General features: G+C 39.8%; 56 protein-coding genes, 2 tRNA genes and 1 other RNA gene (2 of these 59 only partly in view). 30 read left to right on the forward strand and 29 right to left on the reverse strand.

All coding sequences use genetic code 11. From position 1 onward, the window contains the following. From BM192_RS08200 to BM192_RS08220, 5 genes are all read right to left on the reverse strand, one after another. Positions 1-252: the 5' end (the start) of a GLPGLI family protein gene (locus BM192_RS08200; RefSeq protein ID WP_074963950.1), read on the reverse strand. It extends 687 nt beyond the left edge of the window; 252 of the gene's 939 nt are visible here — the first part of the coding sequence; its start codon is at positions 250-252; its stop codon lies beyond the left edge, outside the window. A 270-nt stretch (positions 253-522) separates the two neighbouring features. After that, positions 523-1,260 carry a hypothetical protein gene (locus BM192_RS08205; RefSeq protein ID WP_037443709.1) on the reverse strand — a complete coding sequence of 246 codons (738 nt, stop codon included), beginning with the start codon at positions 1,258-1,260 and terminating at the stop codon, positions 523-525. A 31-nt stretch (positions 1,261-1,291) separates the two neighbouring features. Continuing rightward, positions 1,292-1,783: a peptide-methionine (S)-S-oxide reductase MsrA gene (gene msrA, locus BM192_RS08210; protein WP_037443712.1), complete on the reverse strand. Its 492-nt coding sequence runs from the start codon at positions 1,781-1,783 to the stop codon at positions 1,292-1,294. A 193-nt stretch (positions 1,784-1,976) separates the two neighbouring features. Then, on the reverse strand, positions 1,977-2,663 hold the full coding sequence (locus BM192_RS08215) for a hypothetical protein (RefSeq protein WP_037443714.1): 687 nt from the start codon (positions 2,661-2,663) through the stop codon (positions 1,977-1,979). A 273-nt stretch (positions 2,664-2,936) separates the two neighbouring features. Beyond that, complete coding sequence (locus tag BM192_RS08220) at positions 2,937-3,401, reverse strand: GNAT family N-acetyltransferase (protein ID WP_157282924.1); 465 nt, start codon at positions 3,399-3,401, stop codon at positions 2,937-2,939. A 392-nt stretch (positions 3,402-3,793) separates the two neighbouring features. On the opposite strand from BM192_RS08220, the gene BM192_RS08225 reads away from it, so the two are divergent. Next, positions 3,794-3,997, forward strand: coding sequence for a hypothetical protein (locus BM192_RS08225; protein ID WP_037443716.1), 204 nt, complete (start codon positions 3,794-3,796; stop codon positions 3,995-3,997). Positions 3,998-4,125: 128 nt separating this feature from the next. Here BM192_RS08225 and BM192_RS08230 read toward each other — a convergent pair whose 3' ends face one another. Further along, on the reverse strand, positions 4,126-4,650 hold the full coding sequence (locus tag BM192_RS08230; protein WP_037443718.1) for a GNAT family N-acetyltransferase: 525 nt from the start codon (positions 4,648-4,650) through the stop codon (positions 4,126-4,128). Between the two features lie 41 nt (positions 4,651-4,691). Here BM192_RS08230 and BM192_RS08235 point away from each other — a divergent pair, with 41 nt between their 5' ends. After that, entirely contained in the window at positions 4,692-4,886 is a 195-nt protein-coding gene (locus BM192_RS08235; protein ID WP_139218418.1) for a hypothetical protein, read from the forward strand. 53 nt (positions 4,887-4,939) lie between these two features. Here BM192_RS08235 and BM192_RS08240 read toward each other — a convergent pair whose 3' ends face one another. From BM192_RS08240 to BM192_RS08250, 3 genes are all read right to left on the reverse strand, one after another. Beyond that, positions 4,940-5,776 carry a GNAT family N-acetyltransferase gene (locus tag BM192_RS08240; protein WP_037443722.1) on the reverse strand — a complete coding sequence of 279 codons (837 nt, stop codon included), beginning with the start codon at positions 5,774-5,776 and terminating at the stop codon, positions 4,940-4,942. A gap of 16 nt (positions 5,777-5,792) precedes the next feature. After that, positions 5,793-6,443 (reverse strand): type A chloramphenicol O-acetyltransferase, encoded by a 651-nt coding sequence (gene catA, locus BM192_RS08245; RefSeq protein ID WP_037443724.1) that lies wholly within the window; start codon positions 6,441-6,443, stop codon positions 5,793-5,795. Between the two features lie 988 nt (positions 6,444-7,431). Beyond that, positions 7,432-7,505, reverse strand: a tRNA-Ile gene (locus BM192_RS08250). A 65-nt stretch (positions 7,506-7,570) separates the two neighbouring features. Here BM192_RS08250 and BM192_RS08255 point away from each other — a divergent pair. The 3 genes from BM192_RS08255 (at position 7,571) to BM192_RS08265 (ending at position 10,138) form a co-directional block, all read left to right on the forward strand. Then, positions 7,571-8,209 carry an HAD family hydrolase gene (locus tag BM192_RS08255; protein WP_170844846.1) on the forward strand — a complete coding sequence of 213 codons (639 nt, stop codon included), beginning with the start codon at positions 7,571-7,573 and terminating at the stop codon, positions 8,207-8,209. A gap of 1 nt (position 8,210) precedes the next feature. Beyond that, entirely contained in the window at positions 8,211-8,537 is a 327-nt protein-coding gene (locus BM192_RS08260; protein WP_037443728.1) for an Mpo1-like protein, read from the forward strand. A 92-nt stretch (positions 8,538-8,629) separates the two neighbouring features. Next, a complete protein-coding gene (locus BM192_RS08265; protein ID WP_037443730.1) occupies positions 8,630-10,138 on the forward strand; it encodes a catalase in 1,509 nt (502 codons plus the stop codon). A 77-nt stretch (positions 10,139-10,215) separates the two neighbouring features. Here the strand turns inward: BM192_RS08265 and BM192_RS08270 are convergent, their stop codons facing one another. After that, entirely contained in the window at positions 10,216-11,394 is a 1,179-nt protein-coding gene (locus tag BM192_RS08270; protein ID WP_170844847.1) for a proline dehydrogenase family protein, read from the reverse strand. A gap of 102 nt (positions 11,395-11,496) precedes the next feature. Here BM192_RS08270 and BM192_RS08275 point away from each other — a divergent pair, with 102 nt between their 5' ends. The 7 genes from BM192_RS08275 to aroC all read left to right on the forward strand — a co-directional run bounded on the left by BM192_RS08275 (position 11,497) and on the right by aroC (position 18,335). After that, positions 11,497-11,703, forward strand: a complete 207-nt coding sequence (locus BM192_RS08275; protein WP_037443732.1) for an RNA-binding S4 domain-containing protein — start codon at positions 11,497-11,499, stop codon at positions 11,701-11,703. After that, positions 11,703-12,770: a 3-dehydroquinate synthase gene (gene aroB, locus BM192_RS08280; protein ID WP_037443734.1), complete on the forward strand. Its 1,068-nt coding sequence runs from the start codon at positions 11,703-11,705 to the stop codon at positions 12,768-12,770. Before BM192_RS08275 ends, aroB begins: the two co-directional genes overlap by 1 nt. Continuing rightward, entirely contained in the window at positions 12,760-13,662 is a 903-nt protein-coding gene (locus tag BM192_RS08285) for a sterol desaturase family protein (RefSeq protein ID WP_037443736.1), read from the forward strand. Before aroB ends, BM192_RS08285 begins: the two co-directional genes overlap by 11 nt. A 266-nt stretch (positions 13,663-13,928) precedes the next feature. Beyond that, positions 13,929-14,762, forward strand: coding sequence for a prephenate dehydratase (locus BM192_RS08290; RefSeq protein ID WP_037443739.1), 834 nt, complete (start codon positions 13,929-13,931; stop codon positions 14,760-14,762). Positions 14,763-14,823: 61 nt separating this feature from the next. Next, on the forward strand, positions 14,824-15,963 hold the full coding sequence (locus tag BM192_RS08295) for a chorismate mutase (protein WP_037443741.1): 1,140 nt from the start codon (positions 14,824-14,826) through the stop codon (positions 15,961-15,963). Between the two features lie 12 nt (positions 15,964-15,975). Then, complete coding sequence (gene aroA, locus BM192_RS08300; protein ID WP_037443744.1) at positions 15,976-17,247, forward strand: 3-phosphoshikimate 1-carboxyvinyltransferase; 1,272 nt, start codon at positions 15,976-15,978, stop codon at positions 17,245-17,247. Then, positions 17,247-18,335 (forward strand): chorismate synthase, encoded by a 1,089-nt coding sequence (aroC, locus tag BM192_RS08305; protein WP_037443747.1) that lies wholly within the window; start codon positions 17,247-17,249, stop codon positions 18,333-18,335. Before aroA ends, aroC begins: the two co-directional genes overlap by 1 nt. 40 nt (positions 18,336-18,375) lie before the next feature. Here the strand turns inward: aroC and BM192_RS08310 are convergent, their stop codons facing one another. Next, positions 18,376-20,799 (reverse strand): alpha-ketoacid dehydrogenase subunit alpha/beta, encoded by a 2,424-nt coding sequence (locus BM192_RS08310; RefSeq protein ID WP_051760185.1) that lies wholly within the window; start codon positions 20,797-20,799, stop codon positions 18,376-18,378. A gap of 187 nt (positions 20,800-20,986) precedes the next feature. Between BM192_RS08310 and BM192_RS08315 the strand changes: the two genes are divergently transcribed. The 7 genes from BM192_RS08315 (at position 20,987) to BM192_RS08345 (ending at position 29,475) form a co-directional block, all read left to right on the forward strand. Continuing rightward, positions 20,987-21,373, forward strand: a complete 387-nt coding sequence (locus tag BM192_RS08315) for a DUF1573 domain-containing protein (RefSeq protein ID WP_037443750.1) — start codon at positions 20,987-20,989, stop codon at positions 21,371-21,373. A 65-nt stretch (positions 21,374-21,438) separates the two neighbouring features. Then, positions 21,439-22,629, forward strand: coding sequence for a pyridoxal phosphate-dependent aminotransferase (locus BM192_RS08320; protein WP_037443753.1), 1,191 nt, complete (start codon positions 21,439-21,441; stop codon positions 22,627-22,629). 40 nt (positions 22,630-22,669) lie between these two features. Next, positions 22,670-23,113 carry an SRPBCC family protein gene (locus tag BM192_RS08325; RefSeq protein WP_081857556.1) on the forward strand — a complete coding sequence of 148 codons (444 nt, stop codon included), beginning with the start codon at positions 22,670-22,672 and terminating at the stop codon, positions 23,111-23,113. Between the two features lie 433 nt (positions 23,114-23,546). Beyond that, a complete protein-coding gene (locus BM192_RS08330) occupies positions 23,547-24,107 on the forward strand; it encodes a Crp/Fnr family transcriptional regulator (RefSeq protein WP_037443755.1) in 561 nt (186 codons plus the stop codon). A gap of 98 nt (positions 24,108-24,205) precedes the next feature. Then, positions 24,206-25,396 carry a calcium:cation antiporter gene (locus BM192_RS08335; protein ID WP_074963951.1) on the forward strand — a complete coding sequence of 397 codons (1,191 nt, stop codon included), beginning with the start codon at positions 24,206-24,208 and terminating at the stop codon, positions 25,394-25,396. A 162-nt stretch (positions 25,397-25,558) separates the two neighbouring features. Further along, positions 25,559-27,526 carry a glycoside hydrolase family 97 protein gene (locus BM192_RS08340; RefSeq protein WP_037443757.1) on the forward strand — a complete coding sequence of 656 codons (1,968 nt, stop codon included), beginning with the start codon at positions 25,559-25,561 and terminating at the stop codon, positions 27,524-27,526. Positions 27,527-27,552: 26 nt separating this feature from the next. After that, positions 27,553-29,475: a glycoside hydrolase family 43 protein gene (locus BM192_RS08345; protein ID WP_201771410.1), complete on the forward strand. Its 1,923-nt coding sequence runs from the start codon at positions 27,553-27,555 to the stop codon at positions 29,473-29,475. A gap of 5 nt (positions 29,476-29,480) precedes the next feature. Here BM192_RS08345 and BM192_RS08350 read toward each other — a convergent pair whose 3' ends face one another. Next, positions 29,481-30,416 carry a proline dehydrogenase family protein gene (locus BM192_RS08350; RefSeq protein WP_037443761.1) on the reverse strand — a complete coding sequence of 312 codons (936 nt, stop codon included), beginning with the start codon at positions 30,414-30,416 and terminating at the stop codon, positions 29,481-29,483. 135 nt (positions 30,417-30,551) lie between these two features. On the opposite strand from BM192_RS08350, the gene BM192_RS08355 reads away from it, so the two are divergent. From BM192_RS08355 to BM192_RS08375, 4 genes are all read left to right on the forward strand, one after another. After that, entirely contained in the window at positions 30,552-30,878 is a 327-nt protein-coding gene (locus tag BM192_RS08355) for a hypothetical protein (protein ID WP_139218419.1), read from the forward strand. After that, positions 30,871-31,380: a helix-turn-helix domain-containing protein gene (locus tag BM192_RS08360; RefSeq protein WP_037443767.1), complete on the forward strand. Its 510-nt coding sequence runs from the start codon at positions 30,871-30,873 to the stop codon at positions 31,378-31,380. The genes BM192_RS08355 and BM192_RS08360 overlap by 8 nt, the downstream gene beginning before the upstream one ends. 45 nt (positions 31,381-31,425) lie before the next feature. Next, a complete protein-coding gene (locus BM192_RS08365; RefSeq protein WP_037443769.1) occupies positions 31,426-32,646 on the forward strand; it encodes a serine hydrolase domain-containing protein in 1,221 nt (406 codons plus the stop codon). 676 nt (positions 32,647-33,322) lie between these two features. Further along, on the forward strand, positions 33,323-33,919 hold the full coding sequence (locus tag BM192_RS08375) for a hypothetical protein (protein ID WP_037443777.1): 597 nt from the start codon (positions 33,323-33,325) through the stop codon (positions 33,917-33,919). A 44-nt stretch (positions 33,920-33,963) separates the two neighbouring features. On the opposite strand, the gene BM192_RS08380 is transcribed toward BM192_RS08375, so the two are convergent. From BM192_RS08380 to BM192_RS20630, 4 genes are read right to left on the reverse strand one after another with little or no spacing between them, the layout of a single operon-like run. Further along, positions 33,964-34,200, reverse strand: coding sequence for a hypothetical protein (locus BM192_RS08380; protein ID WP_037443780.1), 237 nt, complete (start codon positions 34,198-34,200; stop codon positions 33,964-33,966). Further along, positions 34,197-35,543 carry a PepSY-associated TM helix domain-containing protein gene (locus BM192_RS08385; RefSeq protein ID WP_051760187.1) on the reverse strand — a complete coding sequence of 449 codons (1,347 nt, stop codon included), beginning with the start codon at positions 35,541-35,543 and terminating at the stop codon, positions 34,197-34,199. The genes BM192_RS08380 and BM192_RS08385 overlap by 4 nt, the downstream gene beginning before the upstream one ends. A 9-nt stretch (positions 35,544-35,552) precedes the next feature. After that, entirely contained in the window at positions 35,553-37,724 is a 2,172-nt protein-coding gene (locus BM192_RS08390) for a TonB-dependent siderophore receptor (protein WP_051760188.1), read from the reverse strand. Positions 37,725-37,777: 53 nt separating this feature from the next. Beyond that, positions 37,778-38,017, reverse strand: coding sequence for a carboxypeptidase-like regulatory domain-containing protein (locus tag BM192_RS20630; RefSeq protein WP_083401128.1), 240 nt, complete (start codon positions 38,015-38,017; stop codon positions 37,778-37,780). 73 nt (positions 38,018-38,090) lie between these two features. Here BM192_RS20630 and BM192_RS21350 point away from each other — a divergent pair, with 73 nt between their 5' ends. Next, complete coding sequence (locus BM192_RS21350; protein WP_201771411.1) at positions 38,091-38,270, forward strand: SMR family transporter; 180 nt, start codon at positions 38,091-38,093, stop codon at positions 38,268-38,270. A 4-nt stretch (positions 38,271-38,274) separates the two neighbouring features. On the opposite strand, the gene BM192_RS08400 is transcribed toward BM192_RS21350, so the two are convergent. Both BM192_RS08400 and BM192_RS08405 read right to left on the reverse strand, forming a co-directional pair. Continuing rightward, a tRNA-Val gene (locus BM192_RS08400) sits at positions 38,275-38,349 on the reverse strand. Between the two features lie 126 nt (positions 38,350-38,475). After that, positions 38,476-39,036 (reverse strand): TetR/AcrR family transcriptional regulator, encoded by a 561-nt coding sequence (locus tag BM192_RS08405; RefSeq protein ID WP_037443785.1) that lies wholly within the window; start codon positions 39,034-39,036, stop codon positions 38,476-38,478. 105 nt (positions 39,037-39,141) lie between these two features. Here BM192_RS08405 and BM192_RS08410 point away from each other — a divergent pair, with 105 nt between their 5' ends. Together BM192_RS08410 and BM192_RS08415 are read left to right on the forward strand one after the other, a co-directional pair. After that, positions 39,142-40,158: an SDR family oxidoreductase gene (locus BM192_RS08410; RefSeq protein WP_037443787.1), complete on the forward strand. Its 1,017-nt coding sequence runs from the start codon at positions 39,142-39,144 to the stop codon at positions 40,156-40,158. 1 nt (position 40,159) lies between these two features. Next, entirely contained in the window at positions 40,160-40,738 is a 579-nt protein-coding gene (locus tag BM192_RS08415; protein WP_037443790.1) for an NAD(P)H-dependent oxidoreductase, read from the forward strand. A 59-nt stretch (positions 40,739-40,797) separates the two neighbouring features. Here BM192_RS08415 and BM192_RS08420 read toward each other — a convergent pair whose 3' ends face one another. From BM192_RS08420 to BM192_RS08435, 4 genes are read right to left on the reverse strand one after another with little or no spacing between them, the layout of a single operon-like run. Then, positions 40,798-41,526, reverse strand: coding sequence for a DUF4097 family beta strand repeat-containing protein (locus BM192_RS08420; RefSeq protein WP_074963952.1), 729 nt, complete (start codon positions 41,524-41,526; stop codon positions 40,798-40,800). Positions 41,527-41,534: 8 nt separating this feature from the next. After that, on the reverse strand, positions 41,535-42,440 hold the full coding sequence (locus BM192_RS08425) for a DUF4097 family beta strand repeat-containing protein (protein WP_037443798.1): 906 nt from the start codon (positions 42,438-42,440) through the stop codon (positions 41,535-41,537). An 11-nt stretch (positions 42,441-42,451) separates the two neighbouring features. Beyond that, positions 42,452-43,288, reverse strand: a complete 837-nt coding sequence (locus BM192_RS08430) for a HEAT repeat domain-containing protein (RefSeq protein WP_037443801.1) — start codon at positions 43,286-43,288, stop codon at positions 42,452-42,454. Further along, positions 43,281-43,841, reverse strand: a complete 561-nt coding sequence (locus BM192_RS08435) for an RNA polymerase sigma factor (protein WP_037443804.1) — start codon at positions 43,839-43,841, stop codon at positions 43,281-43,283. The genes BM192_RS08430 and BM192_RS08435 overlap by 8 nt, the downstream gene beginning before the upstream one ends. 185 nt (positions 43,842-44,026) lie before the next feature. Here BM192_RS08435 and BM192_RS08440 point away from each other — a divergent pair, with 185 nt between their 5' ends. From BM192_RS08440 to BM192_RS08450, 3 genes are all read left to right on the forward strand, one after another. After that, the gene (locus BM192_RS08440) at positions 44,027-45,601 is read left to right on the forward strand and encodes a Na+/H+ antiporter (RefSeq protein WP_037443806.1); all 1,575 of its coding nucleotides are present in this window, start codon (positions 44,027-44,029) and stop codon (positions 45,599-45,601) included. Between the two features lie 190 nt (positions 45,602-45,791). Next, on the forward strand, positions 45,792-48,164 hold the full coding sequence (locus BM192_RS08445; RefSeq protein WP_037443808.1) for an ABC transporter permease: 2,373 nt from the start codon (positions 45,792-45,794) through the stop codon (positions 48,162-48,164). 78 nt (positions 48,165-48,242) lie between these two features. Continuing rightward, entirely contained in the window at positions 48,243-49,178 is a 936-nt protein-coding gene (locus tag BM192_RS08450) for a hypothetical protein (RefSeq protein ID WP_037443809.1), read from the forward strand. 383 nt (positions 49,179-49,561) lie between these two features. On the opposite strand, the gene BM192_RS20740 is transcribed toward BM192_RS08450, so the two are convergent. The 6 genes from BM192_RS20740 to BM192_RS08475 form a co-directional block, all read right to left on the reverse strand. Further along, the gene (locus BM192_RS20740) at positions 49,562-49,798 is read right to left on the reverse strand and encodes a hypothetical protein (protein WP_037443811.1); all 237 of its coding nucleotides are present in this window, start codon (positions 49,796-49,798) and stop codon (positions 49,562-49,564) included. A 165-nt stretch (positions 49,799-49,963) separates the two neighbouring features. After that, positions 49,964-51,250: a type II toxin-antitoxin system HipA family toxin gene (locus BM192_RS08455; protein ID WP_037443813.1), complete on the reverse strand. Its 1,287-nt coding sequence runs from the start codon at positions 51,248-51,250 to the stop codon at positions 49,964-49,966. Continuing rightward, positions 51,250-51,597 carry a helix-turn-helix domain-containing protein gene (locus BM192_RS08460; RefSeq protein ID WP_037443815.1) on the reverse strand — a complete coding sequence of 116 codons (348 nt, stop codon included), beginning with the start codon at positions 51,595-51,597 and terminating at the stop codon, positions 51,250-51,252. The genes BM192_RS08455 and BM192_RS08460 overlap by 1 nt, the downstream gene beginning before the upstream one ends. A 379-nt stretch (positions 51,598-51,976) precedes the next feature. After that, positions 51,977-52,342, reverse strand: a transfer-messenger RNA (tmRNA) gene (gene ssrA / locus BM192_RS08465). A 128-nt stretch (positions 52,343-52,470) separates the two neighbouring features. After that, positions 52,471-52,803, reverse strand: a complete 333-nt coding sequence (locus BM192_RS08470) for a YegP family protein (RefSeq protein ID WP_037438104.1) — start codon at positions 52,801-52,803, stop codon at positions 52,471-52,473. A gap of 105 nt (positions 52,804-52,908) precedes the next feature. Further along, complete coding sequence (locus tag BM192_RS08475) at positions 52,909-55,695, reverse strand: sensor histidine kinase (RefSeq protein ID WP_074963953.1); 2,787 nt, start codon at positions 55,693-55,695, stop codon at positions 52,909-52,911. 139 nt (positions 55,696-55,834) lie between these two features. Between BM192_RS08475 and BM192_RS08480 the strand changes: the two genes are divergently transcribed. Beyond that, entirely contained in the window at positions 55,835-56,146 is a 312-nt protein-coding gene (locus BM192_RS08480) for a hypothetical protein (protein ID WP_037438105.1), read from the forward strand. Positions 56,147-56,382: 236 nt separating this feature from the next. Here BM192_RS08480 and BM192_RS08485 read toward each other — a convergent pair whose 3' ends face one another. Continuing rightward, positions 56,383-57,671: the 3' portion of an ATP-dependent DNA helicase gene (locus tag BM192_RS08485; protein WP_037438106.1), read on the reverse strand. Its footprint extends 163 nt past the window's final position; the window shows 1,289 of its 1,452 coding nt (coding positions 164-1,452); the start codon falls outside the window, past its right edge; its stop codon occupies positions 56,383-56,385.

Below are 57,671 nucleotides of genomic sequence, written 5' to 3' on the forward strand. Positions count from 1 at the left end.
GCCTTGCCGGGCGGTCGACTTAGACTTCATCCGTTTTATTTCGCCTGCCTGAGCAACGTTAAATGCGCTCGTATAGAGTGATGAATTTCTACCGATCATAAGTAGCATTTCTTCAATATGTACCTGATCTCTTTTAGTCGTATCCCGAAGGTGACTGAAACTGTAAGTCACTCTTGCCAGCACCTTATCGGTAGTTTGGGCATAACAGGACATGGTTGCTGCTATAATTATGCAGAATAAAAAATGTTTCATTGGGTTTGTAGTTTGGTCCACTCAGCTACCATTAGCTAAGTCGTCTTTACCCAAATGTATCGATGTAAATCCTGTTAAAACGGCACTTTAACCCTCATTAACAAATTGTCGCTTTGATTTACACTTCGTAACATTCATTTACACTACCGAGCTGTAAACAAAGAAATTACACAGGAAATACCTCCATAAATTAAAAAAAACCAGGATTACCGGATAAATAAAAAAGGCATCTTTTCAGATGCCCTTCAATAATATTATTTAATTTAAGAATCAAAATTTAATCTGTAGTCCTGTTGAAATTAGTTTGTCATTCTCGTAATATTCAAAATACCATTTCCCGTCTTTTTTTAGCACGACGCCTTTGTTATGTCCATTGTCGGCAATAAAACAATCCGGTATAGAAGTTTTAAAGAGAGTCAGCACTTTTTTTGGTGTGGTATCTATCAACTGAAAACCATTTTCTGTTATCTGAGCATATAATGTTTCTGAGGGTCCGGTACTATCATCTGCTTCTGCAGCCCGATCTTTTAAAACTACAACAGCATCGGGTACTTTTACGCTCGCAACCTTGCTAACTTCACCTATGAAAGTATAAGGAACATCATTTAACGAAATAAAGGCTTTTTTTAAAGCATCATTGTAAGAAGTTTTAAAATCCTTTTCCCTGCTTTTTCCCTCCATACCCTTAAAAACCACATTACCCTGGCAGTCTTTTAAGATCAGTGTAAGTGTTGTCGTAAACATTCCTTTTTTCTCGATAATATCGGCGATCATTGCCTTACATCTATCATTAGCTATCTCAGCCGGTAAATTTTTATCATCAAAATAAGCCATAAACCCCTTGTCTCCCAGCAAGTCCTTAGTCAGGTTATTTAGACCATACTGATCAACCTCTTTAGAAAAGCTGTACTGCTCCGGCACCAATACATATTCGTAGTTGTTGATCGTATTCTGAGCATATCCCGATAATGTCGCGAATAATAGCAGTAGTAAAGGATATCTTTTCATAATATAAAAATTCTGCGATTATAACGATTTTTTACAAGAAGGTTCCAAACCTCTCAAAATGACAAGTATACCCATTTGGCTGTTTTACAAGGTAATCTTGATGTTCATCTTCAGCGGGCCAAAATTTAGTAAAAGGCTCTAGCGTAGTTACCACTTTGCCTGGCCAACGTCCCGATTGATCAACTATGTCGATAACCTGCTGCGCTTCATTTCTTTCTTGTTCATCTTGAATAAATAATGCAGACCGATAACTGGAACCCCTGTCGTTCCCTTGCCTGTCTACAGTGCTGGGGTCATGAACTCTGAAAAAATAATCTAATAGTTCCTTGTACGACGTTTCATTAGCATCGTATGTGATCTCGAGACCTTCGGCATGACCGGGATGGTTCCTATAAGTAGGATTTTCATTTGATCCCCCTAAATAACCAACTTCAGTGTCTTTTACACCGGGACGTACTCGAAAAAGGTCTTCCATTCCCCAGAAACATCCACCGGCTATGTATGATTTTTTTAAATTTTCCATAATTGACTGTGTTAGTTTAATACGCTGATACTATTTTATATTACAAATTTAATATAATCCAATCATTCCGTTACTGCTTTAATCAATATTGCAGCAATTCTTTCCTCCTGAAACTCATTTCTGATTATAATAATTTGAGATTGCTATTAATTATTCATCATTGCAAAAGCTAGCTGCAGTTCCTATCTGAGTTTTAGTTTTCAGGATTATTTTTAAAGTTTCTTAATGCCATTTCTCTAAAGACTGGCAACGGATTTGTTTCTAAATAACTAGATAAAACCTGTCCCTTATCTTCATTTGCGGCTTTAAAATAAGCGCTGTTAAATTGCTTCATATTCTTATGATTTCTATCGCGCTCTTCAGATAAAGAACTTACCTTATCTGCGAGTGAAGCTGACGGATCAGGCAAATAGCCCATCATCAATGCAATACTAGAAAAGACATCATTAAACTTATCGGAAACTTCGCGAGAATCGGAATAGTGTTTAATATACCATGCTAAGATGCTTAATAGACTATCCCAATGGTCAGCATTTTTGTTCAGTAAATACCTTAAGGCAAAGGGCCTGACTTCATCTGTTCTCCCGATATCGGTACTAGTAACTACCGCATGAGAGATTCTAGGGTAATATGTAAGGAGCATTTCATCTGAAAATTGTGATAACAATTCCAAATCAATCTCAAAAGACTTCTCAGGTAGACCGTTCACGACATAAATAAGGCTCATCAAACTTTTAGCTCTAATCTTAAAAGTTTCTATATCTGCATGCGCTTCATACATATCACAAAACGCCTGTATTTCTTCTAGATATTTCAAATCCAGCTTATTTGTCGCCGCCTTATAATAAAGCGTTTCAAATTCTTGATTAATTACATTCATAACTTAATTACTCGCTGCCGTTACACTCCAAGCTTCCTAACTCAGTCAATTTGTTTAAGTAATTTTTCGCTTTCTTTTCAGCGTACAATTTTGAGTCTTCCAGATGTTTCATTTTAGTAAACGGTTAAGTAAAAATAAAATCAACCAGCCGATCAGGCCTTCTAATATTTTTGTGTTTTACAACCTCATCCATGATAGCCTCTATTATTGCTAAGATAGTGATACTATAAGTTGTCAACTCTTTTGAGATCCTTCCGTTTAATATTTACGGCCTTAATTTGCCAATTTCATGGAGTACTTGTCAATGCCCTTTCCAAAGCCGTCAGTGATAATATGTTCCGTGACAAATCCTAACTTTTCATAGAATCTAGCAGTATGTTGCGATGTTTCTATACAATAGGTTTTCCCAGGATATATCTTTTTTAACAAATTCAATCTATATTCAGTAAAATACTTTCCTATTCCTTTTCTATGGTGGTTAGAATGTACCATGCCCCAGGCCAGGCCAGCCTGATCAGATTTAAGATCAAGAAATATTCCTCCGCAGGCTAATAGCTCTTGATCATCAAATACAACATAATAATGTTTTTCGACATCGTTAACCAAATAATAGTCAAATAGCTTTAATTCTTCAGGATCAAAAAACTTTGGCGAATTACTTTTAAAGATTTCAATGCAATGCTCTTGAAAATCCGGAATATATTTAATTATGTGCATAGCCATATGATCAGCGTTCATATACATTTTCGATTATTTCCAGATCATTAGCCACTACTTTGCTAATCATACATTGCAAATTGCATTTATCCCCATTTTATTCCTTTTCTTTCTCCCATTTACGTATTCTCACCCATGCACTAATATAGGGGAAGGCTGTATGTTAATATATGGAAATGGAATAGAAAAAAACAACAATGTTAGATTTTTTCATTCCTTACTTACTTCAAAAATACAGGGTACTAAATGACTTTGGTAAGGAAATACACATTAAACTATGAAAATGGAAAACAGACTGATATAGGACTGATGATGAGTATTCTTATCTGAATCATTTTTTTATGTGACAAAGGACATATTATCCTTTTTCTCATTTAAATAAATTTGCATTGAAATTATAAAACAGTGTGACGATGACAAAAAATATAACTATCAAATCCGCGAAACCGTGTTATGACCATATTGGTGGTAAACTGGGTGAAATGTTGCTGAAAATGTTTATTGATGAGGACTGGCTACAAAAAACTGATCCAACAGATAAACATTTTTTCATTACCGAAAAAGGACAAACAGAATTCACTAAACTTGGGCTTGACCTCTCACAAATTACATCATAACCTGATGAACTTTATAAAAAACACGATTAAGTTATTAGAGGACACGGAGTTCGTACACACCATTTAACGACTTTGTGGAAAAGAAGTGGATTTAATAAAAAGATGATGGAATTTAAAGCGTAGAGACATTAAATATTACAATATTTCCGGTATTCAATAATATTGAGAAATGTGTTTTCATCTTTCGCTTTTTTATACTCTCCAAATATAGAAAAACCCAGCTTTTCAGGAATTCTCCTACTTGGTGCATTATCCTTATCAACAGGATAAATCAAATAGTTGAATTTCAATTTTTCTTCTATAAAATTGATTAACCCATCGATAATTTCAGTCCCCAGTCCCCGACCATGCACATCTGATTTCAACCAAAGCCCTAGCTCTATAGAATCCTCTGTGATATTGTGAATCCCACAACATCCTAAAAAAACATCACTATCTTTTTGAATAGCAGCGAAAACAAAATCGGTACCATTAATTAAGCCTAGTTTAGCTTTGTCCAAAAAATCTTGAACTTCCCCCTCATTACCATTAGGTGTATAAGGCATATACCTAGTAATCTGAGGTGTAAACTCAATAAGAATCTCATCCTTATATTTATCAGATACAGATATCAGGTTTAATCTTTTGGTTTCTATTTTTATCTGAGACCACATAGGTTATTATATTGAACGAATATATGCCTTTAAATCTCTATATGGTAATTCCAGAACTACAGGCTTCAAACACGATAAAAAACGGATCTAATGCTGCAATTAAAGCCGTCTTTGCTATAAATGCTGAGGTTCCGTCAGCGAAACCAGCAGAGCCAGATCAATTCATAGAATGGCAGTTGCCATTGGCAGATTTATTTAACTCTTGGAGGAATAACAAGAAAATGATTTTGATATAAGGTGTCCAGTATCTACTGTTATATCAAAATCATCAATGTCACGACCCGTATCATCATAAACTCTTTAGCATTTCAAATTGATTGATGTGGTTGCTTAAACCTTGCTTTTCTAAAAATAATTTCAAGTTTTCTGCTTCTTCGTCCATATTGTTGAGCTTTACTTCTTCGCCTGACATTTGCAGCTGTACTGCTGTCAGTAGCTGCGTGCCAATGCTTTTTCTTCTATGTTTAGGAGCTACGGCAATTTGGTAGATGCGTTTATTGGCCGGGTTAAAAAGGACATATCCGACCAGTTCTGCATCAATAAAGGCACCGAAAGCATTGGGTTTTGTAATATCCATGCTTGGAATGGCACTTTGCCAGCTTGGTGAGATATCCCAAAAGGAACGAAAATCCTCCCATATAAAATCTTGTAAAGGCTTAATCGTTGCTGTATTTGAGTGAGATGTTGGCTTTAATTCACCACCAAAGCATAATAGTTTTCGACGAATGGCAAAACCGTTCTTCTGATACGCACGAATGGCAGATTGATTACATTCAAGTACTTCCAGGACAAGCTGATTCACTTTATTCTCCTCAAAAAACGGCTGTATATAGTCGTACATTTTGCCCACCAAACCTTGTCCCCGATATTCAGGAAGCACTCCTGTTCCGGCATTGTACACCACAGTTTTGCCCTCCGCTATCCGTACCCCGTGCATGATAAAGGCAACCGGTTTTTCTGCTTCAAAAACACCAACGGACCATTCTAACAAAATGTTTTCCGATGCCATTTTAAATTGCAACTGTTCTGTATTCAGCTGATATGGTACGATATAATCGGCAAAAGCACCGTTAATAACGTTTAATAAATCAGGGATATCTTGTTGTGTTAATTTACGTATCTGCACTATTTATGTTCTAGGTTTATTTAAAATTTTCAATATTTAAACAATATTCCTGCAAGGTTTCAATGAATTTGGCCACGTGAAACCCGTCACATACTGCATGGTGAACCTGTATTGCCATGGGCATCAAGATATTGTTTCCATCTTTTTGGTATTTCCCCATTGTAAAAGAAGGCGCAAAATAATCGGTGAAATCGGCAATGTTCAGGTTAAAACTGTCAAAATTGATCCACGGAATTGCCGAAATGTTAAAATGATTCTCTGGCGCTTTTTCTGAAAAAAAACGATAGTCGTTGTGGTGCTGCTCTGCCGTTTGATCGTACGCTTTTACAAATTTCGTCAGCTCTTCGGTGTATCGGCACGAAAGTGCCGAAAAAGTTTCCGTTTCCGGATGCAGGACAGTGTAGACCGGATCTACCCGATCCCAGACTATTAATTCACCCTCTTTCATTGCCATTTTAAATTCAGGATGTTTATTTGCTGCTTTTGAAAGCAGATAAATCATCACTGGATAAAATTTATACCCCTGTTCCTTTATAAACGGAATTACACGTGAAATATCAAGCTTAAAAGTCAGGCTAAATCCGCATTTTACCGCATTACGATAAGCATTAAAATGCTCTTTCCGTTTCCAATCTTCGATATTAATTGCTTGATATGTTGTATTCATTCTTAGATGCTGTGTTTAATTTTTATTGCCTTTGTCCGGTTTATGTTTTCCAGTCTAAATGGCATTAATTCTTCCAGAGTTTTGAAAATCCCGTTGCAGACTTCCACGATTGATTTTCTAATCTCAGGAGATAACTGGTTCATGAGTTCACAACACCTGCCAAAAGGCGGAACTTCATTTTCTTAAAGCATTTATAATCTATTCGACCAATTGTTTGCCTTTGTTCCATTTTAGAAAGGAAAGCTAATTTACACTATTCTGTACCATGTGTAATTAAAAAGGTCAGAATTAGCTGGGCAGGGCAAAGCATATCCAATTTTGCACATGGGATTGTAAAAAAGAAATTTAGTACCAGATCTAATGGACCCAACTGTGTGCTTCTCGAACCATTTCCTATCTGATTTATGTTTAATTGCTGATTTAGGCTAAAAGAATAGTATAGATCTCATTTAACGATTTAAATGAATTTGGCCAAAATAAAATCATGAAAATCCTATACCCTATTGTCTAAGAAAAGACCATTTTTTAATCGTTTCAGAAACTAAGTGAAAATGAAAGTTAGCGCTGAATAAATATTAAATATATAAGGAGTTTTTAAACTTTTTGGCTAATATGCCATTCGCTTGACTAGGATCAATATCTCCCACAATTATGCCGGGTCTCCCATAAACTTCATGCATAATGCAATTGCCAGTGGGATCAATTATAGAACTGGCTGAATCAGGATAGAGTGATGAATAATTAACGCTGGCGAAGTAAATGACACTTTGTCTAAGGCTGCCTGCAAATTTTCGATGGTTTGGTCTTTTGTTGAATATATGCAGGTTATCAAAACAGACCGCTCATAAGACTCAGCATTATTTATGCAAGATGATTATATAGCTATCAATGGGCTCGAATCATAAAACAGCCTTTGCACTACTATCAAGGCCTATAAATATTCCGACAAAAAAACAAAACCCTCTTTACGGATTGTAAAGAGGGTTTGTGGGCCCAGCTGGGCTCGAACCAGCGACCAAAAGATTATGAGTCTTCTACTCTAACCAACTGAGCTATAGGCCCCGAAAATCTATTAGATTTTGCGAGTGCAATGTTACATATTTGTAACGGATTTTAAAAATAGTTTAATGCAAAAAATTAAAAATATCATTTTCGATTATGGGAATGTAATCTTTGAGATAGACTTCAGGATAGCTCAAAATGCTCTGGCACAATTAGGTATACCGGACGTTGACACCTTTTTCGGACATAAAGGGCATAATAATTTATTTGATCTTTTAGAGACCGGCGCCATTACAACTGCGGAATTTCGTGATGGAATTCGCTCTGCAGCACAAAAAAATGGGCTTTCGGATCAGGAAATTGATGCCGCCTGGAATAGTTTACTCATAGGAGTTAAGCCCCAAACACAGGATGTGCTGCTTCAGGTGAAAGAAAAATACCGGACATTTCTGTTAAGTAATACGAATCAGATTCATTTTGATTATATTATGCAATATCTGCAGGATGAGTTTCAGGTACCGGACAATAGTCACCTCTTTGAAAAGGCCTATTATTCTCATGAAATGAAGCTGCGTAAGCCTCATGTGGAAATATTCCAGCAAGTATTACAGGAGAACAATCTAGAACCCGCTGAGACGCTATTTATAGACGACAGTCCGCAGCACCTTGTTGGAGCTAAAGCTGCCGGATTACATACTTTACTGATGACGGAGAATCCCGCAAATCTGGGCTCTTTCCTTAAGAATAATGGAATAAACTTTTAAAATGATTCAAGACAATACAAGCAAACCTCAAAAATTCAATACACTTAAAGAATTCTATCCTTATTATCTGGCTGAACATCAGAACTCGACAAACAGGGCTCTTCATTTTACAGGCGTAGGACTCGCGGCATTACTATTTGTTGCGGCAATGCTTTTCCATGAAGTCATCTTCTTTGCCCTGATGCCTGTATCAGTTTCAGTCTTCTCATTTATAGGACATCGCTATTTCGAAAAGAACAAACCATCCACATTTAAATATCCTTTATGGACATTAATAGGCGATTTCGCATTATTTGGTGACCTGATGATGGGAAAACAGAAATTTTAGCCCATATAGTTTCACTCTATACCACTATAGAAATTACGTGTTTTGACACTCATTAAATAGGAGCTACTTTTATCACCGTAAACAGAAAAATCATGGAAGAATTCAAAAAGACTAACCGAAAATTGACAACTGCGTCCGGAAGACCTTATGCAGAGCACGAAAATTCCCAATCAGTTGGAAAAAGAGGTCCGCTTTTATTACAAGACTTTATACTTCACGAGAAAATGGCGCACTTCAACAGGGAACGGATTCCTGAACGTGTTGTCCATGCAAAAGGAACAGGTGCATATGGAACTTTTAAAGTCACCCATGATATATCCAGGTATACGAAAGCTAAAATATTTAATCAGATCGGCAAAACTGCCAAGATATTCCTGCGATTTTCTACCGTTGGAGGTGAAAAAGGAAGTGCAGACTCCGAGAGAGATCCAAGAGGTTTTGCGTTAAAATTCTATACAGAAGATGGAAACTGGGATCTGGTTGGTAATAATACACCGGTTTTCTTTATTAAAGACCCGAAAAAATTCAGTGATTTTATACATACACAGAAACGTGATCCAAGGACGAATCTGAAAAGCCCGACCATGATGTGGGATTTTTGGTCCTTAAATCCGGAGAGCCTCCATCAGGTTATGATTTTAATGAGCGACCGTGGAACCCCTTACTCCTACCGTCATATGGATGGCTTTGGTAGTCATACCTATTCTATGATTAATGCCGAAAATGAACGCGTATGGGTTAAATTCCATTTTAAAACCCAGCAGGGGATTAAAAACTTCACCGGACCTGAAGCAGATGCCATGCGCACACAGGATATGGATCATTCACAGCGAGATCTGGTAGAAGCAATTGACCGCGGAGAATTCCCTAAATGGAGTGTTAAAATTCAGGTAATGACAGAAGAAGAAGCGAAAACCTTCCGCTGGAACCCGTTCGATTTATCAAAAATATGGCCTCATGGAGAATTTCCTTTAATCGATTTAGGTGAAATCGAATTGAATGAAGTACCAAGAAACTACTTTGCACATGTGGAGCAGGCTGCTTTTGCGCCATCAAACCTGGTCGATGGGATTGGATTTTCACCAGACAAAATGCTGCAGGGGCGGATTCTCTCTTATGCAGATGCACATCGCTACCGCCTGGGCGTTAACTACGAGCAGATCCCGGTAAATGCCTGTCCATTTATGGTCAGCAATTATCACAGGGACGGTCAGATGAGAGTAGATGGAAATGGTAATGAAGACCCTAACTATTACCCAAATAGTTTCGGCGATGTTGTCCCTGATGAAAGTTATAAAGAACCAGCATGGGAGCTTGAATCGAATGTTGCAGACTGGTATGACAGAAATGAAGGGGAAGGCGATAATGACCATTATACACAACCTGGTGACCTTTTCCGTAAAGTAATGACCGATGCTGACCGTCAGAACCTCATCAATAACATTGTAGGTGCGATGAGCGGTATAAGCGGTCCGAGAAGAGATCAAATAATCAATTTACAGCTTTGCCATTGGTTTAGAGCTGACATTAGCCTGGGAATGGCCGTTGCAAGTGGTTTAGGGATTGATGCCGCTGCAGCAATGCAAAAACAACAACATTAAAAAAAAAACACCAATAAGCAAAAAGCCTGCACTCATTAGCTGAGATGCAGGCTTTTCGCTTAAAGCATATTTTATAATCAGATATTTCTTCTTTTTTTCTCCCGAAAAATTAAATCCAGTTCTCTGCTGGTTTGACCGGCAATAGAAGTGTTTTCTTGGGCTCTTCTGAACAAATACGGCATCACAGCTTTTACCGGACCATAAGGAACATATTTAGCCACGTTATAGTTAGAATCGGACAGATTGAAGCTCAGGTTGTCACTCATACCCAGTAGCTGTGCAAAGTAAACATGCGGGTGATTGTGTGGAATCTGATATTTATCTAGCAGATCTGCAAGAATACGGCAGCTATTTTCATTGTGCGTTCCGCAGACGATGCCAATTTGTTCTACATTTTCAACCGAATAAGTAATGGCAGCATCATAATCCCTGTCAGTAGCTGCTTTATCGGGCTGTATAGGCGAAGGATAACCCATCTCTGCAGCTCGTTTTCTTTCTTTCTCCATATAGGCGCCCCTTACGATTTTGGCGCCGAGAATAAAACCCGCTTCCTTGGCTATCAGATGGTCAGCTTTAAGATCGGCCAGCTTATCATGACGGTAAATCTGGTAAGTGTTATAAACGATCAGTTTTTGCTTGTTGAACAACATCATCATATCAATCGCCAACTGATCAATTGTTTCCTGAATCCAGGTCTCTTCTGCATCTATCATGATCGGAACATTCTTTTCGTAAGCAGTACGACAGATTCTTTCACAGCGTTTTTTTACCTTTTCAAATTCCGCCGTCTCATCCGCTGTTAATTCTGCTTTCGCATCCAGTTTCTCCAATAATCCAAAACGCCCGATACCTGTCACTTTAAATACTGTGATTGGAACCCTGGGATCTCCTTCTGCCCTGTCAATTGTACGGATAATTTCTGCACAGGTATAATCAAACACATGCTCTTCCTCCTCTCCTTCCACAGAATAATCCAGGATTGTACCAACTTTTACAGTGCCTAACTGAGCGATTGTCTTTTCGCATTCAGCAATGGTTTCACCGCCACAGAACTGCTTAAAAATAGTTTTTTTAATAATTCCCTGAATTGGCAGGCCTACATTTAACATCAGATTGGTAACCGGCGGCCCCACCTGGGTTAAAAAGTTGCTGCTCATAATTTTAAACAGCCAGTAAGCACTGTTCAATTCGGCTTTAGATTTACTACGGAAAGCAATTTCCGTATTATCAAAATTTAATTTTGTTCCCTGAGACATTTGGTTTTTAATTGGATAATTGGTCAATCGGAGGCAAAAATATAAATTCCGATACTTACAAGGGCATATCTGTCTGGAAATTAATTGTAAATTTGCTGTGCTATGATAGAATTTAAATTAGAAGGCGAATTTATCCCCATGATACAGCTGTTAAAGGCCACCGGACTTGTTCAAAGTGGTGGTGAAGCACAGACTGTTGTAGAAGATGGGCTGGTCAAATATAACGGCGAAGTAGATTACCGTAAACGCTTAAAGGTGCGTCAGGGAGATCTGATTGATTTTATGGGACAAAAAGTAAAAGTAGTTTAATGGAGAAGTTAGAAAGTGCAGGTACTTATATACATTTCGAGACTTCCCTTGATCCGATAACCGCATTAATTGAAGAAGGAAAATACAGTAAGGTGTTTGTTTTTGCTGACATCAATACATCGGAACATTGTTTACCTGTTTTCCGTGAAATGCTCGATGATTTCAGCGAGTTTGATCTGATTGAAACCGATCCTGGTGAAGAAAATAAGAACATTGATTTCTGCATCGGTATCTGGAAAACATTACTTGATTTCGGTGCCGATCGTAAAGCGCTGATGATTAATCTCGGCGGTGGTGTTATTACAGACATGGGTGGTTTTGTTGCTTCCACTTATAAAAGAGGAATTGATTTCATAAATATTCCAACCACACTTTTATCGCAGGTAGATGCTTCAGTCGGTGGCAAAACGGGAATTGATATCGATAATGTAAAAAATATGGTCGGTACATTCACTTTACCAAAAGCTGTATTTATCGAGTCTGCTTTTCTAAAAACAGTACCGGAGAGAGAATTACTTTCTGGTTTTGCTGAAATGATCAAACACGGTCTTATTGCCGACAGTGCTTACTTCGAAAGATTAAAAGCACAGCGCTTCAATGAGCTTCCAGTAGAGGAAATTTACCGTTCGGTGCAGATTAAAAATGAAGTCGTCACTGCTGATCCGCTCGAAAAGAATATCAGAAAGATCTTAAACTTTGGCCATACAATCGGCCATGCAGTTGAAAGTTATTCATTAAATAATGATAAAAAATCTCTTACCCATGGCGAAGCAATCGCTGTTGGTATGATTTGTGAAGCCTGGCTTTCCTGGAAAAACAGTACACTGACTGAGACTGAACTCGAAGAAGTTAAAACTTACATCGCCTCAGTTTACCCAGCCTACCACATTAAAGAGAAGTCATTCAAAGCATTGGCAAAATTGATGCAGAGTGACAAGAAAAATGAAAATGGTCATATTCTTTTCTCCCTTTTAGAAAAGATTGGTAAGTGTACTTATAACTGTCGCGTTTCTGAAACCGACATTAATGAGAGTTTAAGGTTTTACAATTCAATTTATGCTACTTGATTCTAGAAGTTTAACGATAGGAACACTTTTCGGCACCGTAATTCTGGTTTCCATAGCTGAAATGTACTTTAGTTATTTTCACGATAGAAAGCTTTATACAAAAAAGGATACCTGGACAAACGTTTACCTGATGGGGCTCGCATTCCTCATCAACCTGTCAACTAAGGCAGGGACCTTTTTTTTATTAGACTATTGTTATCAGTTCCGTCTGTTCGAAATTAAAAATGTCTTTTTATACTGGCTGACTTTAATTTTAATTCAGGACCTGCTCTACTGGATTCTCCATACCTCAGGTCACTATATCCGGTTCTTCTGGGCCATGCATGTCACCCACCATTCCTCGTCTTATTTCAATCTGACAACAGGGTTCAGGTCTACAGTGTTTGAACCTCTTTATCGCGTATTCTTTTACCTTCCGCTCGCTTTTATGGGTTTTTCCGCACTGGATATCCTGTATGCATACCTGATTACACAGATTTATGGAAATATTGTTCATACGCAGACTGTAGGGAAATTACATCCCTGGATTGAGTATATCTTCGTAACCCCGTCCCATCATCGCGTTCATCATGCCAGTAATATCAGATATCTCGATAAAAACATGGGTATGGTTTTAATCATATGGGACAGATTATTTGGAACGTTCCAGGAAGAACTTCCTGAAGATCAAGAACCCATCACCTATGGTCTCACCCATCAACCTGATGATACCGGGCCGGTAAGTACGGTTTTCCATGAGTTTTTCGCCCTGTCATCAGATGTCAGAAAAGCACCTGGATGGAAGAATAAGATAAAATATGTGTTTTGTCCTCCCGGATGGAGCCACGACGGCAGCACACAGATCGCGAAAGTATTGCAGGACGAATTAAGAGAACAGGAGAACAAAAAATAATTTTTTTTATTTTAATATTGACAAATTAAATTTTGTTGTTACATTTGGCAGAACGAAAACAACAAACACAGATATTTTAATAAGAATATCCACAAGAAACAAACAATGAGAAATATCACTACATATTGGTTTTTTAACTTTTACTTCTTTAGTAAGAGCCGGGACTGATATGCAATCAAAATAATCAAGATAATTGTATATGAAAAGTCCCGGCAAAACGCCGGGACTTTTTTTTTATCAAAAAAAATTAAAAAGAAGATAAACCAATGAAAAAACTGACAAAAGTAGCTATACAGGGAATCAAGGCCTCATTTCACGAAGAAGCTGCCTTCAAATTCTTTGGTAAGGATATCCAGACCATAGAATGTAATTCCTTCAAGCAAACCTGTGATGTGCTTGCTGCAGGTGAAGCTGACTATGTGGTAATGGCAATTGAAAATTCCATTGCCGGCAGCCTGTTACCGAACTACACTTTGATCAGAGAGTACAACTTTGCAGTTACCGGAGAAGTTTACCTGGGTATTCAGTTACATTTAATGGCATTACCAGGTGTTAAAATAGAAGATGTTAAATATGTAACCTCCCATCCTATTGCAATCCGTCAGTGTATTGATTTCTTCGATGAATTTCCTCATTTAAAAATAGTAGAAAGTGTAGATACGGCAGCTTGTGCCAAAAAAATAAAAGAAGAGCAGTTAACTGATACTGTCGCTGTGGCGAATGCAATGGCTGCAGAGCTATACGGATTGGATATTATTGAAAGAAGAATAGAATCAAATAAAAAGAATTACACCCGTTTTCTTATCCTAAAAAACGATAAAGCAGAAAACCCTGGCATTATCAATAAAGCATCTATCTGTTTTCAGGTGGGCAACCATGTCGGAGCACTTTCTGAAGTCCTGAATATTTTCGCAAAACAAGATGTCAATCTAAGTAAAATTCAATCTATGCCTGTTCTGGGTAAAAGAAATGATTATTACTTCTATGTAGACATGGAGTGGTCAGACATAGCCAAATATGACGAAGCGATCCGCAGGTCATTAAAATATACGGTAAACTTTAATATTATGGGTGAATACGAGAAGAACGATAAAGTATAATCCCGTCAAAAACAAGAAAATCACAATTAAACAACAATAAACGAATTAAAATCACCTTAACATGAAATTGAATTTAAACATCCAACCATTAAGCAGCTGGATAAACCTTAAAAGCGAACCTCTTATTATTTCTGGTCCTTGCAGTGCAGAGACTGAAGAACAGTTACTGTCTACCGCACATTTACTGGCAGCAACCGGAAAAGTATCTGTTTTAAGAGCTGGAATCTGGAAACCGCGTACCCGTCCGGGAGAATTTGAAGGTATTGGCAGCATTGGACTGGAATGGTTAAAAAGAGCAAAAGCCGAAACAGGCCTTCCTACAGCTGTTGAAGTAGCAACTGCGAAACACGTTGAAGAAGCATTGGCAGCAGGCGTTGATATCCTTTGGATCGGTGCAAGATCTACTGCAAATCCTTTCACAGTACAGGAAATTGCTGATGCATTGAAAGGCGTTGACATCCCTGTATTAGTTAAAAACCCGGTTAATCCTGATATCTCTTTATGGATCGGCGCACTGGAAAGAATTAACAATGCAGGAATTACCAAATTGGGTGCAATTCACCGTGGATTCTCTTCGTATGAGAAAAGCTCTTTCCGCAATGAACCAATGTGGGAACTTGCTATCCAGTTGAAAACACATTGCCCGGAACTACCTATCATCAATGATCCTTCACACATCTGTGGTAACCGTGAATTGATTCCATATATCTCACAAAAAGCACTGGATATGGATATGCAAGGTCTGATGATCGAATCTCATATCGATCCTTCAGTTGCATGGACAGACGCGAAACAACAAGTAACTCCTGCTGCGCTGGAAGAGTTAGTAAGCAGATTAAGTGTACGTGAACCAGAATCTACAAATCCGGCATTTTCAGATAAACTGGCAGAATTACGTAAGCAAATTGATAAGATTGACGATACACTGATTACGAAATTAGGCGAGCGTATGGCTATCGTTGAAAAAATCGGTCAGTACAAAAGAGATAACAAAGTAACTATCCTTCAGGTTAACCGTTGGGATGAAATCCTTAAAAAAGGAAGTGCTTTTGCAAGAGCGATGAAATTAGACCTCAACTTCACAGAAAAATTCCTTGAATTGGTACACGGTGAATCAATCCGTAAACAAAACGAGATTATGAATGAAGGTAAAACTGAAGAAGAAGTAGCTAAAGCAGCAGCAGAAGAAGCAACAAACTAAATAAGATTCCTGATGAAACCAAACGCAGTTATTTCCTTTACAGGACCTAAAGACATTCAAGCCGGGATTTCCCTGACCGGCTCTAAAAGCGAAAGCAACAGAGCGCTGGTTATCGCTGCTTTGAGTGGCGGAGTGGTTAAAGCAGAGAACCTTTCGGACGCAGCTGATACCGTTACCCTTCAAAGAATCCTGAAGGAACTGGAAACCCCTGCTGCCGGGCTAAGAACAGTAAACGTTGGTCATGCCGGAACAGCTATGCGCTTTCTGACAGCTTACCTTTCCACTATCCATGAAGAATTCCTGCTCACAGGATCTTCCCGGATGCAGGAGCGACCAATCGGAATTCTGGTTGACGCTTTAAAAAGTATCGGTGCGAATATCAGTTATACGAAAAATGACGGATATCCACCTTTGCATATTAAAGGTGGATTGAACGCTCCATCAGCTGAGGTATTTATCAAAGGAAATGTCAGCAGCCAGTATCTATCTGCGCTGCTGATCATTGCTTCCAGCCTAACAAACGGTTTAACCCTTCATATCGAAGGCGGATTAACCTCCAGACCCTATCTGGAAATGACACTGGACATGCTCGCCGCAGCTGGAATTTCGCATACCTGGACAGCAGATACAATCAGAATCGAAAAACAAAATCATCAGCCTGCTACCTTAACTGTAGAGCCCGACTGGAGCGCTGCATCTTATTGGTATAGTATTGCTTCTCTGGCTGATAACGCAGTAATTAATTTATCCAACCTGCGGCAGGAAAGCTTGCAGGGAGACAGCCAGATTCAAGAATTAATGATTGATCTTGGTGTAAGAACTGCACATATACAAGGAGGTATTTCATTGAAATCCGGTACTTCACAGCAGATAGATCAAATTATTGACCTTAAAAACTGTCCGGACCTTGCGCAAACTATTATTGTTTGTGCAGCAGCTAAAGGACTGAATCTTGCCTTTACTGGTTTGGAGACCCTTAAAATTAAGGAGACCAATCGTGTACTCGCCCTGCAACAGGAATTAGCTAAAATCGGGGTTCTTCTAAAAGAAGAGCAGGAAATTTACACCCTTGACTGCAGTCAGCTGGCTTTTCCGGAAAAGGTAACATTCTGCACCTATGACGATCACCGGATGGCAATGGCATTCGCACCACTCAGCCTGCTGATTAAAGAGGTTGAAATTGAAGATTATCATGTTGTAGAAAAGTCTTATCCGGATTTCTGGAAAGACCTGGAAATAGCTGGCTTTACGGTAAAAGAAGTTGAAACTTTAATTCATTCATAATGGCAGGCAATACATTCGGAACATTATTCAGCATTTCTACTTTTGGGGAGTCTCATGGTATTGCTATTGGCGTTATCATTGATGGCTGCCCCGCAGGCTTGCCGCTGGACCTTGATTTTATTCAGGCAGAGCTCGACAAACGCAGACCTGGGCAAAGTAAAATTACCACGCAGCGAAAGGAAAGTGATACTGTACAAATCCTGTCAGGAATATTTGAAGGAAAAAGTACAGGGACACCGATAGCGCTGTTAATCCCTAATGAAGACCAGCGTTCAAAAGATTATAACCATAATCAAACTGTATACCGTCCTTCACATGCAGACTATACTTACGACGCAAAATATGGGATTCGTGATCACCGTGGCGGAGGGAGGTCCTCAGCAAGAGAAACGGCGGCCAGAGTTGCGGCAGGTGCAATTGCCAAGCTCCTTTTAAAGCATCACGGGATAGAGATATTCGCACACGTTTCTGCTGTTGGTACCATACAGGCGCCGCAGCTACAGGCATTGGAAATTCCGGAACTGCTGCAAATCAGAGAAGAAAACATCGTTCGCTGTGCCGATCCGGCAGTAGCAAAAGAGATGATTGAATTCATTGACGGCATCAGGAAGGATGGTGACACAGTCGGCGGAAAAGTCAGCTGTATTATTCGTAATTGCCCTGCAGGAATCGGAGAACCTGTTTTCGACAAACTCCATGCTGAGCTGGGTAAAGCGATGTTGAGCATTAATGCTGTACATGGCTTTGAATATGGCTCTGGCTTCTCAGGAAGCGAAATGCGTGGTTCTGAGCATAATGATATCTTTCTATCCGGTGGAACAAGAGCAAAAACAGTAACGAATTTCTCGGGGGGTATACAAGGTGGTATCTCCAACGGAATGGAAATTACTTTTAATGTCGCTTTTAAACCGGTTGCTACGATCATGCATAGCCAGCAAACCATCAATGCGGCAGGAGAGATTACAGAAATAAAAGGAAAAGGAAGACACGATCCATGTGTTGTACCACGTGCAGTTGTCATTGTTGAAGCAATGGCGGCACTGGTTATCGCAGATCTGCTTTTAAGAAATAAAACCAGCAAGCTTTAATTAGCCTACTGGTTTTAAATATCAATTGAATACCCTGTTATTAATAAATAGCAGGGTATTTTTGTTGGTTATGTTTATTCAGCATCCCATAAATAGTTTCTACCACGTCATCCACGGAAGGTTTTGTGAAATAATCACCGTCAGAACCATAAGGCGGACGGTGGGCTTTTGCTGTTAAAGTCTGTGGTTGTGCATCCAGATAATAATATCCGCCCTGCTGTTCCATAATCTGCTGTAGAATATAGGCAGACGCTCCTCCTGGTACGTCTTCATCAACAACCAGTAATTTATTTGTTTTCTGAAGAGAAGCCAGGCATACTTGTTCCTGATCGAAAGGAAGTAAAGTCTGCGGATCAATAATCTCTACCGAGATCCCCATTTTCAGTAATTCCTCAGCAGCTTCTTCTACCACTCTGAGCGTTGAACCATAAGAAACGACAGTAATATCGGTTCCGGTTCTAATCACTTCGGCCTGGCCTAAGGGAACTGTATATTCACCAACATTATCAGGCATCATTTCTTTCAGTCTGTAACCATTCAGACACTCAATAACCAAAGCAGGTTCATCTGAACGGAAAAGTGTATTATACATACCGGCTGCCTGCGTCATATTACGCGGTACGCAGATATGCAGGCCTCTCAACGAACCGAGAATCATTGCAATAGGTGATCCTGAATGCCATACCCCTTCCAGACGATGTCCGCGGGTACGGATAATTACAGGAGATTTCTGTCCGCCTTTAGTCCGGTAAGACAGGCTGGCCAGATCATCACTTAAAATATTAATCGCATAAAGCAGGTAATCCAGATATTGTATTTCCGCTATAGGTTTTAAGCCCCTTAATCCAAGGCCTATTCCCTGCCCTACAATGGTCATTTCCCTGATTCCGGTGTCAGTGACCCGTAACTCTCCGAATTTAGCCTGAAGACCTGCAAATCCTTGATTTACGTCACCGATGCTACCCAGATCCTCTCCGAACGCAACCAATCTCGGATCGCGTCTGAAATTGGCATCAAAGCAGGCATTCAGTAATTCTCTGCCATCGATCATTTTACTGTTTTCATGATAGCTTGCCGCCTCATTTTTAACGTGTATATGAGATTCCACACCATCTGTAAATAACCTGGAGTTATATCTTTCCGCATTGGCTGTTTTTTCTTCCTGATACCAGCTCAACAGTGCATTTCTTTCTTCGCTTTCTATGCTCAATGTTAAACGTAATGCTTTTCTGACGGCAGAAATAACCTCTTTTCGTTGCGCATCCGGCGTTGCGGCCAGATTAGCAGATAACTTTTTGAGTAAAGGATTGGAAACAGCAAGCGCATTGATCAAAGCAATCGCCTGGTCTTTTTCGACTTTAATATCGTTCAAGAACTCATTCCATGCTTCTTTCTGCGCTTCACGCACCATTTTCTTGGCCGTATCTTCCAGTGCTGATAGTTCTTCCTCCGTTACTATCGCCGATTCCAGCATCCAGATACGCATCTGGCGGATACAGTCAAATTCTTTCTCCCATTCCAAACGTGCTTTACTTTTATAACGTTCATGCGAGCCAGAAGTCGAATGACCCTGTGGCTGTGTCACTTCTGTAACATGGATTAGTACCGGAACATGCTCCTCCCTGCAAACTTTTATTGCCTGCTGGTATGTTTCGCATAAGGCGGGGTAATCCCAGCCACGGACTTTATAGATTTCGAAACCAGCGTTGTCTTCGTCGCGCTGGAATCCCTTCAGTATTTCAGATATATCTTCCTTAGTGGTCTGATATTTAGCAGGAACAGAAATTCCGTAAGCATCATCCCAGACGGACATAGCCATCGGGATCTGCAATACACCAGCTGCGTTAATCGCTTCAAAAAAGACCCCTTCAGAAGTCGAAGCATTCCCTATAGTTCCAAAAGCTACCTCATTTCCTTCTACAGAAAAGTTTTTAAGATAATTTAACTCCGGATTCTGGCGATATAGTTTAGAAGCATAAGCTAAGCCAACTAATCTGGCCATTTGTCCACCCGTGGGAGCGATATCTGAGGATGAATTTTTCATAGCCGTCAGATCCTTCCAGGAACCATCTTCATTTAAAGAACGTGTTGCAAAATGGCAATTCATCTGTCTGCCCGCCGAAGCCGGATCGGCCTCCACGTTAGGATTAGCATATAATTGAGCGAAAAATTCCTTAATGGTACAAATACCTGTGGCAAATGCGAAAGTCTGGTCACGGTAATACCCCGATCTCCAGTCTCCATTTTGAAATGCTTTGGCCATGGCAATCTGCGGAAGTTCTTTCCCGTCACCAAAAATGCCAAATTTTGCCTTACCTGTTAAAACCTCCTTACGGCCTAGTAAACTGGCTTGCCTACTTTCAAATGCGATCTTATAATCAGCGATCACAATAGTTTTAAAGTCGTCAAAACTTAATTCTGAAGCATCAATAGGGTTCGTGGTAAGTTTGTCATTTAGCATCATAAGCACAAAAGTTTATTGGGCAAAGATACTAATTTTCTAAATTACGTCCCGATACCGAACGTAATTTATATATTCCTTCAGCCAATTGGAAATCTGAATGAAAAGACTAAATTTGTTCAAAACGGGGTTAAATCAATGGTGATCAATCCCGTAAATATTTACTACTGAATTTTAAATTAACACATAAATGAAAAAGCTAATCGTATTATTAACCTTCGTATTGGGTGTCAGTACTGCAACTTTTGCACAGAGCAAACCAGCAGAATTTAAATTTGAAAAAGAAACGCACGATTTTGGAAAAATCTCTATGGCGAGCCCTGCAACCGTAGAATTTAAGTTTACCAACATTGGAGATCAGCCATTGATTTTAACTAAAGTTGAGTCTACATGTGGGTGTACAGTTCCTGATTATACTAAAACTCCAATAAAAAAGGGTGAGACCGGAACCATTAAAGTTACCTATACACCAGCAGGCTCTCCTTTACCGTTCAGCAAGAGCGTAACAATTTCTTCCAATGCTAAAACGCCGGTAAAAGTCTTATATATTAAAGGCGAAACTGTCGCTGGAAAGTAATTTAAGTCATTTATAATTTATTCAATTAAACCTCGTTAATTAACGAGGTTTTTTATTTTTGTAACATGCCACATATCTCAGAAAAAGGGTTGCAAATGCCCGCTTCGCCAATCAGGAAACTTACTCCATTTGCTGATCAGGCAAAAAAAGAAGGAAAAAAAGTTTATCACTTAAATATCGGCCAACCTGACATTGCCACGCCGGAAGGTATGCTGAATGCCATTAAAAATATAGATTTCAACGTCTGGGCTTATACTGCATCTGAAGGAACCCTTTCTTACCGAACCAAGCTGACGGAATATTATAACAAATTAGGCTATAATATTACTCCGGATAATATCCTGGTTACAGTTGGTGGTTCTGAAGCAATTACTATTGCCATGCAAACTTGTGTAAATGAAGGTGACGAGATTATTATACCTGAACCATTTTACGCTAATTACAATGGCTTCGCCTGTATGAGTAATGTAGTAGTTAAACCTATATTGTCCTACATAGAGAACGGATTTGCATTACCTCCGATAGCCGAATTTGAAAAATTAATAACAGCTAAAACCAAAGCGATTATTATCTGTAATCCAAATAATCCAACAGGTTACCTTTATTCGAGAGAAGAGCTGGAAGCATTAAAGGAACTCTGTCTTAAATATGATTTATTCCTGTTTTCTGATGAAGCCTACCGTGAATTCTGTTATGACGGAAGGGAGTTTATCTCGCCGATGCATCTGGAAGGGCTGGACGAAAATGTGGTAATTATGGATACAGTATCTAAAAGATACAGTGCCTGTGGTGCAAGATTAGGTTGTTTAATTACAAAAAACAAGGCAGTTATACAATCTGGACTAAAATTTGCGCAAGCAAGACTCAGTCCGGGTATGGTTGAACAGATTGCCGGAACCGCAGCCGTAGACACACCAGACAGTTACTTCGAAGAAGTTAACAAAGAATATACTTTAAGACGCGATACTTTAGTAAAACGCCTTAACGCTATAGATGGTGTATTTTGCCCGAATCCAGGTGGAGCATTCTACGTAGTTGCCTCTTTACCGATTGACGACTCTGATAAATTTTGTCAGTGGATTCTTGAAAATTTTGAGTACAAAGGCGCCACTGTGATGATGGCACCGGCGACAGGCTTCTATTCAAGTCCTGGTTCAGGAAAGAACGAGGTGAGAATGGCCTATGTATTGAATACTGATGATCTGAATAATGCGATGGATTGTTTAGAAGAAGCATTGAAACAATATCAAGCATAATTGAATAAGTATAAAGGGATTTTCCCAAGCCAAATTAAATATGATGAATAAGAATTCTTTAATAACTGAAACCGTAGTCTATGCGTCCCCGATTGAATTATGGAAGTTAATTACAGACCGGGATGCCATGAAAATCTGGTACTTCGATATTCCTGACTTTAGTCTGGTTGAGGGTACTAATTTTACTTTTAAAGGCAAAGGTGAAGGAGAGAAATATCTCCACAAAGGTGTAATTCTGGATGTTGTGCCATTGTACCGGCTAACATATTCATGGGGATATAAAGAATATCCTGGTGAATCGGAGGTTACATTTCAGCTCAATTCGGTTGGAAAAAACAAAACCCGCGTTACTATCATTCACAGCGGTATTGAAAGTTTCCCTGATGGTGACCCTAATTTTTCAAGGGAGAGTTTCACTGCAGGCTGGAATTCTATCTTAAACGAATCACTTAAGCCATACGCAGAAGGTACAAAGACAGCTTAAAAAAAACAGGCTAAATAAATAGTATAACCAGGTAGTATCGTAACAGAACTACCTGGTTTTTTTTGTTTAAACCAAAAGCCAAGTCGCTGAACAGATAATTATCCTTATACGACAATGCATCTGGTGTGTTAGTCGTATTCACTTTAAATCCTCTTCGAACTTCCTCCGTTATTTCTTCGATTCCGATTGAAGGAACAACGAAGGAAGTCCGAAGGAAGTCCGAACAAAGTGTGTCTGAAATGTTGACAACACCAACACATAACCAGATTAACTTTAAGTTAACTTCAAGCTAAGATTAATTATCTTATTCAAGAGATAAGAGTGCTTTCAATTCCCCTTTTTATAAAGTAGTCCTTGATTTTTTATCTTAATTTGTATTGTGGTTATGATCACCTGTTTTCGACCATAGAGAAAAAATTAAAAAATGAGCTGAATGAAGATAGATGAAATTATAGAGCAGATCCATAACATTCCTGCCAATGCCAAGGCCACATTAAAAGATAATATTTCTGAAATCGCCCATCCTAAAAACCATATTCTGTTAAGAGCTGACAAAATCGAAACCAGTATCTACTTTATAAAAAAAGGGATTGTGAGGGCATTCGCGCCACAAAAAGAAATGGATATCACCTTTTGGTTTGGTGAAGAAGGAGAAACAATTCTATCGATGCGGAGTTACGTGGAACGCAAAAGAAGTTATGAAAATGTCGAGCTTCTGGAAGATTGCGAGCTCTATGAATTGAAGATAGACCGTTTAAATGAGCTCTATAACCGGGATATAAACATCGCTAACTGGGGAAGAAAACTGGCCGAAAAAGAACTGCTGAAACTAGAAAGCAGATTTGTATCAACAGCGTTATTATCTGCTAAAGAACGTTATGATGGACTAATGGCAGACTCACCCAGCCTCATTCAACGTGCTCCACTAAAGTATATAGCTTCCTATCTTGGTATTACACCCGTAAGCTTAAGCCGGATTCGCAAAGAGAAATAGTCATCGTCACAAACTACTATTTATCATAGGATAATTTTGCTTTGATTAATTCTTGATATTTTTGCGCTGTTTATTAATAGTTTAAACAGAAATAAATTATGTCAGGTAGTAAAATAAAAAACACCTTATCAATAGCAGAAATCATCCCTGCAAAGACCCGGTTTAAATTAATCGCAATATGGTTAATTGTAGGGCTTTTCACGGTGTTTGGCCATTCTTTACTAGGCGAATCTATGTCTTCTACTACGGCAGTAATAGCTTTCCTGATCCTCCTTCTGACGATTGTAGGAGCTGCCTTTGGTGTTGTAAAAGAAGCCGATGAGCTAGCTCATAAACTCGGCGAACCGTACGGCACATTAATATTAACACTTTCTATTGTTTCCATTGAAGTCATTCTGATTTCGGCAGTTATGCTTGGCCCCGGAGAATTCCCGACGATTGGTAAGGATTCTATATTTTCAGTGATGATGATTATTATGAACCTGGTTATCGGACTATGTATTCTGTTAGGTGGGCTAAAATATGGAGAACAGGAGTACAATGCACAGGGCGCAATGTCTTACCTCGGGATGATTATCATGCTGGGAAGTATCGGGATGATGCTCCCAAATTTCATAGAGGGGGCCGGAAATGGAATTTTCAGCAATACACAGGCCATCGTTCTTTCTTCGTTGATTATTATTTTATATGGATTTTTCCTCCTGTTGCAGATGAAGGGATACAGGCATCTCTATATACAGCCCCAAAAAGGAAAGATGGAGATCCCTTTTGCTGAGCGGAATAGTGATCTGCTTACGGTTACAGGCCCTGTAGATGATCCTTCCAAAAGTAATAAAAACGAGATCATTATCCGTTCTGCCGTTTTGATCGTAACAATATTACCAATTGTTCTGCTCTCGCATAATATGGCTACAGTGGTTGACTACGGAATTAAAGCCGCCAATCTACCACCTTTATTGGGCGGCGTTTTAATTGCAATTATCGTATTCACTCCGGAATCCATGACAGCGGTTAAAGCCGCACTTAACAACGAATTTCAGCGTGCCATCAATCTTTGCCACGGAGCTTTTGTTTCCACTGTTGGGCTAACAGTTCCTTCTGTCCTTATCGTCGGACTGATCACAGGTAAAACAGTATTATTCGGGCTTACAGCTACAGAAATGATCCTGTTTATTATCACTTTGTTATTAAGCCTGATGACCTTTCTAGGCAAAAGAACAACGCCAATGGTAGGCATCATGCACCTCGTGCTGTTTCTAGTCTTTATTATGCTGATTTTCAATCCTTAAGGATAAGATCTTAGCCGGATCAGGTTTTTTAGGCAAAAAGAAGCGAAGTGTTTTTTACCTGTTCGTATCATTTCATGTTTTTTAAATGTCTTTTCTACGTTTAAAAAATAATGCTTACTTTGAGGCCCAACTAACCAAATATCTAAACAGCTGATCTTGCTTATGTCCCCTATCAGGAGTATTATTTACGTATTTATATTATCATTCTGCTTTTCCAAATCTTCTGCTCAGGATCTCCATATTTCCAGCCCGGATAAAAAACTGACCGTCAAATTATCCTTAGACCAGGGCAAACTGTATTATAATGTGCTTCTGCAAGAAAATGAAATGCTGGAAAAGTCCCCTTTAGGGTTGCGCGGCAGTCAGGTAGATTTGTCTTCAAATCTTCGTCTGATCAGCAGCAATTCAAAACGGATTGATCAGACCTATTCGGAACCAAAAATTAAAATAAGTACCGTTAGGTATCAGGCCAATGAACTGATCTGTAAATTCGAAAATCCAAATAAACAGCAATTAGAGGTAGTCTTTCGGGTAAGCAATAATGATATTGCTTTCCGCTATCAAGTTCCGCAAACAGGTGAACCTGCCAATTTAACTATTGAAGAAGAACTAACCGGATATAAGTTCCCTTTGGCAACCACAACTTTTTTAACTCCACAAGCCTCTCCCATGATTGGCTGGATGAAAACGAAACCCAGCTATGAAGAAGAATACATACCAGATCAGGCGATGGGCGTTCCTTCGAAATATGGCGTAGGATATACCTTCCCAGCCCTTTTTCATGTTGGCGATAAGGGTTGGATTTTACTCTCAGAAACTGGTGTAAATGCACTCTACTGCGGCTCGAAATTGAGCGAAGGAACCAAAGACGGGATGTATAAATTAGCCTTTCCCGAAACTGGCGAAAACAACGGAATCGGGAGTGCAAACCCCACTATGGCTTTGCCCGGCGCCACGCCATGGCGAACCCTCACTGTAGGGAATAACCTTAAGCCAATTGTCGAAACAACTATACCTTTTGACGTGGTTGAGCCTCAGTATAAAGCGTCTAAAGAATACTCATTCGGTAGGTCAACCTGGAGCTGGTTATTGTGGCAGGACGACAGTATTAACCTTGATGACCAAAAGAAGTTTGTCGATCTCTCAGCCAATATGGGCTACGAGTTTGTTTTGGTTGACAACTGGTGGGATACAAAAATAGGCCGTGATAAAATAGAGCAACTGGTAGCGTATGGCAAAGATAAAAATGTGGGCGTATGCCTTTGGTACAATTCAAATGGCTTTTGGAATGACGCGCCGCAAGGGCCAAAAAACGGAATGAATACCGCTGTTGCAAGGAAGCGTGAGATGGCCTGGATGCAGCGTATAGGCATAAAAGGTATCAAGGTAGATTTTTTCGGCGGCGACAAGCAGGAAACGATGAAGTTGTACGAGGATATTCTATCGGATGCAAACACTTATGGACTCACCGTTATTTTTCATGGTTGTACCCTGCCGCGTGGCTGGGAAAGGATGTACCCCAATTTTGTGGGAAGTGAAGCTGTACTGGCATCTGAAAACCTAATTTTCACCCAGCAGGCAAATGATGCAGAGGCATTTAATGCAAGTTTACACCCCTTCATACGTAATGCTGTGGGGTCAATGGACTTTGGTCCTGTCCTGCTGAACAAACGTCATAACCGGGAAAATAATGGAGGAACCATCAGGAAGACCAGTGAAACCTTTCAATTGGCAACAGCTGTCTTATTTCAAACCCCTGTGCAGAATTTCGGTATAACGCCTAATAATCTGAACGATATATCAACTCATGTGATAGATTTCATGAAACAGGTTCCAACAACCTGGGACGAGACGGTATTTGTTGACGGTTATCCGGGAAAATATTGTGTATTGGCGAGACGCCATGGAGAAACCTGGTACATCGCAGCCATCAACGCAGAAGAGAAGGAAAAAACAATAACGGTTTCTTTACCTATGTTATCTGATAAAATGATTACGCTATACTCGGACAAGAGTGACAAGCAGCCACAAATAAAAAAGGTAAATCTTCAAAAGAACAAGCAAATAACGCTTAAATTACTATCTGGCGGAGGTGCTGTTATTACCGGAAAACAGATAACAGGTTTATAAATTTTAATTAAAAACTTCAGTACTTCATGATGAAAAAATTTCTACGTCCGCGGTTGATCCTTCTTGCCTTTTTAAAAATAGCCTTTATCAGTAACTCATTCAGTCAGGTTTATAAATCCGGGCCGGCCGATAAGGATTTTGCTGGTTATTTGTTCGCCTACTTTAAAGGGAATGACGTTAAAGATGAGTCTGTCTGTTTTGCCATCAGTACTGATGGTTACAATTACCGCGCATTAAATAATAATGAGCCAATTATTGATTCCAAGCTAATCAGCTCTACCGGCGGCGTTCGTGACCCACATATACTTCGCGCAGAGGATGGGAGGTCGTTCTATATGGTACTGACAGATATGACTTCCTCAAAAGGATGGGATTCTAACCGGGCCCTCATCCTGATGAAATCTAATGATCTGGTGAACTGGAAACATACAGTTATCAATATACAACAACGTTATAAAGGGCAAGAAGACCTGAAACGTGTTTGGGCACCGCAAACGATATTCGATCCCGCAGCAAAAAAATATATGGTCTACTGGTCTATGCAGCATGGCGCAGGTCCGGATATAATCTATTATGCTTACGTAAACAGTGATTTTACGGACTTCGAATCAGAACCCAGAGTACTGTTCAATCCAAAAAACGGCAAATCCTGTATCGATGGTGACATTATTAACAAAAATGGATTGTTTTATTTGTTTTATAAAACTGAAGGGCACGGAAACGGGATAAAACTGGCACTTACCGATTCCCTGACTTCCGGAAAATGGATTGAACAAGAAGGATACAAACAGCAGACGAAAGATGCAGTGGAAGGCTCCAGCGTGTTTAAGCTAAACAATTCCGACAAATACATCCTCATGTATGATGTGTATGGTAAAGGAAAATATCAGTTTTGTGAAAGCTACGATCTGGATAAATTCAAAGTGATAGATCATGAGGTGAAGATGGATTTTCATCCGCGGCACGGAACAATTATTCCGGTCTCCCGTCAGGAATTGAAAAACCTGACAAATCGCTGGGGCATACCAATAGACATGGAACTGACGCTTAAAACCAACCCGGTGCTTGACGGTTTCTATGCTGACCCGGATGTATTATACTCCAATAAAACCAAGAAATACTATATCTATCCAACCAGCGATGGTTTTGACGGCTGGGGAGGCACTTACTTTAAAACTTTCTCCTCTCCGGATCTGAAGAATTGGACCGATGAAGGCGTGATTCTTGATTTGAAGAAAGATGTGAGCTGGGCAGACCGTAACGCCTGGGCACCGACGATTGCAGAAAAAAAGATTAATGGTGTTTATAAATACTACTATTACTTCACAGCTGCTCAAAAGATCGGAGTTGCCGTTTCTGAGCAGCCAACAGGTCCATTTACAGATTCGGGAAAACCGCTGGTCAGCACTAAACCCAATGGTGTAAAAGAAGGACAGGAAATTGATCCGGCTGTATTTATCGACCCCAAAACAGGCAAAAGTTATCTGTATTGGGGAAATGGATATCTTGCCGTAGCCGAACTGAATAAAGATATGATCTCTCTGAAAAAGAATACAACCAAAGTACTTCAGACTGATGAGACATTCCGAGAAGGATGCTATGTATTTTACCGCAAAGGAACCTATTATTTCCTTTGGTCAGAAGAGGATACCCGCAGTGAGAATTACCGCGTGCGTTATGGAACCTCCAACTCCGCAACCGGGCCGATAGAGATTCGCGAAAATAATTTAATTCTTCAAAAGGATCCTTCCCAGGGTATTTACGGTACAGGGCATAACTCTGTATTGCAAATTCCCGGGAAAGATGAATGGTATATGGTTTACCATAGGTTTAGCTATCCGGATGGCATAAATATGGGTGATGCGGCAGGATTCAATCGTGAGGTTTGTATAGATCGCATGTATTTTGATGAAAAAGGAAATATCATACCTGTAAAACCTACGCATTAAATCATTTATTGTACAACGTCGTTTAAGGCTTGAAATATGCTCATCGGGTATTCTGCTATTCTATTGCATAGATATAAGTACCACTCCTTTCCGTAAACAAAATAAAGCTTCGTCTGATAACCTTCGTCCTTGAGCGAATAGAGCTGGTCATTGCAGATACCAAATAGACTTTCGAACTCATAGTTTTCTTTTGAAGGGTTATGTTTCTGAATTAGTAATTTCGCAGCTGACTGTATTTTTTTGTCATGTGTGGCAATCGAACATTTATGATTTTCTGCAAGTAACTGCGCAATATAATCCAGATAGACGTCATCAAGTTTTTCACCTCGGGACATAGAAAGTCCATTAGCAGTCTCAAATGCACCCTTTACGATTCTTATTCTTCCTGTCTCTTTTCTAATCTCTGCAAAATCATCTTTCGTTCGATATAGATATGCCTGCAGGGTTATAGCGAGATTATCATAATTTTTAATTGCTTTTTTATAGGTTTCGAGAATATCGTCTGTCCTTTCAGTTCCTTCTGCACTTATAATAATTTCAATGCCTGATTTAGAGGCTTCATTACAAATAGCGTTTAAATTATTTAAGCAGAGTTCTTTTGAAACCGCTAACCCTATATGAGATAGATCAAGAGACACGGTAGCATTTAAATGCTGCAATCTTATTTGTTCACAGATATGAATAAACTCTTTAGTAGCATTGTTTGATTCCTGTTCCGTCCTGGTACTTTCACCCATAAATTCGATAGAGGCTTTCAGGTTATCTAAAGCTTTGACTTTAACAATAGTCTCCTCCAAATTTTCTCCGCCGATATATCTATTGGCCGCCTTCTTGAAAAGCTGGAACAGGACCGGGTTAGCCAATATATACGCTTTCGAATCTTCATTTAATGCTGCAGTTCTTAATGCCTGGGAACCGATCTGCAATAGGTGTTTATCCATTATGATTTTTATTATTGGTAAATAGCAATGATAGCATTTTACCTTGTATACTCATTTCAACTGAAAGTAAAATTATGTTTTTCTAATTCCAGCATATTTTTTATTAATATTGATTACTGTAAGAACAGGCTAAAAATGAGTGGGTTTTATAAAGAAGCAGCAGCTGATGATCGTTATAAAAAATATGTTCAGAAATTCTGGATATTAGACAATAGCCACAATTCATTAACTAAACCTGCCGGCTATGCACTACCTAATGGCTGCTGTACAATTGTGTTCGTCACCGGTAACGGGGTCTTACTGAATTTAGCCGGTAAACCGGTTGAATTACCGGCCGGTGTGTATCTTTCAGGCCAGATAACTAAACGCACAAGTATCTCAGTAAAGCCTTTTTCCAAGGCAATCATGGCACAAGTAAAGCCCTGGTTACCTCCCCGTCATATCCAATATCTCTATGGATGAGCTGGTTGACAATATAGTGAGTCTGGATACATTCAATCCTTTTTTTAACCAGCGGCTTACAGATCTTAACTTGGCAGACGATAGATCTGTAATCCAGGCCGTGTATAAGATTTTGGATACATGCCTGCATGTAGATGCCGATACTCATTTTATTCAATGGGCGTATAAAAAACTGAGTGCGAGTGCATCACCGGCAAGCATCGCCGATATAGCCTCCGCCTCCGGGTATTCACAAAGACGTGTAGAGCAAAAGTTTAAAATGCTGATCGGTCTTACCGCTAAAGAAATTCAGTCTATTTTACAGCTCAGGAAATTGATAGATGATTTGAGTAATCCTGTTTACAACCGTCACCTGGGTGCACTCGCCCTCCAGCATGGATATTACGATCAATCTCATTTTATCAGATCATATCAGCGTATTATTAAAGAATCGCCTTCTCAATTTAATGCAAATGAATACCTGTTGCCATTTTCCGGACATTTCGATTTTTTACAATTATAACAACTTCCTCTCTGCTAATTTTGCGACCTGAAAAGATTAATCATTATGAAAAGATGGAAACATGTTATTATTATTGGATGCACATTGCTTTCTGTTTACACGCCAGATGCTCGCGGACAGTCCGGATTTGACCCACTCACCAAGGCACTGGAACAGATAGTCAAAAAAGACAGTCTAACAGGAATGTCGGTGGTCCTGGTCAATTCAAAAGAAATGATCTACGAACACAATTTTGGCTATGCTGATGTAGCGAAAAAAACCAGGTACACTTCGCAAAGCGTACAAATAATTGGTTCTGTAAGTAAAACTTTTATCGCTGTCGCCTTGATGAAAGCAGTTGAGCTGGGCTATTTTGAGTTAGAAACTAATATTAACGAGATAGTCCCTTTTAAGGTTGCAAACCCCAGTTATCAAATGGCCGGCATTACGGTAAGGGAGTTAAGTAACCATACCTCCAGCATCGTAGACAATCCTTCTATTCTTCCTGACACCTATCAATTTGATGAAGCATTTGCAGATTATGATGTTTCTGCTTACAAAATATTGCAAGGTATGGGTTATCGTAAGAAGGTTGCCCCCTGCTCGCTCAAGACCTTTTTATATGAATACCTTTCTGCAGATGGAAAATATTACAGCGCTGACAATTTCGTTAGCAGCGAGCCGGGCAGCTCATCACATTACAGCAATATCGCATCTGCACTTGCAGCGTACCTGATCGAGGTTAAATCGGGAATGACTTACGCCAGCTTTACAGAAAAATATATCTTAAAACCGCTTAAGATGCGAAATTCAAGTTGGTTTTTAGACGCGCGGCAAAAAGACAAATACGCCAAACACTATTATGATCTTGTAAGGTCATTCCCGTTTTACCAATGTATCACTTACCCTGACGGCGGACTCAGAACGAACACTGCCGACTTAAGCAAATACTTGATAGCTATGATCAACGGCTATAATGGAGATCAGACTATTTTAAGCAAAGCGTCATACCAAACGATGTTTAAGCCACAGTTCTCCAAAGAACATCCACCTAAAGGGATTAGCCTGGCTCATAGAAATAAAGGAATCTTCTGGAACCTCTATAACAACGGCACTATTGGCCATGACGGAGACGACCCCGGCGTAAGTTCTTTCCTTTTCTTTAATCCTGCAACCGGCTTGGGTGGAGTCTTTTTGTGCGACCGGTATTTAGCCGACAAATCTGAAATCATCGATTTACTGGTAAAGTATACGAATCACACGTCATTCGTAGAAGTACCTCAGTAAAAGGACCAATGATTATATCTGCAATAATAGTATAGTAAGCTTGCTCTGTTGACATGAATTTATTGCTGTTTTATCAGATCCGGTCTCTCATTCTATAAATTATTTTTAAATTTGAGTGTAGACCAAATATTATGACCCTTTTAAAATGTCCAGATTGTCCGGCCTATAACAGCCGGCTTGCCAAAATATGCGTTGGGTGTAACCGGCCAATTGCAAAAATAAAAAAGCAGGAAGCGGAAGCTAAACGCCGGATGTATCTTATGATAGCATTTGGGTTAGCATTTATTCTCCTTTATTATGCCCGGGAATCGGGCAATCTACAATTGATTATTGATAGCGTTATGAAGCCATAACCTAATTAGTTAAGACCGATTGCTTAATATGTATTTTGGTATTGCAGGAAAAGCATTCATACCTCTTATATGCCTGCCAAAAAATTATGTACTTATAAAAAGCAGACTGTGGAACTCTATTGCTTAACTCACCTTTACCACATTTTGGACATTTAGAATAAGTTTCCTTTTTGTTCACCCAACCGTTATCAAATTTCTCCATACCTATATAACGCTAATCAATTTAATGTTAGTGCCTTTTTTTGAGATCCGAAAAACGAGACCCATAAAAAATCATTGCAGGTCTGGCATATTACGTCGCTTACCGAAGTATAGCAGGCAAAATGGAAGATACTGAAGGCGGAAGATATAAAGACTACAGAATGAATAAAACATTAATCATAAAACACCTTGCATTAGCAACATTGTCGTACTTATTAATGGGATGCAGTGGCAATTCGAATTTACAAAATTCGAAAAATATAGAGACAAACTCATTGGTAAACACGTACATAAAATCTATTCATTCTCAAGGCGTAATTCAGATTTCTGATTCGCCTTGTGGAGCGGTAAATAGAGATTGTTTAAATGAAATATTCACTAAGTATAAATTTGATGTCCCTTTTGAAGAAACATTTCAGGCCCAGGAAACTGATACTGTAGCTTGGACTAAAGCGATAATAGATACCGATTCCGTTAAAATTCTGAATTCTGCGGAGGTGAAATTTATTAAGGAGACACCAACCTTTGGTGGGGACGAAAGCATTGATAAAACATTCTATGTTATTTCAAATCCAATTTTTTCTAAGGATCATCGTTTTGCTATTCTTAATAAGTACTTCTACTGTGGCGGAAGATGCGGCAATGGAAGTGTTCTTATATATGAGAAGAAAGGCGGTGAATGGATCTTAAGGGAAGAAGTTTGTCCTATAGTTTCGTAGTTGATTCAATTTTTTGGTTCAGAGTCAGCTACAGACGGTCGGGGTTAAAGACAAATTGCCACCAATAACACAATGCTATAAAATCCTGTTCCTCCAATTAACAAGTATTTATTGCCGCGTAAGATTCCAATTGTTAAGGCTATAATGCAAATAACCGTTGCCCATAGGGGAGAATTATAATCCCCTTTTGCCAACAGGTAAATGAAGTGAGAAAGCGCGATATTACCCGCAATAAGCGCAACGGGTATCAATGTCTGCTCAATGATTTTAGCCTCTTTCATATGCCGATAGATTTAGTATTAGAATTTCTTTTTTTGAGTATAGCTACCACAATGACGTAGATGATGTAGCCAAATAAACTGCCATTGACCAGCCAGGCTGCTACAGCAGATGCCTGACGATAACCAATAAACATGCTAATCAGCGCAATCACCACGAGCACAATCAAAATCAACAGGCAATACACAAATGTCGTTTTCCAAGGGCTCATCCGGCGTTGTTGCTTTTTATCAGTACGATAAAGGTAGACCACAAAACCACTGATTGACAAAAATGCACTCGTTAGGCCCAAAACCGTATACACAATCTTTAATCCCAGGCCACCATAGTCTCCAAAATGGAGGGCTTCCTGAACCGAATAAAAGCGTTGACTGAAAGACATTGTCCGCACATCACACTTAAACAGCGGTTTATAGCTCGTCTTTGCCAAAACTAAAGCATTGATATTTTTCTCATATATCTGACCATCAATACTCCCATGTACCTCAATCGTAGACGTACCATCTTCAGAAGCCCTTAGGTAACCAGGTTTCAGGTCAGGAAATTCTTTGCGCAGTACAAGAAAAACCTGATCCCAATGCACTAAGGTTGCGGCATCTGCCTTAGGTTTCATTAGTTTAGGGAAATCATGATCATTGGGTGCTTTGATGTCAAACCACTGCATTAATTTGGGTTGAAGTCCCAACCAGGCTCCTGTACATGCGATTACAAAATTGAAGGCCAATGCACTGATGCCGAGTATCTTGTGCCAGTCGCCCATCAGGATTCGCATTCCTTTGCGCCGCACTTTCGGGTAGGTTTGTTTTTTCATGAACTGCCCATAGATCAGGAAACCCGTCACGGTAACCACGATGAAGGCCACACCAGCAAGGCCGACCAGTTGTCTGCCCCAGAAGCCCTCATACAGGCGCACATGCATCTGCCGGAGGTAATTGGCCAAAGAATTTTGGCGATCCCAACTACCCAGTATTTGATCCTTTACCGGATCTACAAACAAAAAATAGGACTTACTGGAAGCTTTGTCTTTGCCTTTTACAGCAAAACTAAACGTAGCCACGCGACCTGGTTTATCTGGCATATCGATCAGCAAACCGCTCATCTTGGGGTATTGTTTTTTGGCTTCGGCCAATGCCTGGTCTATTTTGAAAAGCTGACCAGGCGCGGGAGTAGCAGCATGAACCGAATAATAACGACTTTGGATCAATCCATCTATCTCCGGGATAAAAACTGCCACAGCACCAGTGAAGCAGAGTATGCCGATCACAATTCCTGCATACAGGCCCGACCAGTGGTGGATCTTCCAGAGGAGTTTATGGTCTTTCTTGTGCTTATTAATCGGTTTCATGTTACGCAATTAGAATGTATAACCAATACCGATCAGGAAATTCCTTGGCGCACCAGGATAGAGACGGTTAAAATCATAGCCACCCACCCAGTGCGTTTTGTTAAACACATTGTTAAGGTTACCAGATATCCTGAATTTATCGACGTTGTAATAAAGCGCTGCACTGAATAAAGTATATTCCGGAAGCTCCAGAACCGTATTCAAAGTATTTCTCTTTCCGGTATAGTTTACACCAGCACCAAGACCAAGGCCTTTTAATTCAGGATTCAGGAACGTATATTTTGCCCACAGTCCACCCTGCGCTTTTGGTGCATTCGCGGCTAGTACTCCGATAAGTTCGGGGTTGTCGCTTTTCGTTGTTTCGTTTCTGCTGATCGCGAAGTTTGCCGTGATGCTGAAATTGGGCATGATGGCACCGTTCACATCCAGTTCAATACCTTTAGAGCGTTGCTGACCAATCTGAGTAAGCTGTTCTATATTTCCGGGATTGCCAGCATTTACCAACACGTTGTTTTGTTCTATTCTGTAAAATGCCAGATTAGCAGATAATCTTTTCTCAAACAATTCCGTTTTGGCACCTACTTCATACATGTTGCTGATCAGAGGATCAAATGGTCCTCCGAAACGAGCCGGATCGCCAATTTGGGCAGCACTTTGAGGCTGGTAACCTTCGGTATAAGTTCCGTAAAGACTCACTTGTTCCAGCGGCGTATAAACCAGTCCAACTCTAGGAAGGAGTGCCTTTTGCTCTACTTTTTTCTCAGTGGCCTTCTTGTAATTCACCATATCGGTATAATACTCTTGTCTCAATCCCAATAGCACCTGGAATTTACCCACGCTGATCTGATCCTGGATATAAATGCCATGCTGATAATACTTTGCCGGATCAATCTGTGAAGAGGTGTTAATGTAACCGGAGATTTCAGAAATGGAATAATCAGGGTTTACCAAATCAAAATGAGGAACGTTTGGAACAGGATTGCCGCTCTTATCAAGGACAAAAGCTACATAGTTAGCTGGAAGTGGCTTGGTCGGATCAGGGACGGTAAAGTTTGCGGCGGTACCATCTATTCTACGATAGCCTGTAGCATTGTAATTTGAATTCCCTATTGGCGATTCATTTTGGATATAGTCGTACCCCGTTACAATTTTATGGGTAACCGGGCCGGTTTTCAGATCAGTCACAAAATACGCAGTGATGTTATCGCTGTAATTTTTACCCTGTCTGCGGATGGTTTGCATTTCCATCTTAGTCGGGATTGGCCTATTTAAACCATCCACCGCATAGCGGTTCGAAGTACGGTGTTCCAGTAAATCCTCATCATACAGGAACTTCATGTAAGAAACGTTAAATGTTACCTTTTCACTGATCTTTCTGCGCAATGAAGTAGTTACATATAAATTGAGCTCATTCTCAAAATCATTTCTTTTTCCCACGGCAAAAGAAATAGGGGTAGAGTTGAGGTTTGTACCTGCAGTAGCCCCAAATATCGGCTGACCGCGATCCAACCTGCTCTTGGTCTTGGAATACACAAAATCAAAGTTCACGGAAGTTTTCTCATCGGGAATGAATGAAATGGAAGGTGCAATCACGATGTCCTCACCACCTTGTAATACCCTAAAGGATTCTGCATTCTGGTAAGCCAGGTTCAAGCGGTAGAGCAAAGTTTTACTTTCATTCATGGGGCCTGTAAAGTCGGCCATCAGGCGGTTGGTATTCCAGCTTCCCGTTGCAAAATTAATCGATTTGCGTGCCTCGTCCAAAGGTTTTTTCGTTACAGTATTTACAATACCTCCTGGGTCTGCATTCGCAAACAGTGCAGAAGCAGGGCCTTTGATCACCTCAATGCGTTCTACATTGGGCAGCAAAGGCTGGCTCCAACTGCTTGTTGGCGTTCTCAATCCATTGATCAGCGCGTTGCTGGAGCGGAATCCCCTCAATGAAATATCATTATTATAGTAAGAAAAATTGGTAGCACCGCTGATGTTTTTGATGACGTCACTAGCTTTAAAAGCCTGTTGATCTTCTATTACTTCCTTGGTCACATAACTGATCGACTGTGGTACATACCGCAAAGGCGTTTCCGTTTTGGTCCCTGAAAAAGACTTGGTATTCTTGTAAGCCTGTTCCTTCCTTCCTGTTATCTCTACTCCCTGTAATTGGTTGTCTTTATTTTCCAATTGAATGTTTACCTGTGTTTTCCCATTTTTAAGGATAAATGGGGTAATGGAGCTTACATAGCTATATAGGAAGTGGACAAGCTGTAAGTGCCTGGAGTAAGGTCTTTAAACTCGAAAATTCCCTCCTGATCAGTAACCTGAACCAAGTTCTTTTCTACTAATTTAACTGTAGCTCCTGGAATGGGCTTATTGGACTTGTCGGTGACTTTGCCATTTATATTTAACTGGGCTGATGCAGCCTGAGTAAATAACAACAAACAAAAAAAAGAGAACACAGGGTAGAGAATCTTCATGCAATACTATTTAGATTAATTAAAAATAACGCACAAATATATAAAGAGTTTCGACAGGAACAATAGCTACCAGTTGCATTTAAACCTAACATTTGATGTCTTTGATCTTTGTTTTTATTTTCTATCTCAAACCTTGAAATCTATTCCACTGGGAATAGATTACGGTATATGGGCTGGGGTGGGAATTGAAAATCAGCTTAAAAACAAAAACCGGAGCACTTTTCTTAGGAAGGCTTCCGGTCTGTTCGGTTAAAATGTGGGAGATACTGGGCTCGAACCAGCGACCCCTACCTTGTCGAGGTAGTGCTCTAAACCAACTGAGCTAATCTCCCTGATCGCTATCAGACCCCTAAGGATCTTTTGTTTGGGTTAGCTAAGATTAGAAATAAAATACATTATGCAAAATCCAGCGTAAAAAAACATTTACCGTTATTTGGTTGGTTCTAAATATCAGCGATTTAATTTATTAAAATAAGCTTGACTAAAAGGTCTACAACTTCGTTTTTATCCAACGGAAGCGCTGAACCCATTATAGAGTAGCCTTCTACATATGGCAACAACAAAGCAACAATATCTTTTGGTTTATCTGAGAACGAGGCTAACAAATCCACAAGCCATTCCGCATACTGCTGATAGTAGCTTTTCATCTCCTCCGCCAAATGTGGATCCCGGCTTGATAGTGCCCAGATTTCACGAAACATAGTACAGTGTGAATGATGATTTCCATCAACAAGTAAATCACTCAAGATTTTTTTCAAAAAAAGAGTTGCCGTATGAGGTTTATTCGGATTAAACCCCTCCCACTCTCTGGAAACTTCTTCCTGGCATTGTTTAAAATAGAATTGAACCGTAGCGATAATTAAGTCTTCCCGGGTCTTATAATAATATTGAAGATTGCTCAACGAAATCCCCGCCGACTCAGATACCTTCCGCATAGATAAAGCGGTAGCTCCCTCCTTTCCAAGGATATTGATCGTCGTCTCAATTATTTTATCCGTTTTCTGCTGTCTATTTCCCATTTGTCATACAAATCTAAATTAAATAATTAGAATTCTTAATGTAGGTCAATAGACCTACTTTAGCTGAAATAGGTCTATTGACCTACAAATATAAAATTTATAATTATGACAAATCTTAAGAACACAGCAGCATTAAAAGTATTGATTGCAGGCGGGTATGGCCATATCGGGAGTAATATTGCCAGACATCTACGCAAAAAACATCCTGAAATTAATTTAATATTAGGTGGTAGACATCCTGAAAAAGGGCATCAATTTGCTGCGGAGATAGGCCGGACTGAATGCATTTTTCTAGATGTGAATAAGCCGTTCGATTCTGATTCTGCTGGCAGTCCAGATCTGATTATAGCTGCATTGCAAGACCATAAAAACATGTTATTTGACGCTGCAGTGGAAAACAATATATCGTATATCAGCATCACCAGAACTGCCGATGAAGTTGCACCAATGATATTTAAAGCTTTACAAAAACAGCCTTTATCTAAATTAGTTCTCACAGACCACTGGCAGGCTGGAGTGTTGACCATTGTGGCCAAACAGGTAGCAGAACAGTTTCAGCAAATCAACACCATAGAAACTGCCTGTGTATATGACGAGCTCGACCCGATCGGACCTATGATTGCAGCCCAAATGGATAGCTTTGTAACCAGGGCGCTGATCAGGAATGAAAAGAACTGGATATTTGTTGACGCAACGGAATATCCAAGAGATTTTTATCTGGCAAATGGTACCGCAGCCCGGGGATATCCAATGGGTACACTGGATGTCCCCTCTCTTGCATCCCTTACAGATGCCTCAAATGTGCGGTTTGATATTGTGATCGGGCAGTCAATAGGCACCAATCAGGGTAAAAACGCATCACACGATCTTTATATCGATATTGAAGGCATATTAGTTTCCGGGAAACCAGCAAAAATGAGGACAATCGTTTCAGACCCAGCCGGACAATCTCATTTAACAGCACTCGGGGTGTTAATTTCCGTCGAAGGAATATTTGGCCTTTCAGGGCAACTGCCTCCCTCAAATGGTGGGATATATCTGCCAGAAACTTTATTGAATGCAACCAATGCAGTAAAAACGCTGAAGGAATTTGGTGTAACCATTACGCAAACTGAAATTTAGCATGAAAAAGATCCTCGTTATAAACGGACATCCAAACCTTAAAAGCTATAATTTTGCATTAGCAGAAGCCTACCGCGAAGGAGCGTCTTCTACAGGTGCGTATGTTGAGCAGATCAATCTGGCTGAGCTGAAGTTTAATCCGAACCTGGAATTCGGTTATACACAGCGGATTGAACTGGAACCTGATCTGCAATCGAGTATTACAAAAATTATGGCTGCGGATCATTTGGTATGGATACATCCGGTTTGGTGGGGTGGCTTTCCAGCAGTAATGAAGGGATTCATTGATAGAATTTTTTTACCAGGAATTACATTCAAATACCGGGAGAACTCACTTTGGTGGGATAAATTACTCGTCGGTAAAACAGCCAGAATCATTACCACACTGGATCAGCCTGCATGGTACTACTGGTTATATTATTCCAGTCCCAGCGTAAATCAGTTAAAGCGAAGTATTCTAGGTTTTTGTGGTGTCAGGCCTGTAAAAGTCACTTATTTAGGGATTATAAAACAAGCTAACCCCCAGCGCCGTGATAAATGGTTGAGACAAATTTATCAGTTAGGCAGAACCCAGACCTAAGGCTTGTACGCATTAAAGAGCTGATGATAATATCAGCTCTTTAATTGTCCCGGTGGTAATTATTTCATCCCTTTTCTCAGATAGATATTACCATAAGAAGAGCTGATGTCGTAAGTAGAACCAGTTCCGGGAGAAGCGGTTATAGAAGTATAAAAGTTTTTTTCGGTCTGCTGTGTTGGTTTCAGTTGCAGGTCGCTATATATTTTACCGAAGCGGTTAGTCAATTTGATTTCTCCAATCTTTTTTTCATTCAGGGAAGCATCTATACCGCCATATATGGCTTCGACCCTGATATTCCCGTTTAAATTCTCGAGTTCGACAATTCCATAGGTTGAAACGATATCTGCATTCGTATTAGCCGGCAATTTAACTTCAATGGTGATTGCCATATCCTTTTGCTGATAAGTGGCACCTACGCCCGGGTGTTTATTCCGGTATGCATCTAATTCTGCTTTACTATTCATACGGATCTTTATGCCATTCTCTACTACATAATAGGCGTCGGGAATCTGTGAAAGATCGACTTTATTGCTAATTGATATTTTCCCGTCCTTCCTGCTCTCCGACAGTGTGAATGCACCGTCGTTTTCACCATCATTTATGTTCACAGAGGCAGTAACCTCGACTTCTTTTTTATCCCATGTGCTAACATGAATAATCTTCGGATAGTCAAACTTTAATTCTATTTTCTGACCAGCTGCTACCGGATAAGTCCTGCTAACAGTGCTCTGGGAAAAAGTAGCACCTGGTATAATGGCTAACAACAAGCCGGTGATGATAAGTTTCATATGCTGATTTATTTCTGTCTCAGATATACATTATTATAATTTGATTTGAAGATCAGATCAACACCGCCGCCGTTAACGGTTCCTTTGATATTCTCTCCTGCATTGTCAGATCTTCTCAGTGTTACGGTTTCAATATTAGCACCCGAGACAGTCGTTGCTGCATTGTCAGTAATGTTTTTCGTACGGTCGGTACCCTCAAATCCTGTAACATTTGTTCGGCCGCGATCGTTCTGATTTTTGTTTTGAGCTCTGTTTTTGTCTACTGCTATTTTAAAATCTTCTGCAGCGAAAAGCTTACCATATGATGTGCCCAGCTCAATATTGGCTTTCGTGGACACCGGCATTGAAATATCTACCAAACCATAAACAGATATGATAGATATCGGTCCTTTTACCTCATTAGTAAAACTGGCATCTACTGACCCATATATTGCCTTTATATTCATCGGTCCGCTGTTATTCTCCAGCTTAATTTTATTGTGCGTTGCTGACACCTCAATTTCATTTTTCAAATCTCTCAGCAGAAGTTCACTGCTGTACAGTGTACTGTTATTAGTAAAGGATATTTTCACATTCTGAGGAACCTTAATTTGAAGAATTCCACTTTGTTCTTTTACAACTGAATTTACGTTGATATCCTGACCATTAACGCTTACATCCAGCCCCAGACCTGTATTATCGGTGAATCCGGACCCACTTAGCGGCTTAAGACCTTTAGCGCGCTCATCAACAGGCTCTTCTTTGCCATTAACAATATTGAATACGATCTCATTCCCATTATATCCTTCTACAACCGCCCCGTTTACATTCAGGTTAAGACGCCCTGAAGATTTGGATACCTTATACTCTTTCTGCGCCCAGGCAGAGATGCTGAATGTTAATAAGGTGAATAGTATTATAAATTGCTTTTTCATATTAAGTATGTTTAAATTTTATTTTTATTAAGTAGTAATGTGTATGCCTCGTCCTTAACGGCACTAAATGTTTTTGGATCATCTGCCAGAGCAATTAGTCTGGCGTCAACTTTAGCATTTTTAAGATTCCCCAGCAATCCAACTAACTCTAACTGTACCATTGGATCTTCCTGACTAAATAATGATCGGACCAGAAGAGAAGATGCATACTCGTTATTTACATATTGTCCGATCACACCAAGAGCTGCTAGACGTACGTTACTGTTTCCATCATAATTTAAAGTTCTGGCCAATCTATCCAGCGTGTGCTTACCAGCATCGCCAGTTTTCTCAATATCTAATACTGCTGCTAATCTGACGCTTGCAGAACTGCTATCTCCCAAACGCACATACAGATCTTTTGGAACAGAAACAGGTTTGCTATTTTGGTTTGCCAGCATCCCATTCATTCCGGCCCCAGACCTCACAACCCTTGCAGGTTTCAAGGGTACACTACCGGGTTCTGTAACACGATCAGACTGGCTTAGTGTAACTGCCGAACCAGAGTCTCCGGTCTCATCTGTTTTTTCTGTTTCAACCTTTGGAGCGGTCTGATGCACCACCTGTTCAAGGTTGCCTTCGACAGTGTTTTTCGTGTTAAAAAGATAAACTGTACTTATAGCAATTAAGACTGCCGCCGCCGCATACCAAATTTCCCTCCTGAACAATGGAACCGTTTTTACTTCTTTCTCTTGCTCCTTACTTTCCTTCAATCTGCTTTTGATTTGCTGAAGTACGTGGGCAGGCGGTTCCATATGGTCAAACTCTGCTCTGTTTTCTTCTACAAATTTTTTTATAGGATCAATCATAATATGACTTGTCTTTTAATAGTAGATATATTTTTTTCTTAGCGCGGTGATACTGCGTCCTTACAGTACTATGGGATATTCCCAATACGCCTGCGATCTCCTCGTGCTGCATATTTTCAAATAAATATAGATTCAGAATGGTCTTATACCCTGGTGGTAGACGCTCAATACAGCTTCTTACATCCTCTACCCGACAATCGAATAATTCATCCTCTTCTATGCTATATTCATTCTCATCTGCAAATTCAGTATGTTCTAAATCTGAAAAAAGGATTTTCTTCTTCCTCAAGTGCGATATCGAACGGTTAATTGCTATCCTTCTCACCCATGCCTCAAAACTCAAAACTCCAGTTAACTTCCCCATATCATTAAATACGGTGTAAAATGTGTCCTGCAGAATATCTTCGGCCTCCCCGGTATGCGATACAATACGCGTAATTGAGTTGTACACCCCCTTTGCATACTTATTGTATAATGCGGTAAACCCCGAGTCGTTACCCGCCTGGCACATGGCAATAAGCGTCTGATCAGTTACCTTCTCTGTTGACTGCATTTATAATTTTATAATCTATCGGTTAGAATCCTGAAAATACATGTTTTATATAGGGTAGTCGCAGCACATGAATTAATGTTGCATTGTTTTTTAAACATTTTAAAATACTAAGAATAAGCCGGTACCGATCTATTCAATCCACTAAAATAATTCCTACCTTAACTTAGTATGATAACCTCAGCATAATGTTAGAAAATTTCCCTTTTTACCTGAGTTTAATTTTAGCCATAGTACTACTGATTATGCTGGCTAATAAAATAAAGGTCGCCTATCCTGTACTGCTTGTTGTAGCCGGACTAGCGATCAGCTTCCTCCCCGGGATCCCAACCCTGCATATCGACCCCGAGCTTATTTTTTTTATCTTTCTTCCCCCACTGCTCTATGAAGCCTCCTGGGCTGTATCCTGGAAGGAAATGTGGCGCTGGAGACGAATTATTACCAGCTTTGCCTTTGTTGTCGTATTTCTTTCGGCCATGTCGGTAGCCTTTGTCGCAAATCATTTTATACCCGGCTTTTCTCTAGCCCTTGGCTTTTTACTGGGCGGCATTGTCTCGCCACCAGATGCCGTAAGCGCTGGTGCTATCTTAAAATTCGTAAAAATACCCAAGCGGATGTCTTCAATCCTGGAAGGTGAAAGTCTGCTGAATGATGCCTCTTCGTTAATTATTTTCCGTTTTGCGTTAGTAGCTGTGGCAACAGGTCAGTTCGTATGGCAGGAAGCAGCACTGAGTTTTAGCTGGATGGTGATTGGTGGTGTAGGTATTGGCGTACTAATCGGATGGGTTTTCATGAAGATCCATAAACATCTGCCTACCGACGTTAATACAGATATTGTATTAACAATTTTAGCTCCTTATATCATGTATCTCTCAGCGGAAGAGGTGCATAGCTCTGGTGTACTTGCTGTAGTTGCCGGCGGCCTTTTATTATCTAATAACAGGCATCTCTTCCTTAGCAGCACATCACGCCTGCGTGGAGTAAACTTCTGGGAAAGCTTCTGTTTTGTGCTAAACGGTCTGGTATTTATGCTGATAGGCCTCGATCTGCCGGAGATCGTATCCGGCCTGGAAGGTGTCAGTATTTCATCTGCGATGGGTTACGGTCTGCTGATTACCGCAGTGCTGATTGTGGGAAGGATCTTATCTGCATATGGTGCAGTGGTTATCACGTTAATAGCAAGCAGGTTTATCACTGTCGCCGACAACAGGAACCCCGGCTATAAGGTACCCCTCATTCTTGGATGGACAGGCATGCGCGGGGTGGTTTCACTAGCAGCAGCATTATCAATACCTGTACAGTTGGCTGACGGAAGTGCCTTCCCGCAGCGCAACCTTATTCTTTTTATCACTTTTATTGTTATTCTGGTCACGCTGTTATTGCAGGGGTTGACTTTACCTTACCTTATCCGAAAAATCGGAATCCCCAATCTGGATCAAACTTTACCGGAAGAGGAAGTTTATCAGGGTATCCGTAAGCAACTAGCACAGCATTCGCTTACCCATTTGCGGACAAATTACAGCACACAATTAAAAAATCAACCGATATTGCAACAGATGGCTGTTAAATGGGAAGCCAATAGTTCATCCGCAGGTAATGAACTGATGGCTGAAGAGTGTAAAGTAATTTATCTGGATATCCTGAACGAGCAGCGGTTATGGCTGCTAAATAAAAACCAGGAAGAGGAGGCACTTGATGAAGATATTATTCGTAAGCACCTTCAATTTATTGATCTGGAAGAAGAAAAATTGAGCTTCAGCTGAGACTAATAAGCTTAACTATATTTAGCTAAATGTCCGGCAGTGTACGTATATCGTTCGATAACGGACAAATTCAGTTAGAGAAAAAACATAAAAACCTGTACAACAGTTATTTGAATGCTAATTTCCTCTTGGCACAAACTTGGTAGACTGCGAACTAACTCGTATTTATTTCATTGAAACCAATGCCGCTATGTTCAGACTCAATTTAAAAATCGCTTTGCGTAATCTCTGGAGAAATAAAACTTCTTCCGTTATTAATATCGTTGGTCTGGCGGCTGGTTTATCTGCGTGTTTGCTGCTGCTGCTTTACGTCAATTATGAATTAAATTTTGACCGTAGTTTTAAGGATGCAGACAAAATCTACCAGGTGATGACTAATTTCCAGGATGCCAGTGGGAAAATAACGAGTACCGGAGGCTCGCCGGGAGATGGAATTGCAATGACTATCAGGTCCAAAATACCTGAGGTAGACGCAATAACCCGAATCGGAGGTGGCGATGAGTCGCTCATTGCCAATAAACAAAATGTATTTAAGAAAAAAGACCTGTTTGCAGATCCCGAGATTCTTAAAGTTTTCAACTACGAGTTCATCGCCGGCGATCCTACATCTGCACTCAGTATGCCAAATTCGGTTATATTAACTGCTCAGACAGCGAAATTATTATTCGGCACTACAGATGTACTGAATAAAACCGTGAGATATAAAAATGCAAAAGATCTAAATGTTACTGGTGTGATCAGAGATTTACCTGCCAATACATCTCTCAGGTTTGATTATTTAATGCCCTGGTCTTTCTTCGAAAGCATAAACGATTACCTTAAAAATCCAGGTTGGGGAAATTTCAACTTCCTGGCAATGGCAAAAGTTAATAATCCGGCCAATATTGACCTGATTAATTCGAAGGTAAAAAAGCTTTTCAACGAGGATTACACGGAACAAAAGAACGAGAATTTCTTATTCCCGCTAGCCGATAAACATTTACATGGTGAATTTTTGAATGGTAAGAGCATAGGTGGAGACATTGAACGCATTTACCTTTTTACGGCATTAGCCTTTGGTATTTTGCTTGTCGCCTGCATTAACTTCATGAATATGGCCACTGCTAAATCAGAGCGGAGGGCAAAAGAAGTGGGTATTAAGAAAACTATGGGCGCAACCAGAAACTCACTGGTTACCCAATTCCTTACTGAAGCAATGGTCCTTACTACAATTGCTGTGTTGATTGCTGTTGCCATTACCGAATCTAGTCTACCCCTTTTCAATAACCTTTTGGAAATAGATATAAGAATTGATTATGCTAATACAGGTTATTGGCTGGGAATCCTGACGGTAGCAATCCTGACCGGACTTTTGTCAGGTACTTACCCTGCATTATACCTATCTGCATTTAGCCCGATTCAAACTTTAAAAAAGAAAACGGCCCGTGCGAAAGCCATTCCCTTTAATCTAAGACAGGTACTAGTGGTCGGGCAATTTTGTTTTGCCATCATGCTGATCATTGCCACGCTTGTAATCTATAAACAAATGCAGTTTATAAAAAACAGACCAGTGGGGTACAATATCGATTTACTTGCTCAAATGCCTCAAGATGGAGAATTGTCTGGCAAATTTGAGTTGTTTAAAGAGCAATTGCTGAAAACCGGTGCGGTAACGGCCGTCAATGAGGCATCGCAAGGCATGACTAATGCAAGTGGATGGTTTTATGGCTTTCAGTGGCCAGGAATGGAAGAGCAGGGAAAGGATATTGTTTTTAACCGCCTGCAGACGGGGTATGATTTTGTAAAAACAAATGGGGTGGAAATGCTTGCAGGACGTGATTTTTCCCGCGATTTCGCTTCAGATACTGCAGCAATTTTACTAAGCAGTACAGCTGTGAAAGCCATGAAGCTTAAAGATCCGATAGGGATGAATGTAAATCTCTTTGGAAAACAATTGAGAGTGATTGGAGTTTTCAAGGATTTCGTCTGGGACTCTCCCTATCGTTCCGGACGCCAAATGGTGATTGATTTCAATAAAGATCCGGGCGGAATCGTAAATATGCGATTAAATACAGCTAACAGTCTGACAAAGAATATCGAACTGATCTCAGCCGTCGCCAAAAGTATCAATCCGGATTATCCGGTAGAAATAAGTTTCGCCAATGAGCTGTATTCCAGAAAGCTGCATTCAGAGAAAGTCCTGGGCATACTGGTCAACTTATTTGGAGGCATAGCCATTTTAATTTCTTGTCTTGGACTTTACGGCCTGGTTACTTATAGTGCAGAACAGCGAACAAAAGAGTTTGGCGTACGACGTGTACTGGGAGCCTCGGTCGGCAGTATTATGAAACTGCTCTCCATTTCCTTTCTGAAAATGGTATTGGTGGCTGCATTTATTGGTGTGCCCCTAGCCTACTATCTGATGACCAAATGGCTCACTAATTTTGACTTCAGGACAACTATATCATTATCGATTGTGCTGATATCAATCGCAGGAACTTTATTAATCGCATTTTTAACAGTATGTTTTCAGGCTTACAAAGCGGCAACAGCTAACCCTGTAGACGCGTTGAAATATGAGTAAAAGTTAAATATTTTAGCACAAGATCCCTTGGCGTTATCAATCCTATATCCGTAAATTGTACGCATAAATATTATAGCTATGGGTACAGCAGACGACTTCATGAATTCATTCTTTGCAGCCTATCCCCATGCCCGGAATGGTACACTGAGTATAGAAGAACTCAACATTCTGATGTATGAACATCAGCAAAAGATAAATAATAGCCCACTTGATAATTTTGACGGCATAAGCCCTGAGCAGATGAACGCTCTACTTTATGCACCATTTGCACCTGACAATATATTACAGTTTAAAAAGGATATGGATTTCCATGTTAGCAAATCGCCATTTTTCAGACTGTCAGAGATCCTGATAAATGAAATACGTCAGGCAGGAAGTTTAAAACTCACTGTAAATGGCAATCTGCCTATCCGTATCTGTGAACTTCTTTGTGGCCAAAATCTGATCAATTGGCCATATATGCAGTTGGTTAAACGAGTTCGCGAAGAAGAGATTCCCTACCTCTGGCCGCTGAAGCAATATCTATTGGATGAAGGGATAGTAAAAAAACGAAACAATGCTTTATCGCTGACAAAAAATGGCGAGAAACGACTTGAGGAGTCGATGTCAGTTCGTTTTATCCAAATGTTCAATTACTTTGGAACCCGATTTCATTGGAATAATTTCTATGAACTTCAGGACAATGGTAAATATGGTCAGCTGGGTTGGACATATTCACTAGTGCTTTTAGCAAAATATGGAGATAGCGCTCGAAAAAGTGACTTCTACAGCCTTAAACTGATTCAGGCTTTTGAAGAACATTTATGGGAGGCACATCAGAACGGCAAAGAAGGGAAAGCTAATGAAGATTTTCACCAAGCCTATAAGATTCGTTTCTTTGAATGTTTCGCCAATTGGTTTGGACTGGTGAACATTGAGTCTAAAAGTGACCGGAGTTTCTCATACTTTGATCGACCGCTCATAACCAAGTCCGAGTTATTTAATCAACTTTTCGAATTAAATTATACCCGATGAAAACTATTGTTAAAGTCGATTAGAGCCGTTTTTCACATAACACCGTGGTGACATTATCGAATCTGTTTACTATTGATCATGATTATGAACTTTTTTGGTCATTCAGAAATTCATATAACTCACAGAAAAAAGAAGTGTTAAGTGCCGTAAAAATCGCTGAAAAATAAACTTGAACCCTTTGTGCAGCTTTTGATACTGGTTAGGGTGGTTAATAAGGGAAATGTTTTGGTGAAAGAGGAATTCGATGCTGCACAACAGTTTTGAGAGTTTTAAAAGGTCGTCTCTAACACTCATATTACAGCAGAAATTACGTGGATTATTTGATACGGGTGATGAAATTCTATAAAATCAAAAAGCTCATCGAAGCATGAGCTTTTGATAAGTTAGCCATAAGAGGAATACTTTAAGCTGCTTATTGAAGATTTAAAGCTCTTGATCAATTTATAATTCCACACCCAGGTCGTAGCACTGTTTCCGACTACCTCTAAAACGGCTGTCGCTTGAGCCTTGGTTTTCTTAACTACTCGTCCCGTTAAGTTTTCCATAATGGTGTGAAATGCATAGGCCACAATCGTGTCATTAGAATCTTTACAGACACCAGAAATTCTATATTTTGCCATAAGTTTTTTTTTAAAAAAAATTAAGCACAAGACACACTACAGCCTCACGGTTTTCCGTAAATTGATAATCAATTATCCATGCGTCAGATCATGAGCAAATTAGGCCACTTTGCTGAAGGATCAATATTTGTAACATAGAGGTTTTCACAAAAAAGTATTCCCCTGTCATATGTTCAATAAGGTTTTTTCAATTTCTCTTTTGATATCTTCTTTCACTTTTGCCTGATCAGCATATACGGACCATTTGTTTATGCTCTGTTGTATTTCTGATATTATAGAATCAGCCTTTTTAATATTCATCTGCTCGGCAACACTTACGAGATCAGATCTATTAAAATTTTCTCGTTTGCCATTTACTGTCAACGATTGCTTACTTACCCATATACTTCCAGGGCGATAAGCATGACATACATCAAATGCAGGCGCAAGCTTCCATTCTCCATGCTTATCCATCATAAAAGAAAAATTTTTAGTATGGTCGTCACAGTTTCTTGCAATTACATTAAACACCATCCTTCTAAATAATTGCTCCGCCTGTGGGTAAGGTAATAAGAGCATCCGCATCGTCTGAAATAGCTCTTCATAACTATGTATCCCAACCTCATTGAAGTCAGCATGCGACATCGCACACCAGCTTTGCACATGGATTTTTCCCTTGCCAAGCACTCTGTCAAAACGCTTTGTCATAAAATGAGCACGGTCATCTTCTTCCAATAACTTGCATTCCATCATTTCTATACCACAGTCTGTTGCCATTAAATAATAGGCCATTTCAACTCTTCCATAACCATAAGTTTCACCGAATTGGCTATCATGCACTCCGTCAAATTTTATAAGCCAGTGCGTAAATCCTTTAGGTACATCTGCCTGCCCCGATCTTACTTCTTTTGTTTGGTCATTATAGGCTATTAAAGCTTTAGCTCGTGCTCCTCCCGCAGAAGTTCCAATTTTAATAATATCCAGGAGTGCCTTTTCCTTATTATTACTTAGATCGGCATTGAAATTCTGACGATTGTTTAAAATGTCTCTAGCTATATCTATTAAACCTGATATTTCAAGTTTTGTAGATGATTCGCCTCCCTTTGGATTTACAGGCTCAAACTCTAATGCACCCATACCACGATTACCAACAAAGCAGAGCATTTCAACAGGATTCATACTGTCGGGAGCACGTCCATTTCTTGCCAACCAAGCATTTATCAAAGTATTTCCATATCTATCCGGGAGAATATCCGCGAGCAGGCCCGGAAGCCCCTTAAAGGTGATATTTCCTGCGAGTTCAGGAAATGAAAATATTTGGCCTGTTCGTTCAATAGGGATTTTTATAGGTGCAATATCCCAACCATGACTTGAAAAACTTTTATCATATTCAAAGCTCGCAAACCTTCTTTCTTCATCCCATAAAACTGCACCAACTCTTTTATTCCATAAATTTATATATGCTGTATTCATTACCAGTCGGATTTCTGTTTTGGCGATTTACTATTATCCCTTTTTACGCGTAGCCTTTGTTTTTGTTCTAGGGCCGCGAATTGCATAGGACTTAGTTGAGGCTTAACTTCCATTTCTTGAAAAACATGAAGTTTTTTCAATGCACGTAATACTTGTATTAAAGACAATATATTGACAGGCTTTCCTTTCTCAAGCTGGCTTAAAGTTGTCCTGTTCATTCCTGCATCTTTAGCTAACTCGAGTTGTGTTTTGTTTTGAGAAATTCGATTTGACCTTACATACTTTCCGATTGTGGCAAGGTAATAAAGGTCACTTTTAGAATAAATGTCGATGTCTGACTGTTCCATCTTTAAAGCTATTAAATTATGTAATGATGACTTACTCCAACAAATATAATACTTTTAAACGTAATAATTTAGATTTAATGATGAGTAATGCCATCATTAATTGACAACATTCGCACTAATGAGGAGAATGTCCATCATAAGGAATTTTTAACACAAAATCAACAGATCTCACCCTAATAATTTGGCCGTTGACAAAGAGATAATGTGACTATCTCAATTTTCGTGACAGTGTAACGAAAATTTTCTGCAATTCGAAAATCGCAATATTATCATTTTTTTTATTCAGACTTGTCCGGAATTAATCAATTTATTAGACACTCGCATTTATACAAAAGTTTCTAAATAAAAAAAGCCTCTGAGATAATCTCAGAGGCTTTTTTGGTGGAGCCGAAGGGGTTCGAACCCTTGTCCAGTTGTGTGGCAAATTATGCCTTCTACATGCTTATTTTCCACTTTATTTTCGGGATCAGACGGGCCGGAAACCTACCTTGCCTTTCTCCTTAGGTACTTTATCTCGCGACTGTATCGTACCTTACAATCGCCAGCGTCATTTATTTCGATGCCCCGGATTCTAGCCTAAAAACGCAGCAACCAGAGGGACAAAAGCTATCTAATTCTAAATTAGGCAGCTAAGGCGTAGTTATTTTCGCCAATTATAGTGTGAACGTTCACTTTAAGTGCTCTCCGTACAACGCACTGCATGCTAACATACGTACCTCCACCCTGTCAAATCCAAAACGGCCCCATATGTAAAGAAAACTTAAAACATAGGCTTTTCAGCTTTCCTTGCCACAAAAGTACAATAAATATACCAAACTCAATCAGAAGGGGTTTAAGAAAAATAAAAAAAGCATGAACGTTTTTGAACGATAATCAGACCGTTAAGTCAACTACCTTGGCATCAAGGGCATTCTTCATTACTGATTCAATCCCGTTATCTCTTCCGGAGGCACTTTCGTACATTTCACTTTTGCCGATTACCTGACCGTTACTAGCCTTTAAGTTAAAATAGAATTTATTGTTTTTGGAAACCAGCCTGTCAAAACGCTCTGGATATACGGAGTTTTTCTTGACGGATTGAATTCCGTTTTCACAATTTGCTTTGGTCGTATATCCCTCACTCGGCAAAATCTCTTCTCCATTACCCGCCTTCAGGCTAAACTGGAATTCTCCATTGCTTCTCTTTTTAATTTCAAATTTTGACATAATTGAATAATTTAGATAAGAAATACACCAAACAGGCGAACAACCTGTATTACAGTTAAAAATAATGTAAAATACATTAAATTAAAAGATGATTTCAGAAAAAACTTATACCACTGACTGAGGGATACTGAAATAGAACGTCGACCCCTGACCTTTTTCACTTTCTACCCAGATCTTACCATCATGCCGGCGTACAATTTCCGCAGCCAAATAAAGGCCAATTCCAAATCCAGAAATCTGTTTGGTATATTTTCCTTCCACTCTATAGAAACGGTCGAAAAGATGGCCGATATCTCTTTTACTGATCCCGATTCCAGTATCACTGACACTGACAAATGCCTGCCCCGCTCTGAAACCACAAATAATCGTTATTATGCCCCCCTGAGGTGAATATTTAACGGCATTGCTAATCAGGTTTGTCAGCACCTGACCTAACTTTTCAAAATCTGCGTATATCTTTACCGATACAGACGGTTCAAAAAATAATTTATGGCTCGAAACAATCAGCCTGGTTTCCTCAATTTGCTGCAAAATCAAGTCATTTAGCAAAAATTCAGATTTTTCAAGATGAATCTGTCCTGATTCCAGTCTATCCACACTGAGAAAGCTATTAATCATGGTACTCATTTTCCCTATCTGCAATTCGACCTTATCAAGTGATGCAGAAGTGTGATTATCATTATGAATTCTGGCTTTCCTGTTCAGCACCTGAACATGGGCTTTCAATGAGGTCAATGGAGTCTTAAGCTCATGGCTAACCATGCTTATAAAGTCATTCTTCCTGATTTCATTTTCTTTCTGAGCAGTAATATCTAGAACCGCTCCTATAAAACGTAAGGGGACACCATATTCATTAAAAAATGCTTTCCCTTTTGCTCTGATCCACCTGGTTTTTCCGTCTTCCGCACCAATAGTACGGTATTCAGCATCATAGTCTCCATTACTTTTTTCCTGATTCAAAGTATGTTTAATGAGATCACTCATTCTTTCCCGATCGTCCTCATGCATCCCGTTAATAAGATCTCGTTCCATATTTAAAGGCCTCTGGTGGGTAATTCCGAACATTTGGCGGCAACGTTCATCCCACTCCATGCGGCTGTTGACGAGGTCATGATCGAATGTACCGAATTGTGCAGCTTCACGGGATAACCGCGCCTTCTCATATGCACGCTCCAATTCCTTTCTATCACTGATTTGTTTAGTAACATCTTGCGTCACACCAACTACTTTTAGGATCTCACCATTTTCATCATACTGCGGTTTGCCATAGGCTTCTATCCAGTGCAAGGTACCGTCGGCCCAGCGCACGGCGTATTCTATCTCATAAATCTGTCTTTCGGCAATCGACTTTTGTATTGTATCACTCACTAACTGATGATAGTCGGGCAGTATTTGCGAAATCAAATCGTTGTAAGCAAAAGAATCATCTGCAGGCCGGCCAAGATTAGCAAGAAATTGAGCCGTGCAAAGCATTTTACCCGTCTTAGGTTCCAATTCGTAAGATCCCAGGCTTGCGGCCTCTAAAGCAATCTGAAGGCGGCTGTTAGTCTCTTCAAGAACGAGCAATGTATTTCTTTCCGCAGTGATATCTTGCAAAGTTCCACTAAACCTGGTAACCTCGTTTTTGTCATTAAATAAAGCACGCCCGGTCGTTCTTACCAGCCGTGGCTCAGACTGTTCAGGATTTAAGATATAATATTCTACTCTGTAATATCCTCCGGTTTCAAATTTCAAAGCATCATTTAACGCCTTTTCCACATGTGGCCGATCCTTGGTTGCAATCCGACTCAGAGCCTGACGTAAAGTAATCCCGTCACCTTCTGGAAATCCGAACCAAGTATACAACCGTCTGTTTCCAGTAAATAACTGACTGCCAGTATTAAAATCCCATGTCGCCAGTCCAGCCGCATCCACAGCAAATTGAAACTGATCTTCATTATACTTAATCTGATCTGAAACAAACTTGTCTTTTTCCCGCCTTAGAGAGTAAGAAATGGTTGTACCGATCAGGAAACCTATATTTTCAAGAAACTGCCTGTAGTTATCATCAAAATAGATCTGACTGTTCAGCCCGGCGACAAAAACACCTATTACCTGAAACTCACCCTGTATTACCGGTACTAAGAACACATTGTTATTTTCCAGCTTCAGAAACAACGGCTTTCCGCAAGCAATTACGTCCGGTAAAGCAGATTCCAGTCTATCTGTTTCAATAATAAGCTCGCCTGTTACCTGTTTGAGATTAAATCCCCCATGCTTATCCGTTTCGTATAATGCCGCAAAAGGAATGTCTCTTCTTTCCCGTTGTAAAGGTCCGAGCACTTCTTCAAAAGCGCTGCCCAGCTTATCAAATTTTGCAGATGCTGATTTGAACTGTTTTAGAAGTGACGCCCGTCGCTCAGCCAGCACACGGTCTGTAGTCTCCATAAGAGAATTAAAAATTCCGCAGACCTTACCTGAAGCATCTATTATCGGGGATAAAGTATAATTAAAATAAGCTTGTTCAATGAAACCGTATCTGTTCAGCAGAAACAACTCATCAACTGCATTAACGGCTGACCGGGAAGAAATTACCTGTTCGAATAAAGCCTGAGTTTGTTTCCAGGATTCAGGCCAGGCCCTGTACCTGGGCAGCCCCAGGATATCGGGGTGATTGTTTCCTGCTATTTGAATATAACAGTCATTATAGATCAGATTAAATTCGTCACCGCAATAAACCGCATTCGGAAAAGCGGAGTTCAGACAGATACTCACTGCAGTGCGGATACATTCAGGCCATTCATGAGGGGCTCCTAAAGAAGTTTCCTTCCAGCTGTAGTTACGGACCAGCCTGCCGGTCTCTCCTCCGCCACACATAAACTGTAATCTATTATCCAAATAATCTGGGCACATATCGGGTAATTATAAAACTAAATTACCTGAAATATTTAATTAAGTATGAATATTACAGATACATTTTATCTGCAGGGAAACTGTATATCTAATATAATATCTGATTGGCAGGAAAAATGCAAATTCTTAAGAAGACAGTATGTTAAAAACAGGTAGCAATCCTTTAAAAACTACAGTTAAAAGACCAGGGAAAAGAAAGCTGGAAACATCTTATCAGACATTAATTATGAAAAGTATTCAGATTAAAATCGCAAAAGAAATCTATCAGGTAGTGCAAAATTTCGCTAAAATCAACCTTTATCAGGTGTTCAGTGAGAAAGGCAACTTTGAAATCACCAGAACCCGTAGCAATGGAACCTGGAAGATATTAGCTCCGGGCAATAGCTCAATAACTCTGCCTATCAATACATTAGGTAAGATCATAGAACAAAAGTTTGATGTGGTAATTTAGGAAAAAACATCCCCGACTGTTACTTTCAATCCCCATTGAGCAGCACATAAATGGCTTTTCGACGGATTCTGAATTTATCATTACAAATTTAAATAGCTATCTTCACCAAAAAAAAGGATTATGACAACTATTAGCTCAGTTTTAGGAAACGGCGAAATTACAGCGATCATGCTAGTATTAACCGTAATAATTTGTGTTTTAGCTTTTTACTGGTCTTTCGGCATGAAAAAACACAATTAATACTGATCTTCAGCAGCCTCTTCAAAGAGGCCTGCGGAGAAATTTACTAAAAAGAGTTCTTTCCGCGAACGTGTTACAGCTGTATACAGCCACCGGAGGAACTCTATATCGATCATATCATCGGTAAGATAACCCTGATCTACAAAAACGGCATCCCATTGTCCACCCTGTGCTTTATGACAGGTTACAGCATAGGCAAATTTGATTTGCAGTGCGTTGTAAAATGGGTCTGCTTTGATTGCCAGCATCCGTTCGCGCCGATTTGTAATGTGTTCATAATCGGCTGAAAGCCCCTCAAACAACTTTTTACTATCCTCATAACTCAAATTAGGGGTTTCACCCTGAAGTGTGTCCAGCATAACCTTGCAGGTAATCTGCCCCGCATCAGGATAATCAAAGAACTCCAGTTGAACTTCGGCGAACCGAAAACCATAACGTTCCTCTTCCCTTCTTACCCGCACAATTCTCGCCATATCACCGTTAGCAATAAAAGAACCCGCCTCATTATCAGGTAACCAGAAATAGTTATTCCTGACAATCATAATTTGATCGCCACCCGTGAGTTCCTCCTCCCGGTATAACAACCTTGTACGAATCTGCTGGTTATATATATTTGCCGATTTATTTGACCGGCAAACAACCAACGTATTTTCCATCTCGAACTTCCGGTATGCATACTCCAGCCCTTCTACCATCTTAAGCCCGGTCATTCTAAAAATATCATTATATCCTTTAGTGAAAAACTTTGGTATCAATGCCTTGTCTTCAGAATGGTCATCTTCTTGCTCCATTTCATTAATTAATACACGAAGCATAGACGCATTAGCCAGAATACCAGACTCCCTTCCCTGCCTGACCACTTCTTTTAATTCTGTATGAAATACTTCAAAACCGAAAGTCTGAGCTAAATAATCCCTGTTTAATGCGGGTGACTCCAGACTGCCTACCGGAGGTAGCTGCGCTGTGTCGCCGACAAAAAGAACAGCACAATTTTTTCCGTTATAAATATAATCCACAATATCTTTCAGGAATGACGATCCACTTTTAGAATTCCATTCATCAGCAATCATAGATGCTTCATCTACAATAAAGAGCGTATTCTCGGCAAGATTTGGCGCCAGCTGAAAAGCCATTTCGGTAGAAACAGCCGACCTTTTTCTATAGATGCGCTTATGGACAGTCAATGCGGTTCTGCCTGAATAATTACGCATTACTTTCGCGGCCCTACCCGTCGGCGCAAGCAGCACACTACGCATTTTAAAACGTGGCAAAGCTTTTACCAGTG

The sequence above is a fragment of the Pedobacter antarcticus genome (genome assembly GCF_900112985.1).
GTDB classification, from domain to species: domain Bacteria; phylum Bacteroidota; class Bacteroidia; order Sphingobacteriales; family Sphingobacteriaceae; genus Pedobacter; species Pedobacter antarcticus.

Bases quoted from the DNA above. Each gene is read 5' to 3' on its own strand.
- BM192_RS08265 (WP_037443730.1), top strand. From the start codon at position 8,630: ATGGAAGAATTCAAAAAGACTAACCGAAAATTGACAACTGCGTCCGGA.
- BM192_RS08310 (WP_051760185.1), bottom strand. From the start codon at position 20,799: ATGATGCTAAATGACAAACTTACCACGAACCCTATTGATGCTTCAGAA.
- BM192_RS08290 (WP_037443739.1), top strand. From the start codon at position 13,929: ATGAAAAAACTGACAAAAGTAGCTATACAGGGAATCAAGGCCTCATTT.
- BM192_RS08415 (WP_037443790.1), top strand. From the start codon at position 40,160: ATGAAAAAGATCCTCGTTATAAACGGACATCCAAACCTTAAAAGCTAT.
- BM192_RS08405 (WP_037443785.1), bottom strand. From the start codon at position 39,036: ATGGGAAATAGACAGCAGAAAACGGATAAAATAATTGAGACGACGATC.
- BM192_RS08455 (WP_037443813.1), bottom strand. From the start codon at position 51,250: ATGAATACAGCATATATAAATTTATGGAATAAAAGAGTTGGTGCAGTT.
- BM192_RS08450 (WP_037443809.1), top strand. From the start codon at position 48,243: ATGGGTACAGCAGACGACTTCATGAATTCATTCTTTGCAGCCTATCCC.
- BM192_RS08430 (WP_037443801.1), bottom strand. From the start codon at position 43,288: ATGATTGATCCTATAAAAAAATTTGTAGAAGAAAACAGAGCAGAGTTT.
- BM192_RS08355 (WP_139218419.1), top strand. From the start codon at position 30,552: ATGAGTGGGTTTTATAAAGAAGCAGCAGCTGATGATCGTTATAAAAAA.
- BM192_RS08315 (WP_037443750.1), top strand. From the start codon at position 20,987: ATGAAAAAGCTAATCGTATTATTAACCTTCGTATTGGGTGTCAGTACT.
- BM192_RS08235 (WP_139218418.1), top strand. From the start codon at position 4,692: ATGGTAATTCCAGAACTACAGGCTTCAAACACGATAAAAAACGGATCT.
- BM192_RS08325 (WP_081857556.1), top strand. From the start codon at position 22,670: ATGATGAATAAGAATTCTTTAATAACTGAAACCGTAGTCTATGCGTCC.
- BM192_RS08330 (WP_037443755.1), top strand. From the start codon at position 23,547: ATGAAGATAGATGAAATTATAGAGCAGATCCATAACATTCCTGCCAAT.
- BM192_RS08460 (WP_037443815.1), bottom strand. From the start codon at position 51,597: ATGGAACAGTCAGACATCGACATTTATTCTAAAAGTGACCTTTATTAC.
- BM192_RS08275 (WP_037443732.1), top strand. From the start codon at position 11,497: ATGATAGAATTTAAATTAGAAGGCGAATTTATCCCCATGATACAGCTG.
- BM192_RS08470 (WP_037438104.1), bottom strand. From the start codon at position 52,803: ATGTCAAAATTTGAAATTAAAAAGAGAAGCAATGGAGAATTCCAGTTT.
- msrA (WP_037443712.1), bottom strand. From the start codon at position 1,783: ATGGAAAATTTAAAAAAATCATACATAGCCGGTGGATGTTTCTGGGGA.
- BM192_RS08230 (WP_037443718.1), bottom strand. From the start codon at position 4,650: ATGTGGTCTCAGATAAAAATAGAAACCAAAAGATTAAACCTGATATCT.
- BM192_RS08350 (WP_037443761.1), bottom strand. From the start codon at position 30,416: ATGGATAAACACCTATTGCAGATCGGTTCCCAGGCATTAAGAACTGCA.
- BM192_RS08360 (WP_037443767.1), top strand. From the start codon at position 30,871: ATGGATGAGCTGGTTGACAATATAGTGAGTCTGGATACATTCAATCCT.
- BM192_RS08375 (WP_037443777.1), top strand. From the start codon at position 33,323: ATGGAAGATACTGAAGGCGGAAGATATAAAGACTACAGAATGAATAAA.
- BM192_RS20630 (WP_083401128.1), bottom strand. From the start codon at position 38,017: ATGAAGATTCTCTACCCTGTGTTCTCTTTTTTTTGTTTGTTGTTATTT.
- BM192_RS08345 (WP_201771410.1), top strand. From the start codon at position 27,553: ATGATGAAAAAATTTCTACGTCCGCGGTTGATCCTTCTTGCCTTTTTA.
- BM192_RS08225 (WP_037443716.1), top strand. From the start codon at position 3,794: ATGACAAAAAATATAACTATCAAATCCGCGAAACCGTGTTATGACCAT.
- BM192_RS08270 (WP_170844847.1), bottom strand. From the start codon at position 11,394: ATGTCTCAGGGAACAAAATTAAATTTTGATAATACGGAAATTGCTTTC.
- BM192_RS08365 (WP_037443769.1), top strand. From the start codon at position 31,426: ATGAAAAGATGGAAACATGTTATTATTATTGGATGCACATTGCTTTCT.
- BM192_RS08255 (WP_170844846.1), top strand. From the start codon at position 7,571: ATGCAAAAAATTAAAAATATCATTTTCGATTATGGGAATGTAATCTTT.
- BM192_RS08445 (WP_037443808.1), top strand. From the start codon at position 45,792: ATGTTCAGACTCAATTTAAAAATCGCTTTGCGTAATCTCTGGAGAAAT.
- BM192_RS08435 (WP_037443804.1), bottom strand. From the start codon at position 43,841: ATGCAGTCAACAGAGAAGGTAACTGATCAGACGCTTATTGCCATGTGC.
- aroB (WP_037443734.1), top strand. From the start codon at position 11,703: ATGGAGAAGTTAGAAAGTGCAGGTACTTATATACATTTCGAGACTTCC.
- BM192_RS08220 (WP_157282924.1), bottom strand. From the start codon at position 3,401: ATGAACGCTGATCATATGGCTATGCACATAATTAAATATATTCCGGAT.
- BM192_RS08420 (WP_074963952.1), bottom strand. From the start codon at position 41,526: ATGAAACTTATCATCACCGGCTTGTTGTTAGCCATTATACCAGGTGCT.
- BM192_RS08385 (WP_051760187.1), bottom strand. From the start codon at position 35,543: ATGAAACCGATTAATAAGCACAAGAAAGACCATAAACTCCTCTGGAAG.
- BM192_RS08380 (WP_037443780.1), bottom strand. From the start codon at position 34,200: ATGAAAGAGGCTAAAATCATTGAGCAGACATTGATACCCGTTGCGCTT.
- BM192_RS08480 (WP_037438105.1), top strand. From the start codon at position 55,835: ATGTTAAAAACAGGTAGCAATCCTTTAAAAACTACAGTTAAAAGACCA.
- BM192_RS08440 (WP_037443806.1), top strand. From the start codon at position 44,027: ATGTTAGAAAATTTCCCTTTTTACCTGAGTTTAATTTTAGCCATAGTA.
- BM192_RS08410 (WP_037443787.1), top strand. From the start codon at position 39,142: ATGACAAATCTTAAGAACACAGCAGCATTAAAAGTATTGATTGCAGGC.
- BM192_RS08340 (WP_037443757.1), top strand. From the start codon at position 25,559: ATGTCCCCTATCAGGAGTATTATTTACGTATTTATATTATCATTCTGC.
- BM192_RS08205 (WP_037443709.1), bottom strand. From the start codon at position 1,260: ATGAAAAGATATCCTTTACTACTGCTATTATTCGCGACATTATCGGGA.
- BM192_RS08295 (WP_037443741.1), top strand. From the start codon at position 14,824: ATGAAATTGAATTTAAACATCCAACCATTAAGCAGCTGGATAAACCTT.
- BM192_RS20740 (WP_037443811.1), bottom strand. From the start codon at position 49,798: ATGGCAAAATATAGAATTTCTGGTGTCTGTAAAGATTCTAATGACACG.
- aroA (WP_037443744.1), top strand. From the start codon at position 15,976: ATGAAACCAAACGCAGTTATTTCCTTTACAGGACCTAAAGACATTCAA.
- BM192_RS08335 (WP_074963951.1), top strand. From the start codon at position 24,206: ATGTCAGGTAGTAAAATAAAAAACACCTTATCAATAGCAGAAATCATC.
- aroC (WP_037443747.1), top strand. From the start codon at position 17,247: ATGGCAGGCAATACATTCGGAACATTATTCAGCATTTCTACTTTTGGG.
- BM192_RS08215 (WP_037443714.1), bottom strand. From the start codon at position 2,663: ATGAATGTAATTAATCAAGAATTTGAAACGCTTTATTATAAGGCGGCG.
- BM192_RS08320 (WP_037443753.1), top strand. From the start codon at position 21,439: ATGCCACATATCTCAGAAAAAGGGTTGCAAATGCCCGCTTCGCCAATC.
- BM192_RS08475 (WP_074963953.1), bottom strand. From the start codon at position 55,695: ATGTGCCCAGATTATTTGGATAATAGATTACAGTTTATGTGTGGCGGA.
- BM192_RS08425 (WP_037443798.1), bottom strand. From the start codon at position 42,440: ATGAAAAAGCAATTTATAATACTATTCACCTTATTAACATTCAGCATC.
- catA (WP_037443724.1), bottom strand. From the start codon at position 6,443: ATGAATACAACATATCAAGCAATTAATATCGAAGATTGGAAACGGAAA.
- BM192_RS08285 (WP_037443736.1), top strand. From the start codon at position 12,760: ATGCTACTTGATTCTAGAAGTTTAACGATAGGAACACTTTTCGGCACC.
- BM192_RS08260 (WP_037443728.1), top strand. From the start codon at position 8,211: ATGATTCAAGACAATACAAGCAAACCTCAAAAATTCAATACACTTAAA.